Below are 46,103 nucleotides of genomic sequence, written 5' to 3'. Positions count from 1 at the left end.
GACTAATACTAATAGCTCGAGGACTTATCCAAAGTAACTGAGAATACGAAGTGTAAGGTTTTCTTGGTATTTGATAGATATTCAATTTTGAGTAGGTATTACTCAGAGTTAAGTGACGATAGCCTAGGAGATACACCTGTACCCATGCCGAACACAGCAGTTAAGCCCTAGAACGCCGGAAGTAGTTGGGGGTTGCCCCCTGTGAGATATGGAAGTCGCTTAGCAGAATAGGAAGTTTAGAGGCTTCCTTTTTGGGAGTTTAGCTCAGCTGGGAGAGCATCTGCCTTACAAGCAGAGGGTCAGCGGTTCGATCCCGTTAACTCCCATAGGTCCCGTAGTGTAGCGGTTATCACGTCGCCCTGTCACGGCGAAGATCGCGGGTTCGATTCCCGTCGGGACCGTAAGATAACGGAAGTTATTTTAGACTCGTTAGCTCAGTTGGTAGAGCAATTGACTTTTAATCAATGGGTCACTGGTTCGAGCCCAGTACGGGTCATATTTGCGGGTTTGGCGGAATTGGCAGACGCACCAGATTTAGGATCTGGCGCTTAACGGCGTGGGGGTTCAAGTCCCTTAACCCGCATAGTAGGAATTAGCCGGCTTAGCTCAGTTGGTAGAGCATCTGATTTGTAATCAGAGGGTCGCGTGTTCAAGTCATGTAGCCGGCATTAAAGCTAGAAGAGGTCGATGCGAACGTAGTTCAGTGGTAGAACACCACCTTGCCAAGGTGGGGGTCGCGGGTTCGAATCCCGTCGTTCGCTTAGAGAGGCCGGGGTGGCGGAACTGGCAGACGCACAGGACTTAAAATCCTGCGATTGGAAACGATCGTACCGGTTCGATCCCGGTCCTCGGCATATAATAATGAGCACCCTTAGCTCAACTGGATAGAGTACCTGACTACGAATCAGGCGGTTAGAGGTTCGAATCCTCTAGGGTGCATTTTTTCTATTTAACTCGGGAAGTAGCTCAGCTTGGTAGAGTACTTGGTTTGGGACCAAGGTGTCGCAGGTTCGAATCCTGTCTTCCCGATTGATTTATTGACTAAGATACTTAAGTGAGTATCTTTTTTTGGTTCTTTGTCAACTGTAGTGGATTACCAAAAAGTCATACGCTGGAGAGAACTAAATCAGTCCTCTCCTTTTTGATATTCAAAGCGACGAGAATTCTAGTTTTAAAATTGTCAAAGTTCCGAAAGCCAAAGATATTGCGTTTGATGAGTTTTATGAGATGATTAGTTGCTTCTAGTTTGGCTTTGGAATAGAGTGATTCAAGGGCAGTAATGATTTTTTCTTTGTCCTTGAGAAAGGTTTGAAAGACAGCCTGAAAGTGATTTCGAATAATCGCTTGTGTTCTGCATTCAAGGACAGTGATAATATTGAGATTCTTAAAGCCTTGTACGGATAAAACTCATTTTAAAGGCGTACTCGTCTCAGGACATAGTCTTATGAAGTCGACTAAAGTCATTGAGCTTCCGAATGACGGTTGAAGTTGAAATGGAAAGCTATCGGTCATAGAAGTTTTTTCAACTAGTTTTTGAGCAATGATAGCACTTTAAACGGCGTTTTTAGGAGAATTCTAGTAGGCATGCCAGTCGTTTCAGGGGAAGGAATCTTAGACAGTTTTTGAAAATCATATTTCTTCAGTGATTTCCTTGTGGGGGATCCATATTGATAATATCTACACTCTTGATATTAGGGTCTTTGATATCAAGTAGTTTTGTGATAAAATGTAATTGTTCCATATGATTCTTTCTAATGATGGTTTGGTCGCTTTTCATTATAGATCTTATGGGACTTTTTTTCTACAACAAAATAGGCTCCATAATATCTATAGGGGATTTACCCACTACAAATATTATAGAGTCTGCAAACAACACCCCATGACTAGAAGATTCTTCTAATTATGGGGTGTTTTCTCTATAGGAGGGCTAGGTTATACTTTTCGAAAATCTCTTTAAACCAGGTCAGCTTCGCCTTATCTACAACCTTAAAGCTGTGCTTTGAGCAGCCTACGGCTAGCTTCCTAGTTTACTCTTTGATTTTCATTGAGTATTAGTTCTTTTTCTTATTTTTCATCAACCATCCAAGTCCGAGAAGGGCAAGGATACTGAATCCAGCAAGAGCAAGAAGTGATTTGTTCTCAGTACCTGTGTTTGGAAGGACTTTCTGAGCAAGAGCCTCTGTAGCAGTTTCTTGAGAGTCAGGATTTGCTACTAGGTTTTGAGCTTGGTCTTGTTGGGTTTCCAAGCTAGAAAGATTAAATTCTGGTTTTTCTTCCACAGCTGGAGCAACGATGGCACCACCTTGAGACAGGCGGAGAACGACAGCAGTGAGGGCGTTTAATTTCAATCCTTTTTCAGTCCATTCGAGACCTTGAGGGTTAGCGATTCCTACTGGTCCTGCTTGGTTTTCATCTGCGAGAACTTCAGCCTTTCTCAAGTGAGCAAATGCAGTCCCTAGAGTAAATTCGCGGGCCTTATCATCTGCATTGACAAAGACAGCGTAGACATCACCGTTTGGAGCAGTAATTTGGTAGCCGATGATCACATCTTCTTTTTCAACGCCGTTTTGTCCTGGGACAGTAATGAGGTGGACGCGCTCCTTAATATCTTGCAGACTCTTGAGTCGGAAGGCATCTGTAGATTGACGAAGAGCAATCAGACCTTTCATGTAGTCACGACTCTTGACATTTTCAGGATATGCTTTGCCATCTGTTGCTTTGGTCCAATCAAACTTGTTGACAGCATCACTAGAGTCGTAAGAGTCATGGATAAAGTAAGGATAGACAAATGGCTTGCCGTCCTTGTCGCGCAACAAGTGAGACTTGTTTGGAACCTTATCCTCTGGAACAGGAGTCTTATAGGCTGGATCAAGGAATTGTTTGGTACGTCCATATTCCTGTCCAGAGTGGATAAACGGAGTTCCTTGAGCAGTCAAGACCATGAGGTTTCCAAGTCGCAAACGACGATGGATCTCAGCGTAGTTTTCAGCCTTGCTTGGGTCTTTTTTGATAGACTGAGCTATGATGTCAAAGAGGGTCAAGTTATCATGGGCTGCAATATACTGGATCACATCTCCAGGACTGTCTGCTTCAAAGTTAGTTGGTTGAGCAATCAGATTTTTAAAGATGGTATTGATATCTCGCTTGCCACCTGTGATAAAGGCAGGTTGGCCTTCGTTTGGATAACCAGACTTGAGGTTGTTGCGGATGTCGTCTGAAAAGACAGCGACAGTATCGGTATGTTTCATCCAGTCTTGGTCAGCAGGTTGTACAGGCGTATTTTCATCACCAGTATAGGTTCTCCAGCCTTCACCTAGCATGATAAGATTTGGATTGAGGGCGCGTGCAGCCTTATATGCTTCTTCGATTGAAGCCGCATCGTGATCACCCATCATATCGAAGCGGAAACCATCCACTTTGTAGGTTTCAACCAGATACTTGATAGAGTCTACCAAGACACGTTTAGACATGTAGTGGGTAGTTCCCAAACGGCCGCCTCCAAAGCTAGTACGTGGAGTTCCGTCTGCGTCCATAAAGTGATAGTAGTTTGGCTCAATATCTTCAAAAATGTCAACATTGGCAGTATGGTTGTAGACCACGTCCAAGATAGCCCCCATGCCACGTTTGTGGATTTCGTTGATGAGGTTTTTGAATTCGGCAATTCGTTTTTCTGGATCCTTAGGATCGCTTGAGTACATACCAGTCAAGGAGAAGTAGTTTTGAGGGTCATATCCCCAGTTGTAGTTGCTGTTGCTTGAAGCGTAGGCAGACAAACGTTCATGGTTTTTCAATTCATTGACAAAGTAGTAAGACAAGACTGGAAGGAGCTGGATGTGGGTCACACCCAAGTCTTTGAGATAGTCTAATTTTTCGATAAAGGCTTCAAAGGTACCAAATGGTTTGGTCAAGTCTTTTGCGATGGCAGGATCCGAAGTGAAGTCACGCACATGAGCTTCGTAGATAACGGCATCTTCACGCGATTTGAAGTTGCGAATCTTCCCATAGGTCAAATCTTGCGGACCTAACTTCGCTGGATCGACGAAGGCAGCCTTAGCGACCTTATGGGCAGCATCTGTTTTTGCAAGGTCGCTGTTCCAGGTTGCTAGTGACTTAGCATAAGGGTCAAGAACGAGGACAGTTTTACCTTGGCGCTCGATTTGGTAGTGGTAGTAGTAGCCAGTGTAGTTGCTGATACCGAGACCAGAGTTTGCATCCAGAGTTTGTTTCCAGGTTCCTTTTTCTCCTTTTTCAAGGGGGACAGTTCCAACTACCTTTTCAGGGTCTTTCTTGTCATAGACAACAACGGAAACCTTATCAGCACTTGGAGACCAGAGGGTGAGGTCAACACGCTTGCCATCTTCTTTCAGAGTTGCGCCGAGTGGCCCATCGTAACTGTAGGACTCATCCTTGAGGCGCCAGCTTGAACGTGTGGTAAAGCGGTCTGAATTGTAGCTGACAGTGTAAGGGTGTTGAGTGTCAGAGAAGTCGCCGATGTAGGTCACTTTTTTACCTGCCTCATCCACTTCCACGTCTGTGATAGCTACTTTATTCCCTAGGTAATCAGTGATGCTGGAGTGTTTGAGGATATCGTCTTTCTTAGCTCCAACGAGGGTAGAAAAACTGCTTTCGATACGAGATTTAGCCACGTGTTGGGCACCAGTCATACGGATATCGTGAACGTAGTAGGGGTTGGTGTAGATGGTTTCGTCATCATCTTTGAGGAAAATCTGACTGTGATTTTTTAGATCAGTGAATTTATAATCTTCTTTTCTGATTTTCACATCATCGCCTTTCTTGCTTTCGTCTAGTAATAAAAATCCAAATTCTCTTGCAGCTTCATTGAGTGGGATATCAATGTAACGGCCATATTTTCCAGTTGCTGTAAAGTCAGTACCGTCAGGCCATTCTCCACTGCTTGGGTTTTTAACATCGCCCCAATACCAGAGAGATTTTTTGTCATAGTTGCCATCTGTGCGGTAATAGTTGACACGGACAGTTCCTGCTGGCTGAGGACGGTAGTTGTGTACCTTGTAGTTTTCATCTAGCCAAGCCTCATTCATTTTTGGAGAGAGGCGCTCTACAGAACGGTCCCCTGTCAGGTTATCCCCCTTGGTATTGTTGATAAGGAAGCTGACTTTCTTGGCTTGCTCATTTTTGAGTTTGACATCTAGGTAATAGCCGTAGTCATCTTGCTTGGCATCCTTGAAGGACTTGGCTCCATTGGGCCAGTTTTCAGACGGCTTCTCAACATCGTCCCAAGTCCAAAGACCTTGAGAATCTTTGTTTTCTTCAGGGAGTTTTTTTACATGGATGCGGAAGTGGTTGTCTGCGATGGGTTCTTCAGAAGATGTGTCAGCTTGTGGTTTTTGTTCTGAAGTTGGCGTTGCAGTGCTGTTAGCCTGGCTTGTAGTAGCATCTTCTGTTTTGGGTGTTTCTGGCGCTGTAGTAGTTTCCATAGCTGGAGCTTCTTTTTTAGAATCAAGGGAAGCGTTTGCATTATTTTGTTCAGAAATAGGCGTTTCCTTTTGAGTTTGACTCGTTTCAGTCTCAGTAGGGGCCTTGGTCACAGCGCTAGTGTTTTCCTGAGTTTGAGGAAGATTTTCGTTAGCTGAAATGGTTGGCATTGCAGCAGAAAGTAGGACAATGCTGGCACCAATAAGGACAGAACCAGTTCCGTTCTTCAAGGAACGGATACCGTAAATCATTTTTTTCTCAGTTTGAGATGGGATCTTTTTCATCACAATTCTCCTTGTGTAGTTGTTCCCTATCAGTATAGCACGAGGTAAACATTAGTGCAAGCGTTTTCCTATTTTTTGAGAAAAAATATGAGACCGATTTTCTTGAAATTTTGAAATAATATATAGGAAAAGATTGTTTAAAAAATAGTAAAAAAACCTTGAAAAATCTGGCTAAATAAGGTATAATATGAATAATCATTTGTCGTAGGTTTTGTCTGAAATATTGTCCAGACAGGACTCACAGCAGTTAAATCTCCTGAAAAAGTCGGATTTAGCTGCTCTTTTTGTGCTTTTTTTCAGGTTTTTGAGTCGTTGTAACAAAGATTTAAAGATTCTGAAAATTCATCAAAGGGACACGGTGATAGGGTTTTACAACCATATGACGAATATAAAAGCCTGATTGACAAGGCTTGGAATTTATTTACAAAGGAGAATCATCTTGGCAGGACATGACGTTCAATACGGGAAACATCGTACCCGTCGTAGTTTTTCAAGAATCAAAGAAGTTCTTGACTTACCAAATTTGATTGAAATTCAAACGGATTCATTCAAGGATTTCCTAGACCACGGTCTCAAGGAAGTTTTTGAAGATGTATTGCCAATTTCAAACTTCACAGACACTATGGAGTTGGAATTTGTTGGCTATGAAATCAAGGAACCAAAATACACGCTAGAAGAAGCTCGTATCCATGATGCTAGCTACTCAGCACCAATTTTTGTAACCTTCCGCTTGATCAACAAGGAAACTGGCGAAATCAAGACCCAAGAAGTCTTCTTTGGTGATTTCCCAATCATGACAGAAATGGGAACCTTCATCATCAATGGTGGTGAACGTATTATCGTATCTCAGTTGGTTCGCTCGCCAGGTGTTTACTTTAACGATAAAGTTGATAAAAACGGTAAAGTGGGTTACGGTTCAACTGTTATCCCTAACCGTGGAGCTTGGTTGGAACTTGAAAGCGATTCAAAAGACATCGCCTATACTCGTATTGACCGTACTCGTAAGATTCCATTTACGACCTTGGTTCGTGCGCTTGGTTTCTCAGGTGATGATGAAATCTTTGATATCTTTGGTGATAGTGAGTTGGTTCGCAATACTGTTGAAAAAGATATCCACAAGAATCCAATGGACTCTCGTACAGACGAAGCCTTGAAAGAAATTTATGAACGCCTTCGTCCAGGTGAGCCTAAGACTGCTGAAAGCTCACGTAGCTTACTTGTGGCACGTTTCTTCGACCCACGTCGCTACGATTTGGCAGCTGTTGGTCGTTACAAGATCAATAAAAAATTGAACATCAAGACACGCTTGCTCAACCAAACCATCGCTGAACCATTGGTAGATCCTGAAACTGGTGAAATCTTGGTAGAAAAAGGAACTGTCTTGACTCGTAGCGTGATTGAAAGTATCGAGCATCACTTGGATGGCGACTTGAACAAAATTGTTTATATTCCAAACGATGCAGCGGTTCTAACAGAACCAGTTGTCCTTCAAAAATTCAAAGTTGTTGCGCCAACAGACCCAGACCGTGTTGTAACCATCATCGGAAATGCCAATCCAGACGACAAGGTTCGTGTTGTAACTCCTGCGGATATCCTTGCAGAGATGAGCTACTTCCTCAACTTGGCAGAAGGTATCGGGCGTGTGGATGATATCGACCACCTTGGAAACCGTCGTATCCGTGCAGTTGGCGAATTGCTTGCTAACCAAGTACGTCTTGGGCTTTCTCGTATGGAACGTAATGTCCGTGAACGTATGTCTGTTCAGGACAATGAAGTCTTGACACCACAACAAATCATCAATATCCGTCCTGTAACAGCTGCGGTTAAAGAATTCTTTGGTTCATCACAATTGTCACAGTTCATGGACCAACACAACCCACTTTCTGAGTTGTCTCACAAACGCCGTTTGTCAGCCTTGGGACCTGGTGGTTTGACACGTGACCGTGCTGGATATGAAGTTCGTGACGTGCACTACACACACTATGGTCGTATGTGTCCAATCGAGACACCTGAAGGGCCTAACATCGGTTTGATCAATAACTTGTCATCATACGGTCACTTAAACAAGTATGGATTTGTTCAAACACCATACCGTAAGGTTGACCGTGAAACTGGTGTAGTCACAAACGAAATCGTTTGGTTGACAGCCGATGAAGAAGATGAATTTACTGTAGCGCAGGCTAACTCTCGCCTCAACGAAGACGGTACTTTTGCTGAGAAAGTTGTCATGGGACGTCACCAAGGGGTCAACCAAGAGTATCCAGCAGAAGTGGTTGACTACATGGACGTGTCACCAAAACAGGTAGTTGCCGTTGCGACTGCATGTATTCCTTTCTTGGAAAACGATGACTCCAACCGTGCCCTCATGGGTGCCAACATGCAACGTCAGGCTGTGCCATTGATTGATCCAAAAGCACCTTACGTTGGTACTGGTATGGAATACCAAGCAGCTCATGACTCTGGTGCAGCGGTCATTGCTCAGTATGATGGTAAAGTTACTTACGCAGATGCTGACAAGGTAGAGGTTCGCCGTGAAGATGGTTCGCTAGATGTTTACCACATCCAAAAATTCCGTCGTTCAAACTCAGGTACTGCCTACAACCAACGCACTCTCGTTAAAGTTGGCGATGTCGTTGAAAAAGGTGACTTTATTGCTGACGGACCTTCTATGGAAAAAGGGGAAATGGCGCTTGGACAAAATCCAATCGTTGCCTACATGACATGGGAAGGTTACAACTTCGAGGATGCCGTTATCATGAGCGAACGCTTGGTGAAAGATGATGTTTACACATCTGTCCACCTCGAAGAATACGAATCAGAAACGCGCGATACAAAGCTTGGGCCTGAAGAAATTACTCGTGAAATTCCAAATGTTGGTGAAGATGCTCTTAAAGACCTTGACGAAATGGGTATTATCCGTATCGGTGCTGAGGTTAAAGAAGGCGATATCCTTGTAGGTAAAGTAACACCTAAGGGTGAGAAAGACCTCTCAGCTGAAGAACGTCTCTTGCACGCTATTTTCGGAGACAAGTCTCGTGAAGTACGTGATACCTCGCTTCGTGTACCACACGGTGCCGATGGTGTCGTTCGTGATGTTAAGATCTTTACACGTGCAAATGGAGATGAGTTACAATCTGGCGTTAACATGCTGGTTCGCGTCTACATCGCTCAAAAACGTAAGATCAAGGTCGGAGATAAGATGGCCGGACGTCACGGAAACAAAGGGGTTGTCTCACGTATCGTTCCTGTAGAAGACATGCCTTACCTTCCAGATGGAACTCCAGTCGATATCATGTTGAACCCACTTGGGGTGCCATCACGTATGAATATCGGTCAGGTTATGGAACTCCACCTTGGTATGGCAGCTCGTACTCTTGGTATCCACATCGCAACACCAGTCTTTGACGGAGCAAGTTCTGAAGACCTTTGGTCAACCGTTAAAGAAGCAGGTATGGATAGCGATGCTAAGACGATCCTTTACGATGGACGTACAGGTGAGCCGTTTGACAACCGCGTATCAGTTGGTGTCATGTACATGATCAAACTCCACCACATGGTTGATGATAAATTGCACGCGCGTTCAGTCGGACCATACTCAACCGTTACCCAACAACCACTCGGAGGTAAAGCTCAGTTTGGTGGACAACGTTTCGGTGAGATGGAGGTTTGGGCTCTTGAAGCCTACGGTGCGTCAAATGTCCTTCAAGAAATCTTGACCTACAAGTCTGACGATATCAACGGACGTTTGAAAGCTTATGAAGCTATTACAAAAGGAAAACCAATTCCAAAACCAGGTGTCCCAGAATCCTTCCGAGTTCTTGTGAAAGAATTGCAATCTCTTGGTCTTGACATGCGTGTCCTTGACGAAGATGATCAAGAAGTGGAACTTCGTGACTTGGATGAAGGAATGGACGAAGATGTCATCCACGTAGATGACCTTGAAAAAGCCCGCGAAAAAGCAGCCCAAGATGCAAAAGCAGCATTTGAAGCTGAAGAAACTGCAAAAGCGGAAGCAACAGAAGAAGCTGCTGACCAAGAATAAGCAGTTCACTTAGAATAGAAAGGGAAGAAATAGTGGTTGATGTAAATCGTTTTAAAAGTATGCAAATCACCCTAGCTTCTCCAAGCAAAGTCCGTTCATGGTCTTATGGAGAAGTCAAAAAACCTGAAACAATCAATTACCGTACGTTGAAACCAGAACGTGAAGGACTCTTTGATGAAGTCATTTTTGGTCCTACGAAAGACTGGGAATGTGCTTGTGGTAAGTACAAACGCATTCGTTACAGAGGGATTGTTTGTGACCGCTGTGGGGTTGAAGTAACGCGTACGAAAGTTCGTCGTGAGCGTATGGGGCACATCGAGTTGAAAGCTCCTGTATCTCACATCTGGTATTTCAAGGGGATTCCAAGTCGTATGGGCTTGACCCTTGATATGAGCCCTCGTGCCCTCGAGGAAGTTATCTACTTTGCGGCTTATGTGGTGATTGATCCGAAGGATACACCACTTGAGCACAAGTCTATCATGACAGAGCGCGAATACCGTGAGCGCTTGCGTGAGTATGGTTATGGTTCATTCGTTGCCAAAATGGGTGCCGAAGCCATCCAAGACCTCTTGAAACAAGTAGATCTTGAAAAAGAAATTACTGAACTCAAAGAAGAGTTGAAAACAGCTACTGGACAAAAACGTGTCAAAGCCATCCGTCGTTTGGATGTTTTGGATGCCTTTTACAAGTCTGGAAACAAACCTGAATGGATGATTCTCAACATCCTTCCGGTTATTCCACCAGATCTTCGTCCAATGTTGCAGTTGGATGGTGGGCGTTTTGCCTCATCTGACTTGAATGACCTTTACCGCCGTGTTATCAACCGTAACAACCGTTTGGCTCGTTTGCTTGAGTTGAATGCACCAGGTATCATCGTTCAAAATGAGAAGCGTATGCTTCAAGAAGCGGTTGACGCTTTGATTGACAACGGTCGTCGTGGTCGTCCGATTACAGGACCAGGTAGCCGTCCGCTTAAATCATTGAGCCACATGCTTAAAGGAAAACAAGGACGCTTCCGTCAAAACTTGCTCGGTAAACGTGTTGACTTCTCAGGACGTTCCGTTATCGCCGTTGGTCCAACTCTTAAGATGTACCAATGTGGTGTGCCACGTGAAATGGCGATCGAACTCTTTAAACCATTCGTTATGCGTGAAATCGTTGCCCGCGACATCGTGCAAAACGTGAAAGCAGCTAAACGCTTGGTGGAACGTGGAGATGAACGCATCTGGGATATCCTCGAAGAAGTGATTAAAGAACACCCAGTACTTTTGAACCGCGCACCTACCCTTCACCGTTTGGGTATCCAAGCCTTCGAGCCGGTCTTGATTGACGGTAAGGCACTTCGCTTGCACCCGCTTGTCTGTGAAGCCTATAATGCCGACTTTGACGGGGATCAAATGGCCATCCACGTACCGCTTTCAGAAGAAGCCCAAGCGGAAGCTCGTATTCTCATGCTAGCTGCTGAACACATCTTGAACCCGAAAGATGGTAAACCAGTTGTTACTCCGTCTCAGGACATGGTTTTGGGTAACTACTACTTGACCATGGAAGAAGCTGGTCGTGAAGGTGAAGGAATGGTCTTCAAAGACCGTGACGAAGCTGTTATGGCTTACCGTAATGGTTATGTTCACCTCCACTCACGTGTAGGTATCGCGACAGATAGCCTCAACAAACCATGGACAGAAGAGCAAAAACACAAGGTCTTGCTGACAACGGTTGGTAAAATCCTCTTCAACGACATCATGCCAGAGGGTCTACCTTACTTGCAAGAACCTACAAATGCTAACTTAACAGAAGGTGTTCCAGCTAAATACTTCTTGCCACTAGGTGGAGATATCAAGGAAGCTATTTGCAACCTTGAACTCAACCCTCCATTCAAGAAGAAAAACCTTGGGAATATCATCGCTGAAATCTTCAAACGTTTCCGTACGACAGAAACTTCTGCCCTACTTGACCGCATGAAGAACCTCGGTTACCACCACTCAACTCTTGCAGGTTTGACAGTGGGTATTGCCGATATCCCAGTTGTTGAAGATAAGGCTGAAATCATCGAAGAATCACACAAACGTGTAGAACAAATCACCAAACAATTCCGTCGTGGTATGATTACGGACGACGAGCGCTACAATGCAGTTACCGCTGAATGGCGTGCAGCTCGTGAAAAATTGGAGAAACGCTTGGTTGCCAACCAAGATCCGAAGAACCCAATCGTTATGATGATGGACTCTGGGGCTCGTGGTAATATCTCTAACTTCTCACAGCTTGCCGGTATGCGTGGTCTGATGGCAGCGCCAAACGGACGTATCATGGAATTACCAATCCTTTCAAACTTCCGCGAAGGTTTGTCAGTACTCGAAATGTTCTTCTCAACTCACGGTGCGCGTAAAGGTATGACCGATACGGCCCTTAAGACAGCCGACTCAGGTTATCTTACTCGTCGTTTGGTTGACGTTGCCCAAGACGTTATCATCCGTGAGGACGACTGTGGAACAGACCGTGGTCTCTTGATCCGCTCTATCGCAGAAGGAAAAGAGATGATCGAGTCTCTCGAAGAACGTCTCAATGGTCGTTACACTAAGAAAACTGTTAAACATCCAGAAACTGGTGCAGTTATCATTGGTCCAAATGAATTGATCACAGAAGACAAGGCTCGTGAAATTGTTAATGCCGGTGTCGAAGAAGTCACTATCCGTTCTGTATTTACATGTAACACTCGTCATGGTGTCTGCCGTCACTGTTACGGTATCAACTTGGCGACTGGTGATGCGGTTGAAGTTGGTGAAGCAGTTGGTACAATTGCTGCCCAATCTATCGGGGAACCTGGTACACAGCTTACCATGCGTACCTTCCACACGGGTGGGGTTGCCTCAAATACCGATATCACTCAGGGTCTTCCTCGTGTCCAAGAAATCTTTGAAGCCCGCAATCCGAAAGGGGAAGCGGTTATCACTGAGGTCAAGGGTGAGGTTACAGCCATCGAAGAAGACGCATCAACTCGTACCAAGAAAGTCTTTGTTAAGGGTGAAACTGGCGAAGGTGAATACGTGGTGCCATTTACAGCACGTATGCGTGTCGAAGTTGGAGACCAAGTTTCTCGCGGTGCAGCTCTTACAGAAGGTTCTATCCAACCAAAACGTCTCCTTGCTGTTCGTGATGTCTTGTCAGTTGAAACCTACCTTCTCGGTGAAGTACAAAAAGTTTACCGTAGCCAAGGGGTAGAAATCGGTGACAAACACATCGAGGTAATGGTTCGTCAAATGATCCGTAAAGTTCGTGTCATGGATCCAGGTGACACAGATCTTCTCATGGGTACCCTCATGGATATAAATGACTTTACAGATGCCAACAAAGATGTCCTTATCGCAGGTGGAGTTCCAGCGACAGGTCGCCCAGTCCTTATGGGGATCACTAAAGCCTCACTTGAAACAAACAGTTTCTTGTCAGCGGCTTCCTTCCAGGAAACAACTCGTGTCCTTACAGATGCGGCTATCCGTGGTAAGAAAGACCATCTCCTTGGACTCAAGGAAAATGTTATTATCGGTAAGATCATCCCAGCAGGTACTGGTATGGCTCGCTACCGTAACCTTGAACCACAGGCTATCAATGAAGCAGAATATCTGGCTCCAGAACAAGAAGAGACAGAAAATGCTCCAGTAGACGAAACTGTGGAAATCCAAGTTGAAGAAACAGTAGAATAAAAGCAAACAAGAGAACCTTTGGGTTCTCTTTGTTTTACTCTTCTACCTATTGGGGTTAGGTGAGCACGGTGCAATATCTCTCAAATCGCTTCAACAATTTTTATAGTTCATTCTCAAAAAAGCAAAAAATATCGAATAGGGGTCTGTTAGAACTTAAAAATAATCCTCAAAAATAATTTTCCATTTTGTCAGTTGAGCGTTAAAACAGGACACTTGAGAAGAAGAGAGGGATTTTATCTTTCTCGCAGAGTATAATCATGTATACGAAGGGGGAACTAAAAATGATAAAATCAATTCGCATTTTATTGTTACTGGCTTTGATCCAGATTAGTCTGAGTAGTTGCTTGCTGTGGAAGGGAGCCATCTTAACCTTAAAGCAGTCAAGCGCTTATTTTCTAGTGTTTATCGTATTGGCATCAGGTCTGTGCGCGGGAATGAATTTCTTTTATACCCAAAATCAGGATGTTCATAGCATTATAAACAGTCAGAAAAAAGTGAAACTATTTTATAGTACCTTGTTGGTCTTAAACCTAGTAGGTGTCTGTCTTGTGTTGTCGGAGACTATCTTAACACAGACAGCTTTTCAGCAAGAGTTGGTAGACCTTTTCTTGCCCTCCTTCTTTTTCTTGTTTGGCATTGATTTACTTGTCTTTTTGCCGTTTGAAAAATACAGCCGAGATTTGGGAGCAACTCTCAATAAGAAAAAAACAGTTATCCTGACAGTTATCGCAACCTTGCTGTTCTTGAGAAATCCAATGACAGTTTTATCCATTGTTTTTTATGTTGGTTTAGGCTTCATTTTTGCTCGGTTTTTATTTCCGAAATCCATGAGAAGAGAATTTTCCTTTTACGGTCACGTGATCCGAGATATTTTACTTGTCAGTGCTATGTGTATATTTTTTTAAAAACACTTTTCTATCAATAAAAATCCCTTATTTTACCAAAGTTGTTATAGTAAGTTTGTAAAGAAAATTCACACAAAAGAAAACTTTTTGGTATAATAGTAGCATGTACACAAAAAATGAAGAAGAGCTGATTAATCTGGGAGAACGCCTAGGAACCTTACTCCAAAAAAATGATGTTTTGATCTTGTCTGGGGAATTGGGTGCTGGTAAAACAACCTTTACAAAGGGTCTTGCCAAGGGCTTAGGTATTCGTCAGATGATCAAAAGTCCAACTTACACCATCGTGAGAGAGTATGAGGGTCGCCTTCCGCTCTACCACTTGGATGTCTATCGGATTGAGGGGGATGCTGATTCGATTGACTTGGATGAGTTTCTCTTTGGTGGTGGTGTGACCGTTATCGAGTGGGGACATCTTTTGGGTGAGGATTTGCCAGATTCCTACTTGGAGTTGGAACTCTTGAAAGAGGCTGAGGGTCGTCGCCTCTATTTTACCGCTCAGGGTTCTCGTGCTGAGGAATTGATCAAGGAGCTTCAAGATGGAGTATGAACTTTGTATTCGTGAGGCTGAAGCTCAGGATGCTGCTGCTTTGGTTGCATTCTTGGATTTAGTTGGTCAGGAGACAGATTTCACCAGTTTGGATGAAAATGGTATCCTGATGACAGAATCTGAAATGGCGCTTTTCATTGAAAAGCAAGCGACTTCAGATAACCAAATCACTCTCCTAGCCCTCCTGAATGATGAAATTGCAGGTGTTTTGAACATCACGGCAGAGCAACGTATACGGATTCGTCACATCGGGGATATCTTTTTGGTCATCCAAAGGAAGTTTTGGAATCATGGCTTAGGAAGCATACTCCTTGAAGAAGGAATTGAGTGGGCTAAAACCAGTGGAGTTCTGCGTCGTTTGCAGCTCAGCGTACAAAAGCGCAACGAGGCAGCTATCCACCTCTATTCAAAATTTGGATTTGTTACAGAAGGCTTACAAGAAAGAGGAGCCTATTTAAAAGAAGGGATATTTTTAGACGTTTACCTGATGGGTAGACTGATAGATAAATGATAAGATGGTAAAAAAAATAATCGGAATGCTACTAGCTTTTCTAACAGTAACGGCTTTAGGTGTAGGTGCGTATGCCTATACTATTTATTATCAAGGAACTGAAACCTTAAGTAAAAAAACTTATAAGAAAATTGGTGAAGAAACCAACGTTATCGAGGCGACTGAGCCTTTAACCATTCTCTTGATGGGGGTGGATACGGGAAATGTAGAACGTACAGATCCTTGGGCGGGGAATAGTGATTCCATGATTCTTTTGACAGTCAATCCGAAAACCAAGAAAACCACTATGATGAGTTTGGAACGGGATATTTTGACCAAGATTGAGACTGGAAATGGCCAAGTTCAGGAAGCAAAACTCAATGCTGCCTATGCCAATGGCGGTGCAGAGTTGGCTATTTCAACCATTCAAAAAATGATGAACATTCATATCGATCGTTATGTGATGGTCAACATGCAAGGACTCCAACAGCTAGTTGATGCAGTTGGGGGCATCACAGTCAACAACACACTCGGTTTTCCAATTTCGATTGCTGATCAGGAAGAATTTAATAAAATCTCGATTGGAGTCGGTGAGCAAACTTTGAATGGTGAGGAAGCCCTGGTCTATTCACGGATGCGTTATCAGGATCCTGAGGGAGACTATGGTCGTCAAAAACGTCAACGTGAAGTCATTCAAAAGATTATGGAAAAGGTCTTGAGCCTCAATAGTATCAGTCATTATCAAGCTATCTTAAAAGCGCTTAGTGATAATATGCAGACAAATGTTGATTTGTCTGCCTCCAGTATCCCACAACTACTTGGTTACCAAGATTCCTTTAAAAACATCGAAACACATCAACTTCGTGGTGAAGATGCTGAGTTGCAAGGAATCTCTTACCAAATCGTAACGATGGAGCATATGCTAGAAATGCAAAATCTCTTGCGTCGTTCCCTAGGGAGAGAGGACGTAGCAGAGTTGGAGACCAACGCTGTTCTGTATGAAAATCTTTATGGTCGAACAGCACCTTCCACAAATGCTTCAAACGAAGAGATAGAATAAAACAAAGAATCAAATCGTGGGACTTTCCTGCGATTTTTTCAAAAAGAATCCGAATAGATAGGTAGGAGGAAAGATGAAAGCAGAAATTATTGCTGTAGGAACGGAAATTTTGACAGGGCAGATCGTCAATACCAACGCCCAGTTTTTATCAGAAAAGCTAGCAGAAATTGGAGTAGATGTCTACTTCCAAACAGCTGTGGGAGATAATGAAGCGCGTCTCATGTCCTTGCTAGAGATTGCGAGTTCGCGTAGTAGTCTAGTCATTTTGACAGGGGGCTTAGGGCCAACTGAGGATGATTTAACCAAACAAACTCTGGCAAAATTTTTGGGAAAAAACTTAGTGTTTGACCCTCAAGCGCAAGAGAAACTGGATGTCTTTTTTGCTCAAAGGCCAGACTATGCTCGGACACCCAATAACGAGAGGCAAGCTCAAATTGTAGAAGGGGCAACTCCACTGCCAAATGAGACAGGTTTAGCAGTAGGAGGGATGTCGGAAGTGGATGGCGTGACTTACGTAGTCCTTCCAGGACCTCCTAGTGAGTTGAAACCTATGGTCTTAAATCAGCTCTTACCTAAGTTAATGACTGGTGCCAAGTTGTACTCACGAGTACTCCGTTTCTTTGGGATTGGTGAAAGTCAGTTGGTGACCATTTTGGCGGATTTGATTGACCAACAAACTGATCCAACCTTGGCTCCTTATGCCAAAACGGGAGAAGTGACCTTGCGCTTGTCCACAAAAGCAGTCAGTCAAGAAAAGGCTGATCAAGCATTGGACATCTTGGAAAATCAAATCTTAGATCGCCAGACTTTCGAGGGACTTTCTTTGCGAGACATCTGTTATGGATATGGGGAGGAGACCAGCCTAGCAAGTGTCGTTGTAGAAGAGCTTAAGAAGAGAAAGAAAAGTATTACTGCAGCAGAGAGTTTGACGGCAGGCCTCTTTCAGGCTACTTTAGCAGACTTTTCGGGCGTTTCTGCCATCTTTAATGGCGGTTTTGTCACCTACAGTTTAGAAGAAAAGTCTAAGATGCTGGATATTTCCGAGCAAGAGCTGAAAAAACATGGGGTCGTCTCAGAGTTTACGGCTCAAAAGATGGCAGAACAGGCACGGCTCAAGACTCAGTCTGATTATGGAGTCAGTTTGACGGGTGTGGCTGGGCCAGATAGCCTAGAGGGGCATCCAGCTGGGACGGTCTTTATCGGCTTGGCACATGCAAAAGGGACAGAGGTTATCAAAGTCAATATCGCAGGGCGGAGCCGAGCAGATGTTCGTCAGATTGCGGTTATGCATGCCTTTAACCTAGTTCGCAAGGCTTTATTAAGTGACTAACTTTTGATATAATAGTAGATAGGTCTTAGGACTATTAGAATACAGGAGAATAGAATGGCGAAAAAACCAAAAAAATTAGATGAAATTTCAAAAAAATTTGGAGCAGATCGTGAAAAGGCTTTGAACGATGCCCTTAAATTGATTGAGAAAGACTTTGGTAAGGGTTCAATCATGCGCTTGGGTGAGCGTGCGGAGCAAAAAGTGCAAGTGATGAGCTCAGGCTCATTGGCGCTTGATATTGCACTTGGATCAGGTGGTTATCCTAAGGGACGTATCGTCGAAATCTATGGACCAGAATCATCTGGTAAAACAACAGTTGCCCTTCACGCAGTAGCGCAAGCACAGAAAGAAGGTGGCATTGCGGCCTTTATCGATGCCGAGCATGCGCTTGACCCAGCCTATGCTGCGGCCCTTGGTGTGAACATTGACGAATTGCTCTTGTCACAACCAGACTCAGGGGAGCAAGGTCTTGAAATTGCAGGAAAATTGATTGACTCAGGTGCAGTTGACCTTGTCGTTATCGACTCGGTTGCGGCTCTTGTACCTCGTGCGGAAATTGATGGGGACATTGGAGACAGCCACGTTGGTTTGCAGGCTCGTATGATGAGTCAGGCCATGCGTAAACTTGGAGCTTCTATCAATAAGACTAAAACAATTGCCATCTTTATCAACCAATTGCGTGAAAAAGTTGGGGTCATGTTTGGAAACCCAGAAACAACTCCCGGTGGACGTGCTCTGAAATTCTATGCTTCAGTCCGTTTGGATGTTCGTGGAAGCACACAAATCAAAGGAACTGGTGACCAAAAAGATACCAATGTCGGTAAGGAAACCAAGATTAAGGTTGTTAAAAATAAGGTGGCTCCACCGTTTAAGGAAGCCTTTGTTGAAATCATGTATGGAGAAGGGATTTCTAAGACTGGTGAGCTCTTGAAGATTGCAAGTGATCTCGATATCATCCAAAAAGCAGGAGCATGGTACTCTTACAAGGGTGAAAAAATCGGACAAGGAACTGAAAATGCTAAGAAATACTTGGCAGATCACCCAGAGATCTTTGATGCCATCGACCATCAAGTTCGTGTTCAATATGGCTTGATTGAAGATGAAGAAGGGGCAACTCCTACTTCTGGCGTTGAGGATCTAGCACCTAACCAAGAAGTAACACTTGACCTAGGCGATGGACTTGAAATCGAAATTGAAGAATAACATAAAAAGTAGCAGATAGGAACTGCTACTTTTTATGTTTATTTCAGATGAAAGAACTAATGATCACTAAAACGACGATATTCGATGTGAAAGTCAAAATAATGTTCATCCTGTAACTTTTGGAAGATGTCGCGATAGGCTTCTTCGTCAAAATGGTCGCCACGGTAGAGGATTTCAAAACTCAGATCATCGTACTCTAGGAAAGCATTGGCTGTTTTAAAGCCATTTTGTCGATAGAAGTTCATGCGGGCCTTTCTCTGCTCCAAGTTATCGCATTCTTCATCCAAGCGCTCGACTTCCAGCAACATGGTTCGCTGGTAAAAATCTGTCAGCTTTTCGATGATTTCCTTTCCGTACCCGTGGCTCCTTAGGTGGGGCATGATGGCAAAAAAGCTTATATAGAAGGCTTTTTGATTGGAGATGGAGAAGGCAAAGCCGACAAATTCTTCTTCATTATAAAAGGCAAAAAAGTGGGCGTCATCTCGGTCCTGATAGCGCAAGAACTCAGACAGAGGGACTCGTTCTTCCTCGGGGAAAGCTTCCTTGTTTAGCTTTTCAACCTTATCAAGATCTGGAAATGCATCGGTTATTAATTGACTGGTCAAACTCATAAGTGACCTCCTTTTCTTGATTATAGCAAATTGTCTCTCTGTAAGCAATTGATTTTAAGAAAGCCAAGCAATCCTTGTCGCTCTTCCAGAAAGCTGATATAATAGCTTTATGAATAAGAAACGATCAGTGGACCTAATACATGGTCCTATTCTTCCCTCGCTTTTAAGCTTTGCCTTTCCAATCTTGCTGTCTAATATTTTCCAACAGCTTTATAATACAGCTGATGTCTTGATTGTTGGGCGTTTTCTTGGTCAAGATTCCTTGGCTGCAGTAGGGGCGACAACTGCCATTTTTGACTTGATTATAGGTTTTACGCTTGGTGTTGGCAATGGGATGGGGATCGTCATTGCCCGCTATTATGGGGCTTGTAATTTCACTAAAATTAAAGAAGCAGTAGCAGCAACCTGGATTTTAGGAGGGCTTCTCAGTATTTTGGTCATGCTGATGGGCTTTGTTGGCCTGTACCCACTCTTGCAATACCTAGATACTCCTGCAGAAATCCTTCCCCAGTCCTATCAATATATTTCTATGATTGTGACCTGTGTAGGCGTCAGCTTCGCTTATAATCTCTTTGCAGGCTTGCTGCGGTCCATTGGTGATAGTCTAGCGGCTCTTGGATTTCTGATTTTTTCTGCCTTGGTCAATGTGGTGCTGGATTTGTATTTCATTACGCAACTGCATCTGGGAGTTCAATCTGCGGGCCTTGCTACCATTATTTCGCAAGGCTTATCAGCGATTCTCTGCTTTTATTATATCCGCAAGAGTGTTCCAGAACTGCTTCCTCAACTCAAGCATTTTAAATGGGACAAGGCCTTGTACGTGGATCTTTTGGAGCAAGGTTTGGCTATGGGGTTGATGAGTTCGATTGTGTCTATCGGTAGTGTGATTTTACAATCCTCTGTTAATACCTTTGGTGCTGTGATTATTAGCGCCCAGACAGCGGCTAGACGCATTATGGCCTTTGCTCTGCTTCCGATGACGGCTATTTCTGCCTCGATGACGACCTTTGCTTCTCAGAATTTGGGTGCCAAGCGACCAGACCGCATTGTTCAAGGACTTCGAATCGGCAGTCGTTTAAGTATGTCCTGGGCAGTCTTTGTTTGTGTCTTCCTCTTTTTTGCCAGTCCTACCTTAGTTTCCTTCTTGGCGACTTCGACGGATGGATACTTAGTAGAAAATGGTAGCCTCTACCTGCAAATCAGCTCAGCCTTTTATCCCATTTTGAGCCTCTTGTTGATTTATCGCAATTGCTTGCAGGGCTTGGGGCAAAAGATCCTTCCCTTAGTTTCTAGCTTTATTGAACTAATCGGAAAAATCGCTTTTGTGGTCTTGATTATTCCTTGGGCGGGCTATAAGGGTGTTATCCTTTGCGAACCTCTAATCTGGGTTGCCATGACCATCCAACTGTACTTCTCACTGTTCCGTCATCCTTTGATAAAAGAAGGCAAGGCCATCTTGGCAACTAAAGTATCATCCTAGCTCGATTTGCTAAATAAAATCCATTTCCTCTAGTGAAAATCGAAAAAACTTGTGTTATAATAAGAAAGATTAAAATGTGAAAAAAGGAGATTCCTAATGGGACGTAAATGGGCCAATATCGTAGCCAAGAAAACGGCTAAAGATGGAGCTAACTCTAAAGTATATGCAAAATTTGGTGTAGAAATCTATGTAGCAGCTAAAAAAGGTGATCCAGACCCAGAATCAAACACTGCCTTGAAATTCGTTATCGACCGTGCCAAACAAGCCCAAGTGCCAAAACACGTTATCGATAAAGCGATTGATAAAGCAAAAGGAAATACAGACGAAACCTTTACAGAAGGACGTTACGAAGGTTTTGGACCAAACGGTTCTATGTTGATTGTTGATACCTTGACTTCTAACGTTAACCGTACTGCAGCCAATGTCCGTGCTGCTTTTGGTAAAAACGGCGGAAACATGGGTGCTTCAGGTTCGGTTTCATACCTCTTTGACAACAAGGGTGTTATCGTATTTGCGGGAGAAGATGCTGATGCGGTCTTTGAACAATTGCTAGAAGCAGATGTTGATGTGGATGATGTAGAAGCAGAAGATGGAACAATCACGGTTTACACAGCTCCAACTGACCTTCATAAGGCTATCGTTGCCCTTCGTGAGTCTGGCATCGAAGAATTCCAAGTGACTGAATTGGAAATGATTCCTCAATCAGAGGTTGAGTTGTCAGGTGATGACCTTGAAACCTTTGAAAAACTTTACGGCGTCCTTGAAGACGACGAAGACGTACAAAAAATCTATACCAACGTAGATGGATTCTAATAGAAAAACGAACAGTTTTACTAGCTGTTCGTTTTTTTGATATTTGAACTTAGACTCTGGTTTCAGAATCGTTTTGTTGCTTGCTTTTTTCTAGACCTAGACCGACTGCATGTTTTTGGACGAGCAAGAGCTCTCCATTGTCATATTTTGCAAAAGTTAAGGTAATAGTCTTGGTCTTGTCTCCAATAGAGATATAGGTGATTTTTTTCGTATTGTAACCCCCAAGAGTGAAGTCAAACTCGGAATCTGGCAGTCCGTGTTTGTTGATAATATCCTTGTAGTTGGTACCACCTTTTCCTTTGTTGTCAAGGTCGCCTTCGATTAAAGCGTCGAACTGTTCTTGTGTCCAAGTGAAGGTATCGTCTTCTTCCTCATCTTCGGGGAGTGAATCAATGGTATCATCTGTCAAGTCGCGTTCTATTGAGGAGCTAGCTTCTCTATAGGAACGGTTAAACTCTTTGATAAAATCTTTGTAGACATTAGCGTACAGTATCTGGGTCGTAAAGAAAAGTACAACAGAAGCAACTGCGAGAGATGTTCCGATAATGGCCATTGTTTTCCGTTTTTTGAGATTGGCAATAAGTCCGATAATACCTAAGATCAACGCGACAATAGCGATGAAAAACGATAGATAGTTAATAAACGGGATCCAGGACCCTAAAAGTGCGATGGCTCCAAAAATGGTTGCTAAAATCCCTAAAACTTTTTGTTCTTCTGGTTTCATTTGAACGTTTTCTCCCTTCATCAAGTGAATGGATTCCTATCCACGGTAGCTAGTGCTTATTATAGAGAAAATATTCTCCAATGTCAATTCAGACTAAAATAGTTCTCTAGGAAACTTTTTTCTTGACGTCTCTTCTAAAAGTGATAAAATAGTTCTCATAGAAACTTAATTAGTTCTCCTGGGAACTATATTCAATCGTGAGAAAGGAGCAATCATGGACAAGCCGATGTTGATTTTTAAACGCTTTGGGCACCAGGTTCACCTGATGGTACAGAAAGAAGCCAAGCGTTGCGGCATTGAATTTATGGGTGGACCGCAAGGGCAGGTTCTGAGATTTTTAGATCGTCGTGAGCAAGACCAGGATCTGGTTTTGATTAAGGATATTGAACAAGAACTCAATGTCACCAAGTCCGTTGCTAGTAATTTAGTCAAGCGTATGGTGCAAAATGGGCTAGTAGACTTGGAAGTTAGTCCGACGGATAAACGAGCAAAATTTGTTCGTTTGACCGACAAATCACGATCTCAGATGAAGCAAGTCAAGTCTTTCTTTGATCGGATTGACAGGAGTCTACTAGAAGGAATTTCAAAGGAAAAGCTAGCCATTTTTGAAGAAGTCCTAGGACAACTACAGGCTAATGTAGAAAAAATAGGAGGAGAGAATGAAGAAACTCGCTAAACGTATTACAGGAAAAGAGTGGGGGATGATCCTACTCACCGTGCTTTTCACTTGTTTCTCGGTCTATCTCGAGTTAGAAGTGCCGACCTATATTTCAGAAATAACAGAATTGATTGGAACACCGGGTACGGAGTTAGGACAACTATGGTCTCCTGCTGCGAAGATGATGGGCTTATCTCTTCTAGCTTTTATGTCATCTGTAACAGTTGGATTTTTTGCTTCTCGTGTTGCGGCGTCCTATACGGCTCATCTACGTAGTGATATTTTTAATCGTGTTTTGGATTTTTCGCAAACGGAAATCAAACGTTTTTCAATCCCCAGTCTCTTGACTCGGACGACCAATGATATCACTCAGATTCAGATGCTCTTTACCATGGGACTCCAGGTAGTCACTCGTGGGCCTATCATGGCCATCTGGGCCATTGGAAAAATCCTTGGGAAGTCGGAATACTGGCTCTGGGCAGTAGTGGTGGCAGTCGTTGTCAATGTCTTGATGACCACTGTTCTCATGACTCTGGCCTTTCCAAAACAATCTGTCATTCAAAAATTGACAGATAAACTCAATAGCATCACTCGTGAAAGCTTGACAGGGATTCGGGTTGTTCGTGCTTATAATGCTGAGGATTACCAAGATAAGAAATTTGAAGCAGCCAATGATGAAGTGACGCGTCTCAATCTCTTTGTCAATCGATTGATGGCTATTATGAACCCGATTATGATGGCGATTTCCAGCGGTTTGACCTTGGCTATTTATTGGATTGGTGCCTATCTTATCAACGATGCTAGTTTAACAAATCGTCTGCCGCTCTTTAGTGATATGGTGGTCTTCATGTCTTATGCCATGCAGGTCGTGATGGGCTTCCTTCTCATGGGAGCACTCTTTATCGTTCTTCCTCGTACCTTGGTTTCGGCAGGACGTATCAACCAAGTATTGGATCTGCATTCTTCTATTGAAAATCCTAGTCATGCACAGACAGCGGATCCTGCAGTTCAGGGACAAGTGGAATTCCGTGATGTGACTTTCCGCTACTCTAACAACTCTGAAGCAGTCGTGGAACATGTTACTTTTAAAGCCGAAGCGGGTCAAACAGTTGCCTTTATCGGTTCAACTGGTTCTGGTAAATCTACCTTGGTCAATCTGATTCCTCGTTTTTACGATGTATCAGCTGGTCAAATCCTAGTAGATGGTGTCAATGTGCAAGATTACGACTTGGAAGATTTGCGTAATAAGGTCGGCTATATTCCGCAAAAAGCAGTCCTCTTCTCAGGAAATGTCAAGGGGAACTTAGATTTTGGTAAGAGCAAAGAAACTCCTCTAAGCGAAGTTGCTATGTGGCAGTCCCTTGAATTGGCCCAGTCTAAAAGCTTCATAGAGGATAAGGAAGCAGGACTTGCATCAGAAGTAGCCCAAGGTGGAACTAACTTCTCAGGAGGACAAAGACAGCGTTTGGCCATTGCGCGTGCCTTGTCTCGTAAACCAGAGATTCTCATCTTCGATGACTCTTTCTCAGCCTTGGACTACAAGACAGATCGTGTTCTACGCCAAGAGCTAGCTGAAAAAACAAAATCCATGACCAAGCTCATCGTAGCGCAGCGGATTTCTACCATTATGGATGCAGACTTGATCTTAGTATTGGATCAAGGAAAAGTCGTGGGACAAGGCACCCACAAGGAACTTCTAGCTACCAACGAAGTCTACCAAGAAATTGCCTACTCACAACTATCGAAGGAGGAATTGGAACATGGAAAATAAAAAAGTGTCGTTCTGGAAACAGTGCAAACCTTATATGGCAGGCCTCCAACTCCCTCTCCTAATAGCAGTTGTGGCTGCGGTCATTTCAAGCATCATCACCGTTTATGGGCCAACTAAGATTAAGGAAATTACAAACTTGATTTCAGATGGCTTGATGACAGGAATTGATTTAGAGGCTGTTTCAAATATTGCTGGATTTTTGGTTGTTCTGTATGTATTTGGAGCTATCCTTAATTATACACAGGCCTATATCTTTTCAACAAGTATCCAACATTTTTCAAAACGCTTGCGGACAGCAATCGCTGAAAAGATCAATCGTTTGCCTCTTGGCTATTTTGACCGTCATTCACAAGGAGACACCCTTTCGCGCGTGACTAATGATGTGGATACGGCAGCGCAATCTCTCAACCAAAGTCTAGGGACAGTTGTCTCAGCTAGCTTCTTGCTAATTGCTGTTTTGATTACCATGTTTGGCATGAACTGGATTTTAGCCTTGGTTACGGTTGTTTCAACTCTTATCGGTTTCGTTTTCGTGTCTATCTTTATGGGCAAGTCACAGGGCTTTTTTAAGAGTCAGCAACAGGATTTGGCAGCTGTAAATGGTTATGTGGAGGAAATGTACTCTGGCCATAATGTGGTGACCAGTTACAATGCTATCGAGAGCACTAAAGAAGAATTTGCGAAATTAAATCATCGTCTATATGACAGTATCTGGAAATCTCAATTTATTTCAGGGATTATGATGCCAATCATGATATTCATTGGAAACTTTAGCTACGTCTTGGTGATTATCGTTGGTGCCGCGCTGGCGTTAGAAGGGTATATCACTATAGGGATTATTGTAGCCTTTATGGTTTACGTACGGACCTTCTCTCAACCTCTATCACAGATTGCTCAAGGGATTACGAGCTTGCAACAAGCGAGTGCAGCCATGACTCGTGTATTAGAATTTCTAGCTGAAGCTGAGATGCAGGATGAATCTCATAAGGACAGACAATTGGCCCATATGAAAGGGGAAGTGGTTTTTGATCACGTGTCCTTTGGCTATACACCAGAGCGCACCATCATCCATGACTTTTCTGCGACGGCTCATGCAGGTCAGAAAGTCGCTATCGTTGGACCGACTGGGGCTGGTAAGACAACCATTGTCAATCTTTTGATGAAGTTTTATGAGATTGATAAGGGAAGTATCCGCATTGATGGTGTGGATACCAAGGACATGAAGCGCTCTGAAGTGCACGATGCCTTTTCAATGGTCTTGCAGGACACTTGGCTCTTTGAGGGAACGATTCGAGAGAACCTGATCTATAATCAGACAGACATCAGTGATGAGCGGATGATGGAAGCCAGCAAGGCTGTGGGAATCCACCACTTTATCATGACATTGCCAGATGGTTACGACACTGTTTTGGATGACACCGTGACCTTGTCTGTTGGACAGAAACAGCTCTTGACCATTGCTCGTGCCCTTCTCAAAGATGCACCGCTCTTGATTTTGGATGAAGCAACATCCTCAGTCGACACACGTACAGAGGAATTGATTCAGAAAGCCATGGACCGTTTGATGGAAGGCAGAACTTCCTTTGTCATTGCCCACCGCTTGTCAACTATTCGTAATGCAGATTTGATTCTTGTCATGAAAGATGGCAATATCATCGAACAAGGCAACCACGAGGAGCTGATGGCGCAAGGTGGCTTCTATGCCGACTTGTACAATAGCCAATTTACAGAAGACGAAGCAGAAGAATAAATCAAAAGAAGGCTTGACGGCCTTCTTTTTCTGCACTATACTAGAAGACAAATGTCTCACCGGTAGACGAAAACAAGGTAATGAATGAGAATTATAAATGAAAAATTATCAAGAATGGTATCTAAATATCAGCTCCAGACTCACCAGCTATCCCACCCTTTTATTTCTATTACGCAGTTTCAATCGTTTGATGACAGTCGCCATGCCTATGGTCTATCTGACCTTGCTAGTCACCACTTATCTGCAATTAGGACTTGGGAAGCAAGTTGGGGTTTATGTGCTTATTCCTGCATCAGGTTTTGTGATCTTGTCTCTTTTTCGTAAGAAAATCAATCACCCGCGACCTTATGAAACTTGGGACATCCGTCCCCTTCTTGAAAAGGATAGTTCGGGACAGTCGATGCCCAGTCGCCATGTTTTTTCGGCAACTATCATCTCCATGGCCTGTCTGCATGCTAGTCTACCTGTTGGATTGATATGCTTGCTCTTTTCAGCTTTGTTGGGGTTGGTGAGGGTTTTAGGGGGTGTTCATTATCCCAAGGATGTCTTGGTTGGCTATGCTTGTGGTCTGGTGTGGGGATTCCTTTTCTTCCTATTCTGACATGTAAGTTAAGCTAGTCCTACAACCACTTACTGCTTCAAATTGACCACTTGCTTTTTTGCCCTTGTATTCCTAACTTAGCTTTGATATAGTAGAGTCAGAAAGGAGATGTGATGAAGTTACGAATTGAGATTGACGGCAATTTAGAGGAGACTGAAATTGTCATCAAGACACCCACTTTGACAGATGAAATTGCAGACTTGCAACGACTTTTGCAAGAGTCAAAGGCTCCGAGGTTGACTTTTTACAAGGGGACAGGTGAATATTATCTAGACCTGTCAGAAATTCTCTTCTTTGAAACAGAAGGGAGCAAGATCTACGCTCATAACCAGAAGGAAGCCTATGAAGTTCGTCTCAAACTTTATGAGTTGGAGTCCATCTTGCCTCGTTATTTTAGTCGAGTGTCCAAGTCAACTATCGCAAACATCCGTCAGATTTACTCAGTGGACAAGTCCTTTTCAGGAACGGGCACCATTTCCTTTTATCAGACGCACAAGGAGGTTCATGTCTCACGACATTACCAATCCCTCCTAAAAGAAAATCTAAGAAACATGAGGTAAAAAACATGAAAAAGAAAGCATTTGGTATTGTTTTATTGGTTCTAGCAGCTTGGATCTTGCTGCAAGGAAATTTTGGCATTCCTTCTTTGGATGGTAAGATATGGCCTTTGCTAGGTATCGCCTTTTTTGCTTACCAATCAGTTGAAGCTTTGCTTCGTCGTCATCTAACATCAGCAGTTTTTACCGCTCTAGTAGCCTTAATGATTGCGAATCATTTTTATAACATTTTGCCAATCCCAAACCAGTCTTTGTTTTGGGCTAGTGTCTTAGCAGTGCTAGGAGTTGGCTATCTCACTCACTCAAGTAAGTTTTGGTATGGCAAAAAATGGTGGTACAACGGTGAACGAACAGTCGTCACGGATAAGGAAGTCGCTTTTGGTAGTGGAACCTTTTATAAACAAGATCAAGATTTTGTAGATGACCAAGTTGAAGTCGCTTTTGGAGATGCAAAAATCTACTATGATAACGCTGAGATGTTAGGTGATTTTGCTACTTTGAATATCGAAGTGGCTTTTGGTAATGCAACTGTCTATGTCCCACAACACTGGCGTGTTGATTTGAAAGTAGAAACCTCCTTTGGTGCAGCTAAGGCAGATGCTCCTGTAGCGCCAACAAACAAAACCTTGATTATCCGTGGGGAAGTCGCTTTTGGTAAACTTGGAGTTGTTTACGTTAAATAAAAAAATAGTTTAGGCCCTTGATAAATTCAAGAAAGTGTGATAACATAGTACGGTATGTGGTGCTAGCACATCCGCTATATTAGATCTAATAGGAGGAAAACACAATGGCTAAAGTATGTTACTTTACAGGTCGTAAGACTGTATCAGGAAACAACCGTTCACACGCGATGAACCAAACAAAACGTGCCGTAAAACCAAACCTTCAAAAAGTTACTGTTCTTATCGATGGTAAACCTAAAAAAGTTTGGGCTTCAGCTCGTGCTTTGAAATCAGGTAAAGTTGAACGCGTTTAATAAAAATGAAAAGACCGCTTAGGTCTTTTTCTTTTGCTCTAAGGATAAAATCATTTGAAAAATAGAGTAAATATCCGCCGATACAGCATTCTGCTTTTACACTTGGGCTGAAATATGATAAAATAGAGTATCAACTAGTTGAGGTAAAAAAAATGACTGTAAAAATTAATACAAAAGATGGTCAAATCGAACTGACAGATGAAGTGATTGCAACCGTAGTAGGTGGTGCCGCAACTGAAATTTTTGGTGTGGTCGGTATGGCTAGTAAAAATGCCCTCAAAGACAATTTCCAAGCCCTTCTTGGTAAGGAAAATTATGCAAAAGGTGTTGTCGTGAAGGCCGCCGAAGATGGCAGTATTGCAGTTGATGTTTATACCGTCTTGAGCTACGGAACAAAGATTAGTGAAGTCTCAAAAAACATCCAAGAGCGTGTTCGTTTTAGTTTGGAAAACCAACTAGGAATCACTGCTCAGACTGTGAATGTCTACATTCAAAATATCAAAGTTGTAGGAGAATAATCGTGTCAAAAATTACTACCAGCTTATTTCAAGAGATGGTGCAGGCTGCATCAACTCGTTTGAATAAGCAAGCTGAATATGTCAATTCATTAAACGTCTTTCCAGTTCCAGATGGAGATACTGGGACAAACATGGGGATGACCATCGAGAATGGTGCCAAAGAAGTAGCAGACAAGCCAGCTTCTACAGTCGGAGAAGTGGCGAGCATTCTTGCTAAGGGGCTCTTGATGGGTGCGCGTGGAAACTCAGGAGTTATCACGTCTCAACTTTTCCGTGGCTTCTCCCAAGCTATCAAAGATAAAGACGAGTTAACAGGTCAAGACTTGGCCCTTGCTTTCCAATCTGGTGTCGAAGTAGCTTACAAGGCAGTTATGAAACCAGTCGAAGGAACTATTTTGACAGTTTCTCGTGGAGCGGCTATCGGTGCCAAGAAAAAAGCTGAGCAAACAGATGATGCCGTTGAGGTCATGCGTGCAGCCTTGGAAGGTGCTAAGAGAGCTCTGGCTAAGACTCCTGATATGCTCCCAGTCTTGAAAGAGGTTGGTGTCGTGGACTCTGGTGGTCAAGGTTTGGTCTTCATCTATGAAGGTTTCCTTTCAGCACTCACTGGTGAATACAGCGCTTCTGAGGACTTTGTAGCAACTCCTGCCAACATGGGTGAAATGATCAATGCTGAACACCATAAGTCAGTTGCTGGACATGTCGCAACAGAAGATATCACTTTTGGTTACTGTACGGAGATCATGGTTGCTCTCAAACAAGGCCCAACTTATTCTAAGGACTTTGACTATGATGAATTCCGTAACTACTTGAATGAACTTGGGGACTCGCTCCTTGTTGTCAACGATGATGAGATTGTCAAAGTTCACGTCCATACCGAAGATCCAGGTCTTGTTATGCAAGAAGGGCTTAAATATGGTAGCTTGGTCAAGGTTAAAGTGGACAACATGCGCAACCAACACGAAGCACAAGTAGAAAAAGAAGCTCAAGTCAGCAAGCCAGCTGAAGAAAAGGAATATGCCCTTATCGCAGTAGTAGCAGGTCAAGGCTTGGCAGATATCTTCCGTGCCCAAGGTGTGGATTATGTCATTGAAGGTGGACAAACCATGAACCCTTCGACAGAAGACTTTATCAAGGCTGTTGAGCAAGTCAATGCTCGCAACATCATCTTCTTGCCAAACAACAAAAATATCTTCATGGCAGCTCAATCTGCCGCAGAGGTGTTAGATCAACCAGCTGTTGTGGTAGAAGCTCGTACTCTTCCTCAAGGATTGACGAGTCTGCTTGCCTTTGACCCAAGCAAATCAATCGAAGAAAACAAAGAACATATGACTGCAGCCCTCGGTGATGTCATCAGCGGAAGTGTAACTACTGCCGTTCGTGACACAACTATCGATGGCTTGGAAATTCATGAAAACGACAATCTTGGTATGGTAGATGGCAAAATCCTTGTGTCAAACCCTGACATGCACCAAACCTTGACTGAAACTTTGAAACATATGTTGGACGAAGATAGTGAAATTGTGACTTTCTATGTCGGCGAAGACGGAAGCGAAGAACTTGCCAATGAAATTGCTCAAGAAATCGCAGAAGAATTTGAAGATGTTGAAGTAGAGATTCACCAAGGTCAACAACCTGTATATCCATATCTTTTTAGTGTGGAATAGGAGATTTATGAAGAAAGTTTTAGGATTGATTTTTGCAGCGTTACTTGCTCTTGCTGGCTGTGGTCAAACCAACACCGCAACAACAGAGTCAAGTAGTACAGCAAGTTCGGTTGATTCATCTAGTCAGGCCAGTCAGGTAAAAGAAGAAATCAAGGAAACGACCAAAGTCTTTGTAGGAAAAGTCGCAGATACCGATGCTCGTATAACGGTTGTTTACACAGATGTTGTCAAACAATTTACGATGGAACTGATGGGTGATTTTGGAAATGAAATCCCTGCCGAAGTGAGTGTAGAGGAATTGCAAGCTCTTCTGCGTGGGGAAATGGTTACTAGTCCAGAATATTTAGAAATTAAAGATGAGCCAGGGGTTTCTATGGACTATTTTGTCACAGAAGACAAAAACTGGAAAGCGATACTTAGTCTTGATTTTGAAAAGGCAAATGTAGATAAGATTAAAAATACTTATTATTTTAAGGATCTTCTGGAGGATGTAGAAGATATTAAAAAACCTAATATTTTCATCGCTGGATTAAAAGTTGAAGGTTTCAAAGAAGAGAGTACAACCTCTGCTGTATAAAAATATCGTTGAATAAGAAAGTTGATTTTTCAACTTTCTTTTTTTATGACATTTGTCATATTTCCTAGTGACAGAAGCATCTAGCTCCGCTAACTTCAAAAGACTATAATTGAAGTAGAAACTGGAGGAAGTAGAAATGAAAAATAAAATGATTGTCGCAGTGAGTTTGGTAGCAGCAGGAGTTATGACCTATCTCATGTTTTCAGGATTGGACGAGGGCTTCTATCATTTTCCTTGGGAGCTATTTGCTTGCTTTGGAATGCTGTCTTGGCTCGTCAGAGAAGGTTTGAAATTAGTCAGAGATGTGAAAAAGGAGTTTAAGGAATGAAAAAGGCAATCATCTATTTCTTTATCGGCCTGTCACTCTTGGTATGGTTAGTGGAAATGTTTACTGGTTGGTTTGACCAAACCTTGCTTCGCCAATTTATTCGTGGTGCTTTGGGGGGTGGATTTATGATTTTCATTGTTTTCCCTATGGGAATGAAGTGGTTGAAAGGAGAATCTCATGACTGTGATTAAAGTTGAGAAATTGAGTAAGAAAATAAAAGACAAGGAGATCTTGCGAAACATCTCTTTTGAAATCAACGATGGTGAATGTGTCGCCTTGATCGGACCTAACGGAGCAGGGAAGACAACCTTGATTGATTGCCTCTTGGGCGACAAGTTCATGAGCTCAGGTCAGATAGGCATTCAAGGCTTTGCACCAACAGATCCTCGATTAAAGAAGCTTGTTTCTGTCTTGCCTCAAGAAAATGCAGTTGTTCAAAGCTTGAAGGTGAAAGAACTTCTATCATTTTTCAAGTCACTTTATCCCGACAGCCTTTCAGACAAAGAAATTGATGATCTGTTAAGATTCTCAGACAAGCAGAAAAATCAGCTAGCGGGCAAGTTGTCTGGTGGGCAAAAACGCTTGTTCTCTTTCGTGTTGACTTTAATAGGTCGTCCGGAAATTCTATTTTTAGACGAGCCAACTGCTGCCATGGATACGTCGACACGTCAGCATTTTTGGGAAATTGTCAATCGGTTAAAGAAAAATGGTGTCACCATTGTCTACTCTTCTCACTATATCGAAGAGGTAGAACATACGGCTGACCGCATTTTGGTGCTCCATAAGGGAGAATTGATTCGCGATACGACGCCTTATGCCATGCGTGGTGAAGAACAAGAAAAACACTTTACCGTGCCTCTAACTTATCAGGAAGTTATCAGAACTTTAGACCAAGTTCAAGAGATTGAAATCAAGCAAAATGCTCTTTCCTTCACCACCAAAGAAGCCAGCCAGGTATGGAAAGTCTTGCAAGAACAGGGCTGCATGATCGAAGAAATTGAAGTTCGCAATCGAACTCTCTTAGACAGTATCTTCGAAACGACTCAAGACTAAAGGAGATTGACGATGAAAAATATGACAAGTCTCATGAAAGTGGAAATCATTCTGATGAAACGGCAAGCAGTCTACTACTTGCTATCCATCGGACTTCCAAGTGTGTTTTACCTTATCTTTTCTGGTATGATGTCAGGGTCAGATATTCCAGAAATTGCTCTTCAAGCCTATCTCTTTGCCATGACGCTCTTTAGTATCATGTCAAGTGCTTTTTTCAGTGTCCCAAGCACACTCGAGTCTGATAAGACAAACAACTGGCAAAAATTGATTCAACATTCTCCCGTATCTATGGTAGAATATTATGTAGCAAAACTGTTCAGCACTCTGCTAACTTTCTTGTTATCAATTATAGTTGTCTTTTCAGTAGGTCATTTTGTCCGTGGAGTTACGCTACCTTGGCTTGACTGGCTGGTAATTGGTGCTATTTTGCTGGTCGGAAGCGTGGTCTTTATCAGTATGGGTGTCTTGGTGAGCTTGCTTCCCAGTGCTCAACTGATGACGGTTGTTGGAAATATTGCCTATATTGCTTTGGCTGTCCTAGGTGGACTGTGGTTCCCTTTGAGTTCCTTCCCAGAATGGCTCCAATCCATTGGAAAACTGACCCCAACCTATCAACTGATGCAGGTCGTCTCTTCCTATTTGGAGCACCACGAATTTAATATTCTTGCTGCCTTGGTTGTACTAGGTTATACAGTTTTCTTTGGTGTATTGGTAATCCAACTGAAAAAACGGATCGAGGTAAAATAAATCTATGTTGGAAAAATTAAAAAACACTCATTATATGTTTCATATTTCATTAGTGTTTATCATCTTTCCTATAGCGGGTGTCATCAGTGGAGAGTACCCGCTTTTAACCTTGTTCTGGACATTATTATTTGTCCTAGCCTTCTATTCGATTTTATTAAGTCAAAACCGCACCGTGCAGTGGCTGGCTTGGTGGGTCATGATTGCCTACATTTTTTATACATCGGTTTGGCTGAATTCGGGTTTCACATGGTTTATCTTTTATTTATCTAACCTCCTCATTTATGAGCTGGATGAGATTTCTCTTCACTCTTGGCGTTTTGTCAGTTTTGTTGTCTTGCAGCCATTGATTTTAACCGGGATTTATATGGTCAATCATGTTAGTCCTTGGCAATTGCTCTTTTTCTTGGTGACTTTTGTCTTTTCTGATGCTTTTACCTTTGGTCTCTATCGAATTCGGATGACAGAAGAATTAAAGGAAGAAAAGAGAAAGCAAAATGCCAAGCTTAATCTTTTCTTGGCTGAAAATGAACGCAGCCGTATCGGTCAGGATCTTCATGACAGTCTAGGTCACACCTTTGCTATGCTGAGTGTCAAGACAGATTTAGCATTACAGTTATTACAGATGCAGGCTTATCCACAGGTGGAAAAGGAATTAAGAGAAATACAGCAAATTAGCAAAGAATCAATGCGTGAAGTTCGAACCATTGTGGAAAATCTTAAGTCTAGAACTTTGACATCAGAATTAGAGACTGTGAAAAAGATGTTAGAAATTGCTGGAATTGAGGTGGAAATAGCTAATCAACTAGATACAGTTAGCCTAACTCAGGAATTAGAATCAACGGCCTCCATGATTTTACTTGAGTTAGTGACCAACATCATCAAACATGCCAAAGCGTCGAAAGCCTACTTGAAATTAGAACGAACAGAGAAAGAACTCATTCTAACAGTGAGAGATGATGGCTGTGGCTTTGCTTCTCTAAACGGGGATGAACTTCATACAGTCCGCGATCGTGTCCTTCCATTTTCAGGAGAAGTAAAGGTGATCAGTCAGAAACAGCCGACGGAAGTGCAGGTTCGACTACCTTATAAGGAGAGAAACTAAGATGAAACTACTTGTTGCAGAAGATCAAAGTATGTTGCGAGATGCTATGTGCCAGTTGCTTACCTTTCAACCAGATGTGGAGTCCGTCCTACAAGCCAAGGATGGCCAAGAAGCAATCCGATTTTTAGAAAAAGAGACAGTAGATATCGCAATTCTTGACGTAGAAATGCCTGTTAAGACTGGCCTTGAAGTCTTGGAGTGGATACGAGCAGAAAAGCTAGAAACTAAGGTAGTCGTCGTGACGACCTTCAAGCGCCCTGGCTATTTTGAACGTGCAATCAAGGCTGGAGTAGATGCATATGTCTTGAAAGAAAGGAGCATTGCAGACCTCATGCAAACCTTGCACACTGTTCTCGAAGGACGCAAGGAATATTCGCCTGAATTGATGGAAGTGGTAATGACGCACCCCAATCCGTTAACAGAGCAAGAAATAGCTGTTTTAAAGGGAATCGCTCAGGGCTTGTCTAATCAAGAAATCGCGGATCAGCTTTATCTATCAAATGGAACCGTCCGAAACTATGTCACCAATATTCTTTCAAAACTAGATGCTGGTAATCGAACAGAGGCAGCCAATATTGCAAAAGAGTCTGGTTGGCTTTGATAAGAATGCTAAAAACATCTCAAACGAATGTTTAATTGAAGGAAATCCATACCAGAAAGTAGGAGGCAATTTTGCCTCCTTTTCTGGTTTAGAAAAGCGGTAAGAGCTTGTTTTGAAGACTTAAAAGATCAGAATAAAAACGAAAAAAATATTGACAAGGAAAGAAAAAATGTGTTACAATAATAGACGGTACTTTTTACTTTTGGTCTCTCAAAAGTGTACAGGGACGTGCTGACAAATGTTGCAAAAGTACACACAGATGGTAGCTGTCACCAAGTGTATCATCACCAAAAATAAAAAAACACAGGAGAATGTAGATGCCTACAATTAACCAATTGGTTCGCAAACCGCGTAAATCAAAAGTAGAAAAATCTAAATCACCAGCTTTGAACGTTGGTTACAACAGTCATAAAAAAGTTCAAACAAACGTTTCTTCACCACAAAAACGTGGTGTTGCAACTCGTGTTGGAACAATGACACCTAAAAAACCTAACTCAGCCCTTCGTAAATTCGCTCGTGTACGTTTGAGCAACCTTATCGAAGTTACTGCCTACATCCCAGGTATCGGACACAACTTGCAAGAGCACAGCGTGGTGCTTCTTCGCGGTGGACGTGTAAAAGACCTTCCAGGGGTACGTTACCATATCGTACGTGGTGCACTTGATACTGCAGGTGTTAACGATCGTAAACAAGGCCGTTCTAAATACGGTACTAAACGTCCAAAAGCATAAGGAAAGGGGATAAAGAGAAATGAGTCGTAAAAATAGAGCTCCAAAACGTGACGTATTGCCAGATCCGCTTTACAATTCACAATTAGTTACTCGTCTTATCAACCGCGTTATGCTTGATGGTAAACGTGGTACAGCTGCTTCAATCGTTTACGGTGCTTTTGAGCAAATCAAAGAAGCTACTGGTAACGATGCACTTGAAGTATTTGAAACAGCTATGGAAAATATCATGCCTGTACTTGAAGTACGTGCACGTCGTGTTGGTGGATCTAACTACCAAGTCCCAGTTGAAGTTCGTCCAGAACGTCGTACAACACTTGGACTTCGTTGGTTGGTAACAATCGCTCGCCTTCGTGGTGAACACACAATGCAAGACCGTCTTGCGAAAGAAATCTTGGATGCTGCGAATAACACTGGTGCAGCTGTTAAGAAACGTGAAGACACTCACCGTATGGCTGAAGCTAACCGTGCCTTCGCACACTTCCGTTGGTAAGATAGGATACGAAAGCGTTAAGAAAGTCCCAGAGAAAATAGGGAATCGAAGTAGGTTGCGATTGCAACCAATGAGATTCATCTTTTTCTCCAGACTTTTAGCTTGAGTTCAACTCAGCTAACTTAAGCTTTTAGCCCGAGTTCAATTCAACTTACCATCTCGTAAGTTGAAACCAACAAAAACAAGATAAACATTGAGAACGGGTAGGTCCTGCCTATCCGTTTTTTCTAAATAATGTTATAATAGATTGTAAAATAAAAAATAGGAGAAACTAACCTCATGGCACGCGAATTTTCACTTGAAAAAACTCGTAATATCGGTATCATGGCTCACGTCGATGCCGGTAAAACAACAACTACTGAGCGTATTCTTTACTACACTGGTAAAATCCACAAAATCGGTGAAACTCACGAAGGTGCGTCACAAATGGACTGGATGGAGCAAGAGCAAGAACGTGGTATCACTATCACATCTGCTGCGACAACAGCTCAATGGAACAACCACCGCGTAAACATCATCGACACACCAGGACACGTGGACTTCACAATCGAAGTACAACGTTCTCTTCGTGTATTGGACGGTGCGGTTACTGTTCTTGACTCACAATCAGGTGTTGAGCCTCAAACTGAAACAGTTTGGCGTCAAGCAACTGAGTACGGAGTTCCACGTATCGTATTTGCCAACAAAATGGACAAAATCGGTGCTGACTTCCTTTACTCTGTAAGCACACTTCACGACCGTCTTCAAGCAAACGCACACCCAATCCAATTGCCAATCGGTGCTGAAGATGACTTCCGTGGTATCATCGACTTGATCAAGATGAAAGCTGAAATCTATACTAACGACCTTGGTACAGATATCCTTGAAGAAGATATTCCAGCTGAATACCTTGACCAAGCTCAAGAATACCGTGAAAAATTGATCGAAGCAGTTGCTGAAACTGACGAAGAATTGATGATGAAATACCTTGAAGGTGAAGAAATCACTAACGAAGAATTGAAAGCTGGTATCCGTAAAGCGACTATCAACGTTGAATTCTTCCCAGTATTATGTGGATCAGCCTTCAAGAACAAAGGTGTTCAATTGATGCTTGATGCGGTTATCGACTACCTTCCAAGCCCGCTTGATATCCCAGCAATCAAAGGTATCAACCCAGATACAGACGAAGAAGAAACTCGTCCAGCATCTGATGAAGAGCCATTTGCAGCTCTTGCCTTCAAGATTATGACTGACCCATTCGTAGGTCGTTTGACATTCTTCCGTGTATACTCAGGTGTTCTTCAATCAGGTTCTTATGTATTGAACACTTCTAAAGGTAAACGTGAACGTATCGGACGTATCCTTCAAATGCACGCTAACAGCCGTCAAGAAATTGACACTGTTTACTCAGGTGATATCGCTGCTGCCGTTGGTTTGAAAGATACTACAACTGGTGACTCATTGACAGATGAAAAAGCTAAAATCATCCTTGAGTCAATCAATGTTCCAGAACCGGTTATCCAATTGATGGTTGAGCCAAAATCTAAAGCTGACCAAGACAAGATGGGTATCGCCCTTCAAAAATTGGCTGAAGAAGATCCAACATTCCGCGTTGAAACAAACGTTGAAACTGGTGAAACAGTTATCTCAGGTATGGGTGAACTTCACCTTGACGTCCTTGTTGACCGTATGCGTCGTGAGTTCAAAGTGGAAGCAAACGTAGGTGCTCCTCAAGTATCTTACCGTGAAACATTCCGCGCTTCTACTCAAGCACGTGGATTCTTCAAACGTCAGTCTGGTGGTAAAGGTCAATTCGGTGATGTATGGATTGAATTTACTCCAAACGAAGAAGGAAAAGGATTCGAATTCGAAAACGCAATCGTCGGTGGTGTGGTTCCTCGTGAATTTATCCCAGCGGTTGAAAAAGGTTTGGTAGAATCTATGGCTAACGGTGTTCTTGCTGGTTACCCAATGGTTGACGTTAAAGCTAAGCTTTACGATGGTTCATACCACGATGTCGACTCATCTGAAACTGCCTTCAAGATCGCGGCTTCACTTGCTCTTAAAGAAGCTGCTAAGACTGCACAACCAGCTATCCTTGAGCCAATGATGCTTGTAACCATCACTGTTCCTGAAGAAAACCTTGGTGATGTTATGGGTCACGTAACTGCTCGTCGTGGACGTGTTGATGGTATGGAAGCACACGGTAACAGTCAAATCGTACGTGCTTACGTTCCACTTGCTGAAATGTTTGGTTACGCAACTGTTCTTCGTTCAGCATCTCAAGGACGTGGTACCTTCATGATGGTATTTGACCACTACGAAGATGTACCTAAGTCAGTACAAGAAGAAATCATTAAGAAAAATAAAGGTGAAGACTAATCAGTCCTCACTCTAGAAGGAAGTCACTTAGTGGCTTCCTTTTTATATTCTATATCAAGGAAGGTTAGAAAAATATACCCTAAACTAAATTTGGCAGTAATAAAATCGTTCAATTCCCTATTCATATTTATAAAAATAGGAAAAACATTCATAAAAACACGTTTAGATAGAAAATTCAGAAAATTGCTTCTTTTGCCTTGAAAATTTTTGAAAAAATGGTATGATAGTAACAAGCTATTTTTAAGAGAAGAGAAAGGGGAACAATGGAGAAAATCAGTTTAGACGCTCCTAAGACGGGATCGGATCTAGTTTTGGAAACCCTCCGTGGTTTAGGAATTGATACCATATTTGGTTATCCTGGTGGGGCTGTCTTGCCTTTATATGATGCGATTTATAATTTCAAAGGCATTCGCCACATCTTGGGTCGCCATGAACAAGGCTGTTTGCATGAAGCTGAAGGTTATGCCAAATCAACTGGAAAGTTGGGTGTCGCAGTCGTCACAAGTGGACCAGGAGCAACGAATGCCATTACAGGGATTGCAGACGCCATGAGCGATAGCGTTCCCCTTTTGGTCTTTACAGGTCAGGTTGCGCGAGCTGGGATTGGGAAGGATGCCTTTCAGGAGGCGGATATTGTCGGTATTACCATGCCCATTACCAAGTACAATTACCAAGTCCGTGAGACAGCTGACATTCCACGTATCATTACCGAAGCTGTCCATATCGCGACCACAGGTCGCCCAGGGCCAGTTGTGATCGACTTGCCAAAGGATGTATCTGCCTTAGAGACAGATTTTATCTATTCACCAGAAGTACATTTACCGAGTTATCAACCGACGATAGAACCAAACGACATGCAAATCAAGAAAATCTTGAAACAATTGTCAAAGGCTAAAAAACCTGTTTTGTTAGCAGGCGGTGGTATCAGCTATGCAGAAGCTTCTAAGGAGCTCAATGAATTTGCTGAACGTTACCAAATTCCAGTAGTCACCAGTCTTTTAGGACAAGGTACGATTGCGACTAGCCATCCGCTCTTTCTTGGAATGGGAGGAATGCATGGTTCTTTCGCGGCCAATATTGCGATGACTGAAGCAGACTTTATGATTAGTATTGGTTGCCGTTTCGATGACCGCTTAACTGGAAATCCTAAGACCTTTGCTAAAAATGCTAAGGTTGCCCATATCGACGTTGACCCAGCTGAGATTGGTAAGATTATCAGTGCAGATATTCCTGTAGTGGGGGATGCTAAGAAAGCCTTGCAGATGCTACTGGCAGAACCAACTGTTCATAACAATACTGAAAAGTGGATTGAAAAAGTCACCAAGGATAAGAATCGAGTTCGTTCTTATGATAAGAAAGAACGTGTGGTTCAACCGCAGGCCGTTATCGAACGCATCGGCGAGTTGACAAATGGAGATGCCATTGTTGTCACAGACGTAGGGCAACATCAAATGTGGACAGCTCAGTATTATCCTTACCAAAATGAGCGTCAGTTAGTCACTTCGGGAGGTTTGGGTACCATGGGATTCGGAGTTCCTGCGGCTATCGGAGCCAAGATTGCCAATCCAGAAAAAGAAGTTATCCTTTTTGTCGGTGACGGTGGTTTCCAAATGACCAACCAAGAACTAGCTATCCTAAACATCTACAAGGTGCCGATTAAGGTCGTGATGTTGAACAATCACTCACTAGGAATGGTTCGCCAGTGGCAGGAATCCTTCTATGAGGGTAGAACTTCTGAGTCAGTCTTTGACACTCTCCCTGACTTCCAGCTGATGGCACAGGCTTACGGCATCAAAAACTATAAATTTGATAATCCAGAGACGATAGAGAAGGATTTAGAAGTCATTCTGGAGGATGTGCCCATGTTTATCGAGGTGGATATTTCTCGTAAGGAACAGGTTTTACCAATGGTACCAGCCGGTAAGAGCAATCATGAGATGTTGGGGGTGAAGTTCCATGCGTAGAATGTTAACAGCAAAACTACAAAATCGTTCAGGAGTTTTGAATCGTTTTACAGGTGTCCTTTCTCGTCGTCAAGTCAATATTGAGAGTATCTCAGTTGGTTCGACAGAAGACCCCAATGTATCTCGTATTACTATCATTATTGATGTGGCTTCTCATGATGAAGTAGAGCAAATCATTAAACAGCTCAATCGTCAGATTGATGTGATTCGCATTCGTGATATTACAGATAAACCACACTTGGAAAGAGAAGTTATCTTGGTGAAGGTATCTGCTCCTGCTGAGAAGCGTGCAGAAATCTTGGCCATTATTCAACCCTTCCGTGCAACGGTAGTAGATGTGGCTCCAAGCTCAATCACTATCCAGATGACGGGAAACGCTGAAAAGAGTGAAGCTTTATTGCGAGTGATTCGACCATATGGTATTAAAAATATCGCTCGTACGGGTGCGACTGGATTTACCCGCGATTAAAAATCCTACTTAAATTTGTTAAACCAGCCCCTCTAAGGCAATAAAAAATAGAAAAGAGAGAAAAACTATGGCAGTTCAAATGGAATATGAAAAAGATGTTAAAGTAGCAGCGCTTGACGGTAAAAAAATCGCCGTTATCGGTTATGGTTCACAAGGACATGCGCATGCGCAAAACTTGCGTGACTCAGGTCGAGATGTCATCATCGGTGTGCGTCCAGGTAAATCTTTTGACAAAGCAAAAGAAGACGGATTTGACACTTACACAGTAGCAGAAGCAACTAAATTGGCTGACGTTATCATGATCTTGGCACCAGACGAAATCCAACAAGAATTGTACGAAGCAGAAATCGCTCCAAACTTGGAAGCTGGAAATGCAGTTGGATTTGCTCATGGTTTCAACATTCACTTTGAATTTATCAAAGTTCCTGCAGATGTAGATGTCTTCATGTGTGCTCCTAAAGGGCCAGGACACTTGGTGCGCCGTACTTATGAAGAAGGATTTGGTGTTCCAGCTCTTTATGCAGTCTACCAAGATGCAACAGGAAATGCAAAAAACATTGCCATGGACTGGTGTAAAGGTGTTGGAGCAGCTCGTGTTGGTTTGCTTGAAACAACTTATAAAGAAGAAACTGAAGAAGATTTGTTTGGTGAACAAGCTGTACTTTGTGGTGGTTTGACTGCCCTTATCGAAGCAGGTTTTGAAGTATTGACAGAAGCAGGCTATGCCCCAGAATTGGCTTACTTTGAAGTTCTTCACGAAATGAAATTGATCGTTGACTTGATTTATGAAGGTGGATTCAAGAAAATGCGTCAATCTATTTCAAACACTGCTGAATACGGTGACTATGTATCAGGTCCACGTGTGATTACTGAGCAAGTTAAAGAAAACATGAAAGCTGTTTTGGCAGACATCCAAAATGGTACATTTGCAAATGACTTTGTAAATGACTACAAGGCTGGTCGTCCAAAACTCACTGCTTACCGTGAACAAGCAGCTAACCTTGAAATTGAAAAAGTTGGTGCAGAACTACGTAAAGCAATGCCATTCGTTGGTAAAAACGACGACGATGCTTTCAAAATCTATAACTAATTCTTAGAATAAAAACAGAAGGCGAGTTGGGGGGTACCTAACTCGCTTTTTACCTTGTAAAGTATTTGAGGAGGAGACATGCTAAGTGCAAAAGATGTGGTGAAAGCCCACAAAGTTTTAAGTGGTGTAGTAGTCAATACACCACTGGAATATGATCATTATTTATCGGAGAAATATGGTGCTAAGATTTATCTGAAAAAGGAAAATGCGCAACGAGTTCGCTCTTTTAAAATTCGTGGAGCCTATTATGCCATTTCTCAACTATCAAAAGAAGAACGTGAGCGTGGTGTGGTTTGTGCATCAGCGGGGAATCACGCTCAAGGTGTCGCCTACACTTGTAAGGAGATGAAGATTCCTGCAACGATCTTTATGCCCATCACAACACCGCAACAAAAGATTGGACAGGTTCGCTTTTTTGGTGGAGAGTTTGTGACAATCAAGTTGGTTGGGGATACCTTTGATGCTTCTGCTAAGGCAGCACAAGAATTTACCGTTTCAGAAAATAGAACCTTTATCGATCCTTTTGATGATGCGCATGTACAGGCCGGTCAAGGGACTGTGGCCTACGAAATTCTTGAAGAAGCCCGTAAAGAGTCTATTGATTTTGATACAGTACTAGTTCCGGTAGGTGGTGGCGGACTGATTGCAGGGGTTTCTACCTATATCAAAGAAACCAATCCCGCTATCGAAGTAATTGGTGTAGAAGCCAATGGTGCCCGTTCGATGAAGGCAGCCTTTGAAGCTGGAGGACCAGTTAAACTCAAAGAAATTGACAAATTTGCTGATGGCATAGCTGTGCAGAAAGTTGGGCAGTTGACTTATGAAGCAACTCGTCAGAATGTTGAAACTCTTATTGGAGTAGATGAGGGTTTGATTTCGGAGACCTTGATTGATCTTTATTCCAAGCAAGGAATTGTCGCCGAACCTGCTGGAGCGGCCAGCATTGCAGCCTTGGAAGTTCTATCAGACTATATCAAAGGCAAGACGATTTGCTGTATCATTTCTGGGGGCAATAACGATATTAACCGTATGCCAGAGATGGAAGAACGTGCCTTGATTTACGATGGTATCAAGCATTATTTTGTCGTAAACTTCCCACAACGTCCAGGGGCTCTTCGTGAGTTTGTAAATGACATCTTGGGACCAAATGATGACATCACTCGTTTTGAGTATATCAAACGGGCCAGCAAGGGGACAGGGCCGGTCTTGATTGGGATTGCTCTTGCTGATAAGCATGATTATGCTGGCTTGATTCATCGGATGGAAAAGTTTGACCCATCTTATATCAATCTGAACGGAAATGAGACCTTGTATAATATGCTAGTCTAAAATAAATTTGCTATCATATTATTTGCCAATTTCCTATAATGATGCTATAATGATGGTGACGAAAGGGGGAGATTCCCATGGTTTTACATGTTTTACTTGTTCTCTTTATTCTAGTGCTGATTGCATCAGCGATTATTGTCAGCTCTGTGTATGTGGTACGACAACAGTCTGTCGCTATTATCGAGCGTTTTGGTAAATACCAAAAGTTGAGTAATAGTGGTATTCATGTACGAGCACCTTTTGGAATTGATAGAATTGCGGCCAGGGTGCAATTGCGTCTATTGCAAAGTGAGATCGTCGTGGAAACAAAAACGCAGGATAACGTCTTTGTGACCATGAATGTGGCGACTCAGTATCGAGTGAATGAGAACAATGTCACAGATGCTTACTATAAACTAATGAGACCAGAAGCTCAAATCAAATCCTATATTGAGGATGCCTTGCGTTCGTCTGTACCTAAATTGACCTTGGATGAACTATTTGAGAAAAAAGATGAAATTGCATTAGAAGTTCAAAAGCAAGTAGCAGAAGAAATGTCTACATATGGTTACATCATTGTAAAAACATTGATTACGAAGGTTGAGCCTGACGCTGAAGTTAAACAATCAATGAATGAAATCAATGCTGCCCAACGTAAGAGAGTCGCTGCGCAAGAACTTGCAGAAGCAGATAAGATTAAGATTGTGACAGCGGCGGAAGCAGAGGCAGAAAAAGATCGTCTACACGGGGTAGGGATTGCAGAACAGCGTAAGGCTATTGTTGACGGACTTGCTGATTCTATTCAAGAATTAAAAGGAGCCAATGTTGAACTCACGGAAGCCCAGATTATGTCTATTCTATTAACAAATCAGTATTTAGATACTTTGAATAATTTCGCAGACAATAAGGGCAATAACACCATCTTCCTACCAGCAAATCCTGATGGAGTTGAAGATATACGGACAAGCATATTATCAGCTTTAAAAGCTAAGTAATAACAATTCATTATTTGTTTTCAATAAGTAGATGTTTTTTTGTGGATAATCCTAAAAGAATGGATATATTTCAGTATCGTAAAGAACAAAATAGGAGAAGAACATGGCTAAATCAAACTTTGAAAAAGTAGAATCAGTTGTTGGCTGGGTTCGTGATAAGAAAATCACAGGTTACCGTATCTCTAAGGAAACAAATGCACGTGAAATGTCAATTATTGCTTTGGCACAAGGTCGTGCAAAAGTGAAAAATATTTCATTTGAAACAGCCCTAGGTTTGATTGATTTTTATGACAAGAATCATGAAAAATTTGAAGATTAAACTAGGCTTACAGGCAGATTCTTAAAGTGGATCTGTCTTTTGTTTTGAAAAGAGTTAGTAAAAAGACTACATATTTTATGCAGTCTTTGTTTGTTATTTGAGATAGCGCTGAAGAAATTCTCGTGTCCGCTCTTCTTTAGGGTTTGTGAAGAGGTCTTCTGGTTTGCCTTCTTCAGCGATGAGGCCCTTATCCATAAAGATGACACGGTGTGAGACATCGCGGGCGAACTCCATTTCGTGGGTGACGACGATCATAGTCAGGCCTTCTTGAGCCAGGTCTTGCATGATTTTAAGGACTTCACCGACCATTTCTGGGTCAAGGGCAGATGTTGGTTCGTCGAAAAGGATGGCGTCAGGATTTATGGAGAGGGCGCGTGCGATGGCCACACGTTGCTTCTGGCCACCAGAGAGTTGTTTTGGTTTGGCTTGCCAATAGCGTTCTCCCATGCCAACTTTTTCAAGATTTTCTTTGGCAATTTTTTCAGCTTCAGAGCGTTCTCGTTTAAGGACAGTCGTTTGGGCGACGATCGTATTTTCGAGAACATCGAGGTTTTCAAAGAGATTGAAGGATTGAAAAACCATGCCGAGTTTTTCACGATAATGGGTGAGGTTATAGCCTTTTTCTAAGACGTTTTCTCCTCGATAGAGAATCTCTCCCTCTGTAGGCGTTTCTAGTAAATTGATCGAACGAAGGAAGGTTGATTTTCCACTTCCTGAGCTTCCGATGATGGAAATAACCTCTCCTTTATGGACGGTGAGAGAAATGTCTTTTAGCACTTCGTTTTGCCCATAGGATTTTTTGAGGTGTTTGATTTCAAGGATTGGTTGT

At 42.7% G+C, this 46,103-nt stretch carries 39 protein-coding genes, 9 tRNA genes, 1 rRNA gene and 1 pseudogene (1 of these 50 only partly in view); 45 read left to right on the top strand and 5 right to left on the bottom strand.

Annotated elements, in window-relative coordinates:
* The first annotated feature begins 108 nt into the window (after positions 1-108).
* From rrf to BLS46_RS08065, 10 genes are all read left to right on the top strand, one after another.
* Positions 109-224 (top strand): 5S ribosomal RNA (gene rrf, locus BLS46_RS08110).
* Between the two features lie 29 nt (positions 225-253).
* A tRNA-Val gene (locus tag BLS46_RS08105) sits at positions 254-326 on the top strand.
* Between the two features lie 2 nt (positions 327-328).
* Positions 329-401: transfer RNA gene (locus tag BLS46_RS08100), tRNA-Asp, on the top strand.
* 22 nt (positions 402-423) lie between these two features.
* Positions 424-496 (top strand) — tRNA-Lys (locus BLS46_RS08095).
* 5 nt (positions 497-501) lie between these two features.
* Positions 502-583, top strand: a tRNA-Leu gene (locus BLS46_RS08090).
* 12 nt (positions 584-595) lie between these two features.
* Positions 596-668, top strand: a tRNA-Thr gene (locus tag BLS46_RS08085).
* 21 nt (positions 669-689) lie between these two features.
* Positions 690-761 (top strand) — tRNA-Gly (locus BLS46_RS08080).
* Between the two features lie 7 nt (positions 762-768).
* Positions 769-854 (top strand) — tRNA-Leu (locus tag BLS46_RS08075).
* Between the two features lie 11 nt (positions 855-865).
* Positions 866-939, top strand: a tRNA-Arg gene (locus tag BLS46_RS08070).
* A gap of 16 nt (positions 940-955) precedes the next feature.
* A tRNA-Pro gene (locus BLS46_RS08065) sits at positions 956-1,029 on the top strand.
* Positions 1,030-1,104: 75 nt separating this feature from the next.
* Here the strand turns inward: BLS46_RS08065 and BLS46_RS08060 are convergent.
* Together BLS46_RS08060 and BLS46_RS08050 are read right to left on the bottom strand one after the other, a co-directional pair.
* Positions 1,105-1,741, bottom strand: a pseudogene (locus BLS46_RS08060) (transposase).
* 310 nt (positions 1,742-2,051) lie between these two features.
* Positions 2,052-5,738, bottom strand: coding sequence for a pullulanase (locus tag BLS46_RS08050; protein WP_093586836.1), 3,687 nt, complete (start codon positions 5,736-5,738; stop codon positions 2,052-2,054).
* Between the two features lie 439 nt (positions 5,739-6,177).
* On the opposite strand from BLS46_RS08050, the gene rpoB reads away from it, so the two are divergent.
* The 8 genes from rpoB to recA all read left to right on the top strand — a co-directional run bounded on the left by rpoB (position 6,178) and on the right by recA (position 19,013).
* Complete coding sequence (rpoB, locus tag BLS46_RS08045; RefSeq protein ID WP_093586834.1) at positions 6,178-9,780, top strand: DNA-directed RNA polymerase subunit beta; 3,603 nt, start codon at positions 6,178-6,180, stop codon at positions 9,778-9,780.
* A gap of 32 nt (positions 9,781-9,812) precedes the next feature.
* Complete coding sequence (gene rpoC / locus BLS46_RS08040) at positions 9,813-13,478, top strand: DNA-directed RNA polymerase subunit beta' (protein WP_180364073.1); 3,666 nt, start codon at positions 9,813-9,815, stop codon at positions 13,476-13,478.
* Between the two features lie 281 nt (positions 13,479-13,759).
* A complete protein-coding gene (locus tag BLS46_RS08035) occupies positions 13,760-14,383 on the top strand; it encodes a hypothetical protein (protein WP_093586832.1) in 624 nt (207 codons plus the stop codon).
* Between the two features lie 103 nt (positions 14,384-14,486).
* Positions 14,487-14,930: a tRNA (adenosine(37)-N6)-threonylcarbamoyltransferase complex ATPase subunit type 1 TsaE gene (tsaE, locus tag BLS46_RS08030; protein WP_061417733.1), complete on the top strand. Its 444-nt coding sequence runs from the start codon at positions 14,487-14,489 to the stop codon at positions 14,928-14,930.
* Positions 14,920-15,441 (top strand): GNAT family N-acetyltransferase, encoded by a 522-nt coding sequence (locus BLS46_RS08025; RefSeq protein WP_061417730.1) that lies wholly within the window; start codon positions 14,920-14,922, stop codon positions 15,439-15,441. The genes tsaE and BLS46_RS08025 overlap by 11 nt, the downstream gene beginning before the upstream one ends.
* A 4-nt stretch (positions 15,442-15,445) precedes the next feature.
* Positions 15,446-16,480, top strand: a complete 1,035-nt coding sequence (locus BLS46_RS08020) for a glycopolymer--peptidoglycan transferase LytR (RefSeq protein ID WP_093586830.1) — start codon at positions 15,446-15,448, stop codon at positions 16,478-16,480.
* A gap of 73 nt (positions 16,481-16,553) precedes the next feature.
* Positions 16,554-17,810, top strand: coding sequence for a competence/damage-inducible protein A (locus BLS46_RS08015; protein ID WP_093586828.1), 1,257 nt, complete (start codon positions 16,554-16,556; stop codon positions 17,808-17,810).
* Between the two features lie 54 nt (positions 17,811-17,864).
* Positions 17,865-19,013 carry a recombinase RecA gene (gene recA / locus BLS46_RS08010; protein WP_093586826.1) on the top strand — a complete coding sequence of 383 codons (1,149 nt, stop codon included), beginning with the start codon at positions 17,865-17,867 and terminating at the stop codon, positions 19,011-19,013.
* A 56-nt stretch (positions 19,014-19,069) separates the two neighbouring features.
* Here the strand turns inward: recA and BLS46_RS08005 are convergent, their stop codons facing one another.
* Positions 19,070-19,624, bottom strand: coding sequence for a GNAT family N-acetyltransferase (locus BLS46_RS08005; RefSeq protein ID WP_084947323.1), 555 nt, complete (start codon positions 19,622-19,624; stop codon positions 19,070-19,072).
* Positions 19,625-19,733: 109 nt separating this feature from the next.
* On the opposite strand from BLS46_RS08005, the gene BLS46_RS08000 reads away from it, so the two are divergent.
* Both BLS46_RS08000 and BLS46_RS07995 read left to right on the top strand, forming a co-directional pair.
* Complete coding sequence (locus tag BLS46_RS08000; protein ID WP_093586824.1) at positions 19,734-21,104, top strand: MATE family efflux transporter; 1,371 nt, start codon at positions 19,734-19,736, stop codon at positions 21,102-21,104.
* A 96-nt stretch (positions 21,105-21,200) separates the two neighbouring features.
* Positions 21,201-21,917, top strand: coding sequence for a YebC/PmpR family DNA-binding transcriptional regulator (locus tag BLS46_RS07995; protein WP_093586822.1), 717 nt, complete (start codon positions 21,201-21,203; stop codon positions 21,915-21,917).
* 49 nt (positions 21,918-21,966) lie between these two features.
* On the opposite strand, the gene BLS46_RS07990 is transcribed toward BLS46_RS07995, so the two are convergent.
* Positions 21,967-22,662, bottom strand: a complete 696-nt coding sequence (locus BLS46_RS07990) for a DUF308 domain-containing protein (protein WP_093586820.1) — start codon at positions 22,660-22,662, stop codon at positions 21,967-21,969.
* A 193-nt stretch (positions 22,663-22,855) separates the two neighbouring features.
* Between BLS46_RS07990 and BLS46_RS07985 the strand changes: the two genes are divergently transcribed.
* The 25 genes from BLS46_RS07985 (at position 22,856) to BLS46_RS07860 (ending at position 45,274) form a co-directional block, all read left to right on the top strand.
* Positions 22,856-23,317 carry a MarR family winged helix-turn-helix transcriptional regulator gene (locus tag BLS46_RS07985; protein WP_093586818.1) on the top strand — a complete coding sequence of 154 codons (462 nt, stop codon included), beginning with the start codon at positions 22,856-22,858 and terminating at the stop codon, positions 23,315-23,317.
* Positions 23,301-25,070 carry an ABC transporter ATP-binding protein gene (locus BLS46_RS07980; protein ID WP_093586816.1) on the top strand — a complete coding sequence of 590 codons (1,770 nt, stop codon included), beginning with the start codon at positions 23,301-23,303 and terminating at the stop codon, positions 25,068-25,070. The genes BLS46_RS07985 and BLS46_RS07980 overlap by 17 nt, the downstream gene beginning before the upstream one ends.
* Entirely contained in the window at positions 25,060-26,820 is a 1,761-nt protein-coding gene (locus tag BLS46_RS07975; RefSeq protein WP_093586814.1) for an ABC transporter ATP-binding protein, read from the top strand. The genes BLS46_RS07980 and BLS46_RS07975 overlap by 11 nt, the downstream gene beginning before the upstream one ends.
* A 97-nt stretch (positions 26,821-26,917) precedes the next feature.
* Entirely contained in the window at positions 26,918-27,421 is a 504-nt protein-coding gene (locus BLS46_RS07970; protein WP_093586812.1) for a phosphatase PAP2 family protein, read from the top strand.
* A gap of 113 nt (positions 27,422-27,534) precedes the next feature.
* Positions 27,535-27,981 carry a LytTR family DNA-binding domain-containing protein gene (locus tag BLS46_RS07965; protein WP_000776591.1) on the top strand — a complete coding sequence of 149 codons (447 nt, stop codon included), beginning with the start codon at positions 27,535-27,537 and terminating at the stop codon, positions 27,979-27,981.
* Positions 27,982-27,986: 5 nt separating this feature from the next.
* The gene (locus tag BLS46_RS07960; protein WP_093586810.1) at positions 27,987-28,661 is read left to right on the top strand and encodes a LiaF transmembrane domain-containing protein; all 675 of its coding nucleotides are present in this window, start codon (positions 27,987-27,989) and stop codon (positions 28,659-28,661) included.
* A gap of 104 nt (positions 28,662-28,765) precedes the next feature.
* A complete protein-coding gene (rpmB, locus tag BLS46_RS07955; protein WP_001140948.1) occupies positions 28,766-28,954 on the top strand; it encodes a 50S ribosomal protein L28 in 189 nt (62 codons plus the stop codon).
* A gap of 152 nt (positions 28,955-29,106) precedes the next feature.
* Positions 29,107-29,472: an Asp23/Gls24 family envelope stress response protein gene (locus tag BLS46_RS07950; protein WP_061454007.1), complete on the top strand. Its 366-nt coding sequence runs from the start codon at positions 29,107-29,109 to the stop codon at positions 29,470-29,472.
* 2 nt (positions 29,473-29,474) lie between these two features.
* Positions 29,475-31,139, top strand: coding sequence for a DAK2 domain-containing protein (locus tag BLS46_RS07945; RefSeq protein ID WP_093586808.1), 1,665 nt, complete (start codon positions 29,475-29,477; stop codon positions 31,137-31,139).
* A 7-nt stretch (positions 31,140-31,146) separates the two neighbouring features.
* Positions 31,147-31,716, top strand: a complete 570-nt coding sequence (locus BLS46_RS07940) for an SP0191 family lipoprotein (RefSeq protein WP_093586806.1) — start codon at positions 31,147-31,149, stop codon at positions 31,714-31,716.
* Between the two features lie 121 nt (positions 31,717-31,837).
* A complete protein-coding gene (locus BLS46_RS07935; protein ID WP_180364074.1) occupies positions 31,838-32,044 on the top strand; it encodes a hypothetical protein in 207 nt (68 codons plus the stop codon).
* Positions 32,041-32,235: a hypothetical protein gene (locus tag BLS46_RS07930; protein WP_093586802.1), complete on the top strand. Its 195-nt coding sequence runs from the start codon at positions 32,041-32,043 to the stop codon at positions 32,233-32,235. The genes BLS46_RS07935 and BLS46_RS07930 overlap by 4 nt, the downstream gene beginning before the upstream one ends.
* The gene (locus BLS46_RS07925) at positions 32,222-33,097 is read left to right on the top strand and encodes an ABC transporter ATP-binding protein (protein ID WP_093586800.1); all 876 of its coding nucleotides are present in this window, start codon (positions 32,222-32,224) and stop codon (positions 33,095-33,097) included. The genes BLS46_RS07930 and BLS46_RS07925 overlap by 14 nt, the downstream gene beginning before the upstream one ends.
* A gap of 12 nt (positions 33,098-33,109) precedes the next feature.
* Positions 33,110-33,844 carry an ABC transporter permease gene (locus tag BLS46_RS07920; RefSeq protein WP_093586798.1) on the top strand — a complete coding sequence of 245 codons (735 nt, stop codon included), beginning with the start codon at positions 33,110-33,112 and terminating at the stop codon, positions 33,842-33,844.
* A 4-nt stretch (positions 33,845-33,848) separates the two neighbouring features.
* Complete coding sequence (locus tag BLS46_RS07915) at positions 33,849-34,946, top strand: sensor histidine kinase (protein WP_093586796.1); 1,098 nt, start codon at positions 33,849-33,851, stop codon at positions 34,944-34,946.
* A gap of 1 nt (position 34,947) precedes the next feature.
* Positions 34,948-35,547, top strand: coding sequence for a response regulator transcription factor (locus BLS46_RS07910; protein ID WP_093586794.1), 600 nt, complete (start codon positions 34,948-34,950; stop codon positions 35,545-35,547).
* Positions 35,548-35,864: 317 nt separating this feature from the next.
* The gene (gene rpsL, locus BLS46_RS07900) at positions 35,865-36,278 is read left to right on the top strand and encodes a 30S ribosomal protein S12 (RefSeq protein WP_001142332.1); all 414 of its coding nucleotides are present in this window, start codon (positions 35,865-35,867) and stop codon (positions 36,276-36,278) included.
* Positions 36,279-36,297: 19 nt separating this feature from the next.
* Positions 36,298-36,768, top strand: a complete 471-nt coding sequence (rpsG, locus tag BLS46_RS07895; RefSeq protein WP_000087873.1) for a 30S ribosomal protein S7 — start codon at positions 36,298-36,300, stop codon at positions 36,766-36,768.
* A 279-nt stretch (positions 36,769-37,047) separates the two neighbouring features.
* Positions 37,048-39,129 carry an elongation factor G gene (gene fusA / locus BLS46_RS07890; protein ID WP_000090331.1) on the top strand — a complete coding sequence of 694 codons (2,082 nt, stop codon included), beginning with the start codon at positions 37,048-37,050 and terminating at the stop codon, positions 39,127-39,129.
* A 263-nt stretch (positions 39,130-39,392) separates the two neighbouring features.
* Positions 39,393-41,093: an acetolactate synthase large subunit gene (locus tag BLS46_RS07885; RefSeq protein ID WP_093586792.1), complete on the top strand. Its 1,701-nt coding sequence runs from the start codon at positions 39,393-39,395 to the stop codon at positions 41,091-41,093.
* Positions 41,086-41,562, top strand: a complete 477-nt coding sequence (gene ilvN, locus BLS46_RS07880; RefSeq protein WP_093586790.1) for an acetolactate synthase small subunit — start codon at positions 41,086-41,088, stop codon at positions 41,560-41,562. The genes BLS46_RS07885 and ilvN overlap by 8 nt, the downstream gene beginning before the upstream one ends.
* A 67-nt stretch (positions 41,563-41,629) precedes the next feature.
* On the top strand, positions 41,630-42,652 hold the full coding sequence (gene ilvC / locus BLS46_RS07875; protein WP_000290685.1) for a ketol-acid reductoisomerase: 1,023 nt from the start codon (positions 41,630-41,632) through the stop codon (positions 42,650-42,652).
* A gap of 78 nt (positions 42,653-42,730) precedes the next feature.
* On the top strand, positions 42,731-43,981 hold the full coding sequence (ilvA, locus tag BLS46_RS07870; protein ID WP_093586788.1) for a threonine ammonia-lyase IlvA: 1,251 nt from the start codon (positions 42,731-42,733) through the stop codon (positions 43,979-43,981).
* Positions 43,982-44,058: 77 nt separating this feature from the next.
* Positions 44,059-44,955 carry an SPFH domain-containing protein gene (locus BLS46_RS07865; RefSeq protein WP_084974060.1) on the top strand — a complete coding sequence of 299 codons (897 nt, stop codon included), beginning with the start codon at positions 44,059-44,061 and terminating at the stop codon, positions 44,953-44,955.
* A 103-nt stretch (positions 44,956-45,058) separates the two neighbouring features.
* Complete coding sequence (locus BLS46_RS07860; protein ID WP_001130035.1) at positions 45,059-45,274, top strand: capsule biosynthesis transcriptional regulator; 216 nt, start codon at positions 45,059-45,061, stop codon at positions 45,272-45,274.
* A gap of 93 nt (positions 45,275-45,367) precedes the next feature.
* Here BLS46_RS07860 and BLS46_RS07855 read toward each other — a convergent pair whose 3' ends face one another.
* A protein-coding gene (locus BLS46_RS07855) for an amino acid ABC transporter ATP-binding protein (protein WP_093586786.1) crosses the window boundary here: on the bottom strand, positions 45,368-46,103 show its 3' portion. 5 nt of this gene lie beyond the right edge of the window; the window shows 736 of its 741 coding nt (coding positions 6-741); its start codon lies off the right edge, out of view — the gene reads right to left on this strand; its stop codon occupies positions 45,368-45,370.

It is taken from the genome of Streptococcus sp. NLAE-zl-C503, from assembly GCF_900104285.1.
GTDB lineage: Bacteria > Bacillota > Bacilli > Lactobacillales > Streptococcaceae > Streptococcus.
Note: the sequence above shows the minus strand (reverse complement) of the source record. Positions and strands in the feature narration are given on the sequence as shown.

What these genes read in the sequence shown, in the direction of transcription:
- BLS46_RS08050 (WP_093586836.1), bottom strand. Translation starts at nt 5,738, where the DNA reads ATGAAAAAGATCCCATCTCAAACTGAGAAAAAAATGATTTACGGTATC.
- BLS46_RS08035 (WP_093586832.1), top strand. Translation starts at nt 13,760, where the DNA reads ATGATAAAATCAATTCGCATTTTATTGTTACTGGCTTTGATCCAGATT.
- tsaE (WP_061417733.1), top strand. Translation starts at nt 14,487, where the DNA reads ATGTACACAAAAAATGAAGAAGAGCTGATTAATCTGGGAGAACGCCTA.
- BLS46_RS08025 (WP_061417730.1), top strand. Translation starts at nt 14,920, where the DNA reads ATGGAGTATGAACTTTGTATTCGTGAGGCTGAAGCTCAGGATGCTGCT.
- BLS46_RS08020 (WP_093586830.1), top strand. Translation starts at nt 15,446, where the DNA reads ATGGTAAAAAAAATAATCGGAATGCTACTAGCTTTTCTAACAGTAACG.
- BLS46_RS08015 (WP_093586828.1), top strand. Translation starts at nt 16,554, where the DNA reads ATGAAAGCAGAAATTATTGCTGTAGGAACGGAAATTTTGACAGGGCAG.
- recA (WP_093586826.1), top strand. Translation starts at nt 17,865, where the DNA reads ATGGCGAAAAAACCAAAAAAATTAGATGAAATTTCAAAAAAATTTGGA.
- BLS46_RS08005 (WP_084947323.1), bottom strand. Translation starts at nt 19,624, where the DNA reads ATGAGTTTGACCAGTCAATTAATAACCGATGCATTTCCAGATCTTGAT.
- BLS46_RS08000 (WP_093586824.1), top strand. Translation starts at nt 19,734, where the DNA reads ATGAATAAGAAACGATCAGTGGACCTAATACATGGTCCTATTCTTCCC.
- BLS46_RS07995 (WP_093586822.1), top strand. Translation starts at nt 21,201, where the DNA reads ATGGGACGTAAATGGGCCAATATCGTAGCCAAGAAAACGGCTAAAGAT.
- BLS46_RS07990 (WP_093586820.1), bottom strand. Translation starts at nt 22,662, where the DNA reads ATGAAGGGAGAAAACGTTCAAATGAAACCAGAAGAACAAAAAGTTTTA.
- BLS46_RS07985 (WP_093586818.1), top strand. Translation starts at nt 22,856, where the DNA reads ATGGACAAGCCGATGTTGATTTTTAAACGCTTTGGGCACCAGGTTCAC.
- BLS46_RS07980 (WP_093586816.1), top strand. Translation starts at nt 23,301, where the DNA reads ATGAAGAAACTCGCTAAACGTATTACAGGAAAAGAGTGGGGGATGATC.
- BLS46_RS07975 (WP_093586814.1), top strand. Translation starts at nt 25,060, where the DNA reads ATGGAAAATAAAAAAGTGTCGTTCTGGAAACAGTGCAAACCTTATATG.
- BLS46_RS07970 (WP_093586812.1), top strand. Translation starts at nt 26,918, where the DNA reads ATGAAAAATTATCAAGAATGGTATCTAAATATCAGCTCCAGACTCACC.
- BLS46_RS07965 (WP_000776591.1), top strand. Translation starts at nt 27,535, where the DNA reads ATGAAGTTACGAATTGAGATTGACGGCAATTTAGAGGAGACTGAAATT.
- BLS46_RS07960 (WP_093586810.1), top strand. Translation starts at nt 27,987, where the DNA reads ATGAAAAAGAAAGCATTTGGTATTGTTTTATTGGTTCTAGCAGCTTGG.
- rpmB (WP_001140948.1), top strand. Translation starts at nt 28,766, where the DNA reads ATGGCTAAAGTATGTTACTTTACAGGTCGTAAGACTGTATCAGGAAAC.
- BLS46_RS07950 (WP_061454007.1), top strand. Translation starts at nt 29,107, where the DNA reads ATGACTGTAAAAATTAATACAAAAGATGGTCAAATCGAACTGACAGAT.
- BLS46_RS07940 (WP_093586806.1), top strand. Translation starts at nt 31,147, where the DNA reads ATGAAGAAAGTTTTAGGATTGATTTTTGCAGCGTTACTTGCTCTTGCT.
- BLS46_RS07930 (WP_093586802.1), top strand. Translation starts at nt 32,041, where the DNA reads ATGAAAAAGGCAATCATCTATTTCTTTATCGGCCTGTCACTCTTGGTA.
- BLS46_RS07925 (WP_093586800.1), top strand. Translation starts at nt 32,222, where the DNA reads ATGACTGTGATTAAAGTTGAGAAATTGAGTAAGAAAATAAAAGACAAG.
- BLS46_RS07920 (WP_093586798.1), top strand. Translation starts at nt 33,110, where the DNA reads ATGAAAAATATGACAAGTCTCATGAAAGTGGAAATCATTCTGATGAAA.
- BLS46_RS07915 (WP_093586796.1), top strand. Translation starts at nt 33,849, where the DNA reads ATGTTGGAAAAATTAAAAAACACTCATTATATGTTTCATATTTCATTA.
- BLS46_RS07910 (WP_093586794.1), top strand. Translation starts at nt 34,948, where the DNA reads ATGAAACTACTTGTTGCAGAAGATCAAAGTATGTTGCGAGATGCTATG.
- rpsL (WP_001142332.1), top strand. Translation starts at nt 35,865, where the DNA reads ATGCCTACAATTAACCAATTGGTTCGCAAACCGCGTAAATCAAAAGTA.
- rpsG (WP_000087873.1), top strand. Translation starts at nt 36,298, where the DNA reads ATGAGTCGTAAAAATAGAGCTCCAAAACGTGACGTATTGCCAGATCCG.
- fusA (WP_000090331.1), top strand. Translation starts at nt 37,048, where the DNA reads ATGGCACGCGAATTTTCACTTGAAAAAACTCGTAATATCGGTATCATG.
- BLS46_RS07885 (WP_093586792.1), top strand. Translation starts at nt 39,393, where the DNA reads ATGGAGAAAATCAGTTTAGACGCTCCTAAGACGGGATCGGATCTAGTT.
- ilvN (WP_093586790.1), top strand. Translation starts at nt 41,086, where the DNA reads ATGCGTAGAATGTTAACAGCAAAACTACAAAATCGTTCAGGAGTTTTG.
- ilvC (WP_000290685.1), top strand. Translation starts at nt 41,630, where the DNA reads ATGGCAGTTCAAATGGAATATGAAAAAGATGTTAAAGTAGCAGCGCTT.
- ilvA (WP_093586788.1), top strand. Translation starts at nt 42,731, where the DNA reads ATGCTAAGTGCAAAAGATGTGGTGAAAGCCCACAAAGTTTTAAGTGGT.
- BLS46_RS07865 (WP_084974060.1), top strand. Translation starts at nt 44,059, where the DNA reads ATGGTTTTACATGTTTTACTTGTTCTCTTTATTCTAGTGCTGATTGCA.
- BLS46_RS07860 (WP_001130035.1), top strand. Translation starts at nt 45,059, where the DNA reads ATGGCTAAATCAAACTTTGAAAAAGTAGAATCAGTTGTTGGCTGGGTT.